The organism is Balneola sp., from assembly GCA_002694685.1.
Taxonomy (GTDB): Bacteria; Bacteroidota; Rhodothermia; order Balneolales; family Balneolaceae; genus Gracilimonas.
The window spans coordinates 115,344-173,014 of sequence record NZMW01000016.1 but is presented as its reverse complement, the minus strand read 5'-3'; the positions used below and the strand labels follow the sequence as shown (position 1 = coordinate 173,014).

The 57,671-nt window shown below is 42.3% G+C and carries 44 protein-coding genes (2 of these 44 cut by a window edge); 31 read left to right on the top strand and 13 right to left on the bottom strand.

Going from position 1 to position 57,671, the window contains the following annotated elements:
* A protein-coding gene (locus CL667_16055) for a hypothetical protein (GenBank protein ID MAL19213.1) crosses the window boundary here: on the bottom strand, positions 1–228 show its beginning. 585 nt of this gene lie to the left of the window's left edge; 228 of the gene's 813 nt are visible here — the first part of the coding sequence; it begins with the start codon at positions 226–228; its stop codon lies beyond the left edge, outside the window.
* Positions 229–291: 63 nt separating this feature from the next.
* On the opposite strand from CL667_16055, the gene CL667_16050 reads away from it, so the two are divergent.
* Both CL667_16050 and hemG read left to right on the top strand, forming a co-directional pair.
* Entirely contained in the window at positions 292–1,353 is a 1,062-nt protein-coding gene (locus tag CL667_16050; protein ID MAL19212.1) for a ferrochelatase, read from the top strand.
* A gap of 14 nt (positions 1,354–1,367) precedes the next feature.
* Entirely contained in the window at positions 1,368–2,714 is a 1,347-nt protein-coding gene (gene hemG / locus CL667_16045; protein ID MAL19211.1) for a protoporphyrinogen oxidase, read from the top strand.
* A 9-nt stretch (positions 2,715–2,723) separates the two neighbouring features.
* Here hemG and CL667_16040 read toward each other — a convergent pair whose 3' ends face one another.
* Positions 2,724–3,707 (bottom strand): endonuclease/exonuclease/phosphatase, encoded by a 984-nt coding sequence (locus CL667_16040; protein MAL19210.1) that lies wholly within the window; start codon positions 3,705–3,707, stop codon positions 2,724–2,726.
* A 163-nt stretch (positions 3,708–3,870) separates the two neighbouring features.
* On the opposite strand from CL667_16040, the gene CL667_16035 reads away from it, so the two are divergent.
* From CL667_16035 to CL667_16010, 6 genes are all read left to right on the top strand, one after another.
* Positions 3,871–5,556 carry a hypothetical protein gene (locus CL667_16035; GenBank protein MAL19209.1) on the top strand — a complete coding sequence of 562 codons (1,686 nt, stop codon included), beginning with the start codon at positions 3,871–3,873 and terminating at the stop codon, positions 5,554–5,556.
* 161 nt (positions 5,557–5,717) lie between these two features.
* On the top strand, positions 5,718–7,010 hold the full coding sequence (locus CL667_16030; protein MAL19208.1) for an MFS transporter: 1,293 nt from the start codon (positions 5,718–5,720) through the stop codon (positions 7,008–7,010).
* Between the two features lie 140 nt (positions 7,011–7,150).
* Positions 7,151–7,327, top strand: a complete 177-nt coding sequence (locus CL667_16025; protein ID MAL19207.1) for a histone H1 — start codon at positions 7,151–7,153, stop codon at positions 7,325–7,327.
* 123 nt (positions 7,328–7,450) lie between these two features.
* Positions 7,451–7,960 carry a hypothetical protein gene (locus CL667_16020; GenBank protein ID MAL19206.1) on the top strand — a complete coding sequence of 170 codons (510 nt, stop codon included), beginning with the start codon at positions 7,451–7,453 and terminating at the stop codon, positions 7,958–7,960.
* A complete protein-coding gene (locus CL667_16015; protein MAL19205.1) occupies positions 7,950–9,464 on the top strand; it encodes a hypothetical protein in 1,515 nt (504 codons plus the stop codon). The genes CL667_16020 and CL667_16015 overlap by 11 nt, the downstream gene beginning before the upstream one ends.
* Before the next feature lie 78 nt (positions 9,465–9,542).
* Entirely contained in the window at positions 9,543–11,702 is a 2,160-nt protein-coding gene (locus tag CL667_16010) for a hypothetical protein (GenBank protein ID MAL19204.1), read from the top strand.
* A 14-nt stretch (positions 11,703–11,716) separates the two neighbouring features.
* On the opposite strand, the gene CL667_16005 is transcribed toward CL667_16010, so the two are convergent.
* The 3 genes from CL667_16005 to CL667_15995 form a co-directional block, all read right to left on the bottom strand.
* A complete protein-coding gene (locus CL667_16005) occupies positions 11,717–13,468 on the bottom strand; it encodes a hypothetical protein (protein MAL19203.1) in 1,752 nt (583 codons plus the stop codon).
* A gap of 96 nt (positions 13,469–13,564) precedes the next feature.
* Entirely contained in the window at positions 13,565–15,241 is a 1,677-nt protein-coding gene (locus CL667_16000) for an energy-dependent translational throttle protein EttA (protein MAL19202.1), read from the bottom strand.
* Between the two features lie 157 nt (positions 15,242–15,398).
* Positions 15,399–16,229 (bottom strand): ZIP family metal transporter, encoded by an 831-nt coding sequence (locus CL667_15995; GenBank protein ID MAL19201.1) that lies wholly within the window; start codon positions 16,227–16,229, stop codon positions 15,399–15,401.
* Between the two features lie 135 nt (positions 16,230–16,364).
* Between CL667_15995 and CL667_15990 the strand changes: the two genes are divergently transcribed.
* Positions 16,365–17,084, top strand: coding sequence for a hypothetical protein (locus tag CL667_15990; protein MAL19200.1), 720 nt, complete (start codon positions 16,365–16,367; stop codon positions 17,082–17,084).
* A 48-nt stretch (positions 17,085–17,132) separates the two neighbouring features.
* Here CL667_15990 and CL667_15985 read toward each other — a convergent pair whose 3' ends face one another.
* Both CL667_15985 and CL667_15980 read right to left on the bottom strand, forming a co-directional pair.
* Positions 17,133–18,269 carry a hypothetical protein gene (locus tag CL667_15985; GenBank protein MAL19199.1) on the bottom strand — a complete coding sequence of 379 codons (1,137 nt, stop codon included), beginning with the start codon at positions 18,267–18,269 and terminating at the stop codon, positions 17,133–17,135.
* A gap of 26 nt (positions 18,270–18,295) precedes the next feature.
* Positions 18,296–20,284 carry a hypothetical protein gene (locus tag CL667_15980; GenBank protein MAL19198.1) on the bottom strand — a complete coding sequence of 663 codons (1,989 nt, stop codon included), beginning with the start codon at positions 20,282–20,284 and terminating at the stop codon, positions 18,296–18,298.
* 219 nt (positions 20,285–20,503) lie between these two features.
* Between CL667_15980 and CL667_15975 the strand changes: the two genes are divergently transcribed.
* Together CL667_15975 and CL667_15970 are read left to right on the top strand one after the other, a co-directional pair.
* Complete coding sequence (locus CL667_15975) at positions 20,504–23,401, top strand: glycine dehydrogenase (aminomethyl-transferring) (protein MAL19197.1); 2,898 nt, start codon at positions 20,504–20,506, stop codon at positions 23,399–23,401.
* A 431-nt stretch (positions 23,402–23,832) separates the two neighbouring features.
* On the top strand, positions 23,833–24,396 hold the full coding sequence (locus CL667_15970; GenBank protein ID MAL19196.1) for a hypothetical protein: 564 nt from the start codon (positions 23,833–23,835) through the stop codon (positions 24,394–24,396).
* A 219-nt stretch (positions 24,397–24,615) separates the two neighbouring features.
* On the opposite strand, the gene CL667_15965 is transcribed toward CL667_15970, so the two are convergent.
* The gene (locus CL667_15965) at positions 24,616–25,065 is read right to left on the bottom strand and encodes an osmotically inducible protein C (protein MAL19195.1); all 450 of its coding nucleotides are present in this window, start codon (positions 25,063–25,065) and stop codon (positions 24,616–24,618) included.
* Between the two features lie 169 nt (positions 25,066–25,234).
* On the opposite strand from CL667_15965, the gene CL667_15960 reads away from it, so the two are divergent.
* The 10 genes from CL667_15960 to CL667_15915 all read left to right on the top strand — a co-directional run bounded on the left by CL667_15960 (position 25,235) and on the right by CL667_15915 (position 40,952).
* Complete coding sequence (locus CL667_15960) at positions 25,235–26,050, top strand: UDP-2,3-diacylglucosamine hydrolase (protein ID MAL19194.1); 816 nt, start codon at positions 25,235–25,237, stop codon at positions 26,048–26,050.
* The gene (locus CL667_15955) at positions 26,047–27,075 is read left to right on the top strand and encodes a hypothetical protein (protein MAL19193.1); all 1,029 of its coding nucleotides are present in this window, start codon (positions 26,047–26,049) and stop codon (positions 27,073–27,075) included. The genes CL667_15960 and CL667_15955 overlap by 4 nt, the downstream gene beginning before the upstream one ends.
* Positions 27,076–27,163: 88 nt before the next feature.
* Positions 27,164–28,294 (top strand): hypothetical protein, encoded by a 1,131-nt coding sequence (locus tag CL667_15950; GenBank protein ID MAL19192.1) that lies wholly within the window; start codon positions 27,164–27,166, stop codon positions 28,292–28,294.
* On the top strand, positions 28,287–29,483 hold the full coding sequence (locus CL667_15945) for a hypothetical protein (protein MAL19191.1): 1,197 nt from the start codon (positions 28,287–28,289) through the stop codon (positions 29,481–29,483). Before CL667_15950 ends, CL667_15945 begins: the two co-directional genes overlap by 8 nt.
* A 670-nt stretch (positions 29,484–30,153) precedes the next feature.
* Positions 30,154–30,504 carry a transcriptional regulator gene (locus tag CL667_15940; protein MAL19190.1) on the top strand — a complete coding sequence of 117 codons (351 nt, stop codon included), beginning with the start codon at positions 30,154–30,156 and terminating at the stop codon, positions 30,502–30,504.
* Positions 30,504–31,808, top strand: a complete 1,305-nt coding sequence (locus CL667_15935; GenBank protein MAL19189.1) for a toxin HipA — start codon at positions 30,504–30,506, stop codon at positions 31,806–31,808. Before CL667_15940 ends, CL667_15935 begins: the two co-directional genes overlap by 1 nt.
* A 353-nt stretch (positions 31,809–32,161) precedes the next feature.
* Positions 32,162–35,242, top strand: coding sequence for a hypothetical protein (locus tag CL667_15930; protein ID MAL19188.1), 3,081 nt, complete (start codon positions 32,162–32,164; stop codon positions 35,240–35,242).
* A 91-nt stretch (positions 35,243–35,333) separates the two neighbouring features.
* Positions 35,334–36,413: an efflux transporter periplasmic adaptor subunit gene (locus tag CL667_15925; protein MAL19187.1), complete on the top strand. Its 1,080-nt coding sequence runs from the start codon at positions 35,334–35,336 to the stop codon at positions 36,411–36,413.
* Positions 36,414–36,497: 84 nt separating this feature from the next.
* Positions 36,498–39,671 carry a hypothetical protein gene (locus tag CL667_15920; protein MAL19186.1) on the top strand — a complete coding sequence of 1,058 codons (3,174 nt, stop codon included), beginning with the start codon at positions 36,498–36,500 and terminating at the stop codon, positions 39,669–39,671.
* 123 nt (positions 39,672–39,794) lie between these two features.
* Positions 39,795–40,952 (top strand): hypothetical protein, encoded by a 1,158-nt coding sequence (locus CL667_15915; protein MAL19185.1) that lies wholly within the window; start codon positions 39,795–39,797, stop codon positions 40,950–40,952.
* A 206-nt stretch (positions 40,953–41,158) separates the two neighbouring features.
* Here CL667_15915 and CL667_15910 read toward each other — a convergent pair whose 3' ends face one another.
* From CL667_15910 to CL667_15895, 4 genes are all read right to left on the bottom strand, one after another.
* On the bottom strand, positions 41,159–41,683 hold the full coding sequence (locus CL667_15910; GenBank protein ID MAL19184.1) for a hypothetical protein: 525 nt from the start codon (positions 41,681–41,683) through the stop codon (positions 41,159–41,161).
* 119 nt (positions 41,684–41,802) lie between these two features.
* On the bottom strand, positions 41,803–43,872 hold the full coding sequence (locus tag CL667_15905) for a hypothetical protein (GenBank protein MAL19183.1): 2,070 nt from the start codon (positions 43,870–43,872) through the stop codon (positions 41,803–41,805).
* Positions 43,873–43,903: 31 nt separating this feature from the next.
* A complete protein-coding gene (locus CL667_15900) occupies positions 43,904–45,409 on the bottom strand; it encodes a peptidase M16 (protein ID MAL19182.1) in 1,506 nt (501 codons plus the stop codon).
* 52 nt (positions 45,410–45,461) lie between these two features.
* Positions 45,462–46,250 carry a hypothetical protein gene (locus tag CL667_15895; protein MAL19181.1) on the bottom strand — a complete coding sequence of 263 codons (789 nt, stop codon included), beginning with the start codon at positions 46,248–46,250 and terminating at the stop codon, positions 45,462–45,464.
* Positions 46,251–46,483: 233 nt separating this feature from the next.
* Between CL667_15895 and CL667_15890 the strand changes: the two genes are divergently transcribed.
* The 9 genes from CL667_15890 to CL667_15850 all read left to right on the top strand — a co-directional run bounded on the left by CL667_15890 (position 46,484) and on the right by CL667_15850 (position 56,426).
* Positions 46,484–47,830 (top strand): hypothetical protein, encoded by a 1,347-nt coding sequence (locus CL667_15890; GenBank protein MAL19180.1) that lies wholly within the window; start codon positions 46,484–46,486, stop codon positions 47,828–47,830.
* A complete protein-coding gene (locus tag CL667_15885; protein ID MAL19179.1) occupies positions 47,831–48,961 on the top strand; it encodes a hypothetical protein in 1,131 nt (376 codons plus the stop codon).
* A gap of 18 nt (positions 48,962–48,979) precedes the next feature.
* Entirely contained in the window at positions 48,980–52,213 is a 3,234-nt protein-coding gene (locus CL667_15880; protein ID MAL19178.1) for a multidrug transporter AcrB, read from the top strand.
* 4 nt (positions 52,214–52,217) lie between these two features.
* Positions 52,218–52,529, top strand: coding sequence for a hypothetical protein (locus CL667_15875; protein ID MAL19177.1), 312 nt, complete (start codon positions 52,218–52,220; stop codon positions 52,527–52,529).
* Positions 52,530–52,584: 55 nt separating this feature from the next.
* Positions 52,585–52,791 carry a sulfurtransferase gene (locus CL667_15870; GenBank protein MAL19176.1) on the top strand — a complete coding sequence of 69 codons (207 nt, stop codon included), beginning with the start codon at positions 52,585–52,587 and terminating at the stop codon, positions 52,789–52,791.
* A gap of 46 nt (positions 52,792–52,837) precedes the next feature.
* Positions 52,838–53,593 (top strand): permease, encoded by a 756-nt coding sequence (locus CL667_15865; GenBank protein ID MAL19175.1) that lies wholly within the window; start codon positions 52,838–52,840, stop codon positions 53,591–53,593.
* A gap of 37 nt (positions 53,594–53,630) precedes the next feature.
* Positions 53,631–54,023 (top strand): rhodanese, encoded by a 393-nt coding sequence (locus tag CL667_15860; GenBank protein MAL19174.1) that lies wholly within the window; start codon positions 53,631–53,633, stop codon positions 54,021–54,023.
* Between the two features lie 85 nt (positions 54,024–54,108).
* A complete protein-coding gene (locus tag CL667_15855) occupies positions 54,109–55,542 on the top strand; it encodes an MBL fold metallo-hydrolase (GenBank protein ID MAL19173.1) in 1,434 nt (477 codons plus the stop codon).
* 128 nt (positions 55,543–55,670) lie between these two features.
* Complete coding sequence (locus CL667_15850; protein MAL19172.1) at positions 55,671–56,426, top strand: hypothetical protein; 756 nt, start codon at positions 55,671–55,673, stop codon at positions 56,424–56,426.
* Here the strand turns inward: CL667_15850 and CL667_15845 are convergent.
* The gene (locus CL667_15845; GenBank protein ID MAL19171.1) at positions 56,417–56,995 is read right to left on the bottom strand and encodes a DNA-3-methyladenine glycosylase I; all 579 of its coding nucleotides are present in this window, start codon (positions 56,993–56,995) and stop codon (positions 56,417–56,419) included. The genes CL667_15850 and CL667_15845 overlap by 10 nt on opposite strands.
* A gap of 110 nt (positions 56,996–57,105) precedes the next feature.
* Here CL667_15845 and CL667_15840 point away from each other — a divergent pair, with 110 nt between their 5' ends.
* Positions 57,106–57,671 carry the 5' portion of a phosphoenolpyruvate carboxylase gene (locus tag CL667_15840; GenBank protein ID MAL19170.1) on the top strand. 2,236 nt of this gene lie beyond the right edge of the window, so only the first 566 of its 2,802 coding nucleotides appear in the window; the start codon lies at positions 57,106–57,108; the stop codon falls past the right edge of the window.

The window sequence follows — 57,671 nt, the reverse complement described above, 5'->3', positions numbered from 1 at the left end:
GGAAATAATAACCGAATCAACATTTGGCGGTCGAATATCAGAAAGTGATTTTACGGGCAGCTCCATCTTCACCGGTTTGATGGAAAGTTCATCAAGATCAGAAAAATTGGATGATGAGCGGGTAGTTCCGAACACTAAGTAATCCTTTTTAAGGAGATCTTGACCGAGTTTTTTTCCTAACCAACCACAACCGACAATAAGTACAGAGCTGTTTTTCTTAGAATTCATACTTTCTTCACATTAAATAAAGTTATTGCGTAACTGTACATCAAACATATACTAAAATCAGGCATGGCACAATCTAATACAGGAATATTATTGGTGAACCTTGGATCTCCGGATAGCTATGAACCGGCTGATCTTAAAGTTTATCTTAGGGAATTTTTAAGTGATAAACGAGTGATTGACTTCCCAACTCCGATTCGCAAAGCTGTGGTTGAGGGAATCATTTTACCGATCAGGCCTAAAGAATCGGCGGAAGCTTATGAACTAATTTGGTGGGATGAAGGCTCACCGCTTATCGTAATCACACAGCGCGTGGTTGATAAGCTCCAAAAGCGTTTAGGTGATGATGTACCTATTGCGATGGGGATGAGGTATGGAAACCCATCTATTGAAGCGGGTTTTGATGAGCTGATGGAGAAAAATCCAAACCTCGAAAAAGTGTTCATGGTGCCTCTATATCCACAATATGCAATGGCCACCACCGAGACTGTGATTGAGGATGCCAAAGAAGTATGGCAGAAAAAATATCCTCACCTGGAGATGATTACGAAAGATGCATTTTATGACGACCCGCTCTATGTGAAAGCACTCGGGGAAAGTATCCGTCCTTACATCGAAGAACATGATATCGATCACTTGATGTTTTCCTACCATGGCGTGCCTGAGCGGCATATTAAGAAAAGAGATATCACCGGCGATCATTGCCTGAAATGTGAAGACTGTTGTAACGTGAATTCACCGGCTCATACATTTTGCTATCGACACCAGGATGTAAAGACCACTCAAAATGTAGCCAAGTACTTAGACCTGGATAGCAAAGACTTTAACTACAGTTTTGCGTTTCAGTCCAAGTTAGGGATTGATCCCTGGCTTACTCCTGCCACAGATAACGAACTTGAACGATTGGCCGAAGAAGGTGTGAAAAAGATAGCGGTTTGTTGTCCAGCCTTTATTTCTGATTGCATTGAAACGCTCGAAGAAATTGGTATTCGAGGTAAGGAAGATTTTATCGAAGCCGGGGGAGAAGATTTGATTCTCATTCCCTGTGTAAATGATGATGACCTTTGGATTGATGCGCTTGAAAGTTGGTGCTCAGAACAAATTAAAGCCAAGGTAGAAGCAGCTTAGATTACAGGTTTTGCATGAACAAGTTTAATTTCGGAGAAGAAGTACTCGTTATAGGTGGAGGGATTTCCGGATTATCAACAGCTTGGTTTCTGCATAAGGTCGGGATACCATTCAAGCTTTTCGAAAAAGAGCCGGAAACGGGTGGTAAGATATCTACTGTAGAACTTCACAATTCGCAATTGGATTTCGGGCCCAATTCCCTCCGAGACCGAAATGGGGAGATAAGGCAACTGGCAAAAGAGTTGAGCATTTTGGATGATGTGATTCAAATCTCCGAAGCTTTCAAAACAAGATTTATTGTCAGAGATGCTAAACTCCAGAGACTTTCGCCTAGCTTAGGATCTCTATTTGCCACCAAAATTGTGTCGGGCAAAGGGAAGTTGAGGGCGTTGGCTGAACCTTTTATTTCAGGAAAAGAGGATTTAGATGGAGACGAAAGTGTAGGCGAGTTTCTTGAGCGGAGACTCGGAAAAGAAGCAGTAAGCTATTTAGCAGATCCGGTTTTCTCCGGGATATATGCCGGAGATATCTATCAGATGAGTAAAAAGACAGTATTGCCTGAACTCGCTAGATATGAGCAGCAATATGGTTCTTTGGTTTGGGGAGCTCTTCGGTCTAAAAAGGAAAAGAAGTCGGTAAAGCCCATGGTGCTTTCATTCCGAAAAGGCATACAGCAGCTGACGGATGCTATCACAGAAAAGCTTTCAGAACATATCATATACGATGAAGTGCTCAGTGTACAGAAGCTGTCATCCGGTTATAAAATCACCACCGAAGAGAGGGCCTATGAAGCACAGAAGGTTATCTCCTGTGTGCCTGCATTCAGCCTGGGACGGATACTGGAAGGTTTTGCACCGGAAGTATCTGCATTGCTTACCGATATCGATTATGCCCCAATGTTATCAACTCAGGTTCTTTTTGAGAAGGGTCAGGTTGATATGCAAAAGAATGGTTTTGGCTTTTTGGTACCACGAAAAGAAAACCTTCGTCTATTAGGGGCAATTTGGAAATCAAGCATATTCCCGGAGCTTTCTGGTGAGAACCTTCATCACTTTACCTTGATGACCGGTGGAGCTCACGACCGGAATGTAATATCAGATCCTGTAGGGGAAATCGAACAGGAAATCCTTGCGGAGTTTTCAAATTTAATGGGAATAGAAGAGCAACCATCGATGATAAAGTCCCGATTATGGCCTAAGGCTATTCCCCAAATGAATGTAGGTTATGAAGGTATAAAAGAGACGTTGAGCGGGTTTGAACAAGAATATCCGGGCTTTTACTTCGGAGGAAATTACCGATGGGGAGTCTCGGTACCCGATTGTATATCGGGAGCAAACGGTATTATTCGCTCCCTTGCCTGATAAGAGATGCTACTGATCTCGAGCTATTATCTCAACTGACATTGGCAGATGATCAGCTGCTACTTCCATCGAATCAGGAGAGAAAAAGTAATTAACCAAAACGGTATCACTGATTATCTCAGAGCTCATGTTGGTGTTGGGTAAAATGTGGTCGATTCTCCAGAAAGCAGAGTCGGCGGGGTGAGAAAACACATTGGTTCCTGCAAGTGGGTCCATAAACTCAACGTCGGTTCCAGCTCCTAAAAAAGCCTTAAATTCATCACTGTCCGGCGTGCTGTTGAAATCGCCAACCGTTAAGATATTCTGATCCGGATTTAAGCTGAGTAATTGTTTGTAATGAGATCGAAGGAGGTTGATCTGTCCAAGCCTCCAGTTTTCGTTTCGCTCGCCCCGGCCGGCTTTGAGGTGAACTCCGGTTAATGAAAACTGATAGTCTGGATTAACTATTACTTCGGTAGTCCACATTCGGTTATTAGTAAAAGCTTGAGAAGTTGGATTGCCTTCATCATCAGTCTGACCAACTATTGGAGTGTTTGTTGTGGCATAGCTATGAATAAGCCCCAATGGAATACGGCTCATCACCACCACATTCATGTACCAGTCATTACTTTCGTGCCCGGCAAAAACCTGATAACCCATTTCCGGGAAAGATTCTTCCGCAAGCTTCTGGGCATAGCTGTCACTTTCAAATTCCTGAAGCACTACAATATCTGCATCGGCCTTTTTGATGATTTCAGCGAACAACTTCCGGCGCTCGGACATATTTTCAGGCGGGTTATTTTCACGGCCATTATCGATATAAGGGTTGTCTATATCATCAACAAAATGCTCCACGTTCCAGGAGAGTACTTTGACGGTGTCAAAATTTGCGGGATTGTACCAAACCGGTGTAGCTAATGACTCGGTGTAATTTTCAGAATCAACTCGGCCTTGCTGGTGAGTCGTGCAATTTGATAGGAGGAGAAGACTGAATAGAAGGATTAAAGTGCGCATTTTTTTTGAATGAAATGTAGAGGTTTTATTATTACCTAACTTTAAAGATTGATAGGATTTTGGTTCATTCAAAAAAGAAAAATACCTATTTCGGGTGATATAGAATAGCTGACAAAACCTGCAATTTTGATACTCAAAGAAAATCAAAAAAGGGTATCAAGAAATGCGCTATAAAGTAATATATCTGCTTGCACTGGCTTTAGTTTTAGGTTCATGTGCTACTGTTCAACAACAGATTGGAAAGGTGGCTTTGAAGTTAATGACTAAGAAAGAAGCTAACCTGAGTAACATCGCTGTCATCGGAAACTACCAATCTAATGTAGCATCAACGGATGTCGGAATAACCACACTGGGAACAGAAGATTGGGAGGAAGGTGAAAATCTTGTTGGAGTGCAATTGGTAAAACCCGAAGGTGCTGTTGGGGTGATTGCTTTAGATGGCACTGTTACCGTTGATGGTATGGAAGCCAAAAGCTATGGGGGAGGAGCCTACTATGCTCGGTTTGATAATAGTGACCGATCACCCAAAACAGTTAAAATAGTTAGCGTGAATGGTGAAGAAACAGAGTTTGAAATAGAAGCCGCTCCCGCCATTTCTATCAAAAGTGTAAATGGTGAAACGGAAATGGTATCGGTGGATCTATCTGAGCCACTGGAAATAGAATTAGAGTATGATCCGGAAGCGGAAGGTAAAAGAGTACTAGTGTCGATGATTACGAGTGCGGTAGGGGCAAAAGGATTTGCAAACTTTCAATCTGTCATCATTAATAATAAAATTACGGTTCCGGCCGAGGCGTTCAGGCATAAACATATCACAGGCGGTGGACCAACAGGTAAAGATGTGACAAAATGGGTGACGGGGGTTAATCACCTACAGGTTGCGCTGATAGAATATGATCGGTCAGGAAGTGGTCAGCCATTCCCATATTTCAAAAGAGAAAGCAGATCATTTGATACCGTACCGGTTAATGTTACAGGAGAAACAGAAGGGCGTTCGTGGGTGCAGGTAAAGGGAGAATCAAAAGAAAACTCCGGGACGTTTAGCTATACAGCTAATTCCTCAAATGCATGGTATGCCCGTCCTTTAGGAACTGACATAAATCGAATTGGTATTTCTTCTTTGAGTGTATCAGGCACTTTGTACAAGAAAGAAGTGGAGACATCAGAAAGGGATAACTATTTAACTGGATATACAGAAATTACTACGACCACAACGACCTTTCAATTCCCTGAACTGGATGACGAATATTGGAATCAGTTTTTAGAGAATATCTACACTGATCTGAACGAAATGCTTACAAACGACTATGAAGCTTCTGTTGTGGATGTAGATCAGATTACGGGAAATGCAATTTATGATGGGTTTTACACTCCGGAAGATCAAAACACCAAAGAATACATCGCCAAAAATCTCCGCGATACAAAGAGGCTGATCCCCACTAAACTTGGCGAAATCATAGGAGACCGAACAACAGCACTTATAGCTGATGATGGAACTTCAGCAAGGTTAATGCGGGATATGAATATGGATGCGTTCATGGACGTTGTTATTAACTACCAGGTGGCCGGTGGAAAAGACAACACTATCGTATTGTTGCCTAATGTGAGCTACCGGGTTACAGGTCAAAATCAAGGTTTTGATGGCTCCTCTAATGTGTGGTTTTCGGGAAGCATTCAGGGTCCTGGCGTTCCATTTAGCGAATCCGAATTTTCTGACTTGAATGCGTTGAACAGGATCGGGCAGAAAGATGTGATTATGAAACTCATTAAACAAAGCCTGGCCGAACTTTCAGCAGAACAAGAAGAATTTGGTTATCAGAAAGTGTGGGCGATAGCAACAGCTGAATAAATCACTTTCAAATAAAAGGCTGTCAATTCAGACATGGTAACCTTAAGGAAACCCCGCGTGGATACGGGGTTTTCTGTTTTGGGGTCAAATATCATTTAATTTTGCTTTCCCGCCGTCAAAACCGATATTCGAACACACACATCCTCCACTAATTAAATTCCATGCCTAAAAACTCCACTAAAGGACTATTCGCCTGGGCCATGTATGATTGGGCCAATTCAGCCTATTTCGTCATGATTCAAACATTTGTATTTGCCGCCTACTTTGCTCAGTCTATTGCGGAGAACGAAACTATGGGAACCGCTTTGTGGGGGAACATGATTGGGTTAGCGGGTTTTGTGATTGCTTTTACAGCTCCATTTTTGGGATCTATTGCAGATGAAGGTGGTCGCCGTAAACCGTGGATTGTCTTTTTCACCACACTCTGTGTTATTAGCTGCAGTGCTTTATGGTTTGCTGAACCAAGTACTGATTTCGTCTGGTTTGCCTTGATTATGGCTTTTGTAGCAACCTTAGGTGCTGAGCTTTCTTTTATCTTTTATAACGCCATGCTCCCGGATTTAACAACCAGCGAAACTATTGGGAAATGGTCGGGCTGGGGATGGGCAATGGGATACGCAGGTGGCTTATTTTGTTTAATCATAGGGTATTTCGGATTTGTTGAAAATGGAGCCCTTCTTTTAGGACTTGATGAAGGGGCACTACAGAATGTCCGCATCACCTTTCTGTTTACCGGAATTTGGTATGCTATATTTAGCCTGCCCATGTTTTTGTATACACCGGATACTCCTTCAAAAAATAAAACAATGAAGAAGGCGGTTTCAGATGGCATGAAAGAATTGAAGAATGGTCTTGCAATGCTGAAGGATGAACCGAATATCTGGAAGTTTTTATTAGCCCGTTTATTCTACAACGATGGGTTAGCAACAATCTTTGCGATGGGCGGTGTTTATGCTGCCGGGACTTTTGGTTTCGATACAGGGCAGATTTTTATGTTCGGAATCGCTCTCAATGTAACCGCAGGCATCGGTGCATTCGGTTTTGCTTGGCTGGATGATATCACCGGAAGTAGAAATACTATAGTGTGGTCATTAGTGGGTTTGATAATACCCGTAATAGCCGTTCTGTTTGTACAGCAAGAACTCTGGTTTTGGATCTGGGGATTATTACTTGGAATCTTTGTAGGGCCCGTGCAGTCTTCAAGTAGGACTTTTATGGGGAGGTTGGCTCCGCAAGACAAAAGAAATCAGATGTTTGGGTTATTTGCCTTATCCGGGAAAGTCACCACATTTGCAGGTCCTATAATGGTGGGTTGGATTACCCTTTTTATGGACAATCAACGGTGGGGAATGAGCGCCATATTACTGCTTCTTATTGTTGGCCTTGTCCTCATGTTTGGTGTGGATGATATAAAGGGAACAAGTCGGGAAGAAGTCCCTATAACTCAGAACTAAAGAAAACAATGTATTTAGTCACTTATTTATTAAATTAGGACAGATTTTATTACTGTTTAGTACACAGTAGATTTTAATAGATAGGTATTTAGAATTCATAAATACCGTTAACCGAAATAAAATTACAAGGAGTACAACACATGAGTAGAATGGACGATATAAACAACTTAGTAGAAGAACTACAGGTTGAAATGGGTAAATTTTATGAGAAAGGAAATAAAGCTGCTGGTACACGTGCACGCAAGCACTTGATGACCCTTAAGAAGCTTTCTCACGAAATTCGCCAAGAAATTCAGGAAAAGAAAAACGCTATGTAGTTTCCTGCACAGCCTTTTCAAAAAAAGCCACCATTGTGTGGCTTTTTTCATTTTATGCAGATTTTAAACGCTTATCTTATTTATACTCTTTTTTTCTAAATCAGGCACTATTAAAAACACGGTATGAATCCAGAGCCCGCTACACGTATCCACAGAAATGCAATTAAAGCCTGGAGAGTTAATGCACTTTTGTACGGAATCCTTTGGTTTGCCCCCCTTATTATTTATACGGCTTTAGCTTTTAATTATAACCTTGATTCTTCAAGACCGTGGTATTTCGGTATTGATTGGCTTGTATTTTCTCCCATAGCTTTACTGTCTGTTATATGTTACCTGCTTACTGGATTGATACTTCCAAAAATTAGATGGAGACGCTGGAAATATGATGTTTCAGAAAAAGAAGTAGACATGCTTCGGGGAATCATCATAAAAAAAAGAACTCTAGTTCCAATAAACCGCGTCCAACACGTTGATACTCGGCAGGGGCCTGTGTACCGGAAGTTTGGGCTTTCCTCCGTCACTATATCTACAGCAGCTACCACACATGAAATACCGGCTTTAGATGATGAGACGGCTAACGATCTGCGTTCCACAATTTCAACACTGGTGCAAAGGGTAAAAGATGATGTCTGAATTTAAGCGTCAGCATCCGGTTGCGGCAATATCAAAGGTGCTGACGACAATTAAACAGAATTTTGTAACCATTGTTATCCTTCTATTCATCGGTACATCCAATACCGAAGGCTACTTCCTGTACTTCTTACTTGGAGGTATTGCTATCACCCTGATAAGTGGCGTATTCAGTTGGTGGATGTTTAAATACCGCGTTGAAGGGGATGAGCTCCAGATTAAAAAAGGAGTGCTTGTTAAAAGTAATATGTACATGTCGAAAGACAGGATACAGGTGATAGATATAACGGAAGGGGTTCTGCAGCGGATGTTTGGCCTCGTTCAGCTTGAGGTGAAGACGGCAGGAGGAGGGACAGATACTGCTACCATCAGCGCCATTTCAAGAGATGAAGCAGAGGCAATGCGAACCGAACTTCGTAATAAAAGAAATGGTAGTGCTTCACCGGGTCAAGATGAAGATATCGAAGATTCAGAAACTGATGCTTATGCTGAAAATGAAGATGAAATAATTTCAACCTGGAAATTGTCTACCAAAGATTTAGTCTATGCGGCTTTTACATCAGGTAATTTTGGATTGATTGCTTCAATACTTGGTGCGGCTTCTGGCCAGCTGGATGAATTCATTAATGAGGAGACCATAGAGTATGTTTATGAAGCTTTACCCGGCTATAATGACGTAACGCTTATTGTTGGTATTGTATTAGTCATCTTTATTATTTCATGGGCGCTTTCTTTTCTTGGGGTGATTTTCAGGTACTCAGATTTTAGATTAGAAAAAACATCCGAGGAATTAATTATAACCAGTGGATTGCTGGAGCGGAAACACATCACGGTTCCTTTCGATCGCATTCAGGCTGTACGGTTTATAGAAGGCGTGATTCGCCAGCCTTTTGGGTATGGCATGATTAATGTGGAAAGCGCTGGCTATGATCAAACCCAGCAAGGAAGATCTATTGTGTTGGTTCCATTCATTTCAGCATCAAATGTAAGTGCTTTTTTGAATGAATTTTTAGAAGAGTATGACGAGCCTGAGTATTCAATAAAGCCTCCAAAACGCACCCTTTTTCGCTACCTGCGAAGACCCAATTATGTCTTGATTCTACTCGTTCCCATTGTTTGGTACTTCATCGAGTATGGATGGCTTTCTTTGCTGCTTATACCGCTTGCTACCTACCTGGGATGGCTACAGTATAGGGATGCTGCTGTTGGGCTTGGAGACCGAATTCTAAGGATGAGGTATCGGGTACTTTCAAGAACAACGGCACTCGTAAAAAAGAAGAGAGTGCAAAATATTGAAAGCTCACAAAATCCTTTTCAACAAATGAAAAATATTCAAAACCTTAAGGCTGTTGCTGCCTCTGGTGCAGGAGGATTGGGGCTCGAAATCAGTGACCTCGATAATGAGGATAGTTTCAATATTCTAAGGTGGTTAGTAAGTAATCCAGAAACCAAAACTGAAGAAAATCCAAAAGCTGAGAGATGGTCTATTAATCAAAACCTAGAGTAGCTACTTCTATTTGTAAAACCACTAAGAATCAGTTAAGCTATTGTTATAACTGATTCAAAACCGGATAAAATTCTTCAATTGGAAAAAGCAGAATACATATTTGGCAAAGCTTTGCTACAAAGTAATTTAGTAGCTACGGTGCTAACCGACCGTTCACTTAGCATTAAATTTGCCAATGCTGCATTTTGCAACAAACTGGGGTACAAGGAAAATGAGATTGAGGGAGAATCATTAACAATCCTCCTTGACTCACCTGCTCAAAGAAAGGCGGTAAAAGCCAGTCAGCACTTCTTGAAGTATGGCACGCCTCCCAAAGAACATTGGGTAGTGGCGACCAAAGATGGCAGAAAGCTAAACGTTGATATAGAAGCAAAGAAAGTTGAACATGAAGGTGATGTTCATTTCCTGATTATTGCACAGGATTTTACTGAGAAATCTGAAGTACAAGATGAGCTGGAACGTACTCGCAATTTACTCACAGATACCGAGCTGATGACCCTCAAAGGGAGCTTCGAGTATCGCCACAGAACAGAGGAATTGATTTGGACGGCGGGAATGTATCAGATTTTTGAGGTGCCAGAAGACCAGGAAATACCCCATGTAGAAGAGCAGGCTAAACTCTTCAGTGAAAAAGACCGTGAGAGATTAGGAGAAGCAATTGAGCGCTGTTTAGAAACCGAAGAAGACGTAAGCCTCAAAGTTTCGCTTCATCTCCCTGACAAGATTAAGTATCTGGAGGTAATATTCAGATTGATGGATAAAGGGGACGCTTGGATTTATGGCTCCATGAAAGACATCACTAAACAGGTTAGAAGTGAGCAGGAATTGGTACAGAAAGAGGAAAAGTACCGGCTCCTTTTAGAAAGTATACCTCATATAATCTGGACTTCAGACCTGGAAGGCTCGCCTAATTATATGAACCATAAGGGACTTGCCTACTTTGGGAAGTCATCAGAAGATTTAAGTGACTGGCTATGGAGTGACTACCTCCATGAGGAAGAAGTAGAATCACTGAAAGAAGAATGGGACAAAGCTAAAAATGCAAAGAAAAGCATAAGTAAAGTTCACCGGTTAAAAAATGCAGCGGGTGTATATAAATCATTTCAAGTAATCACTTATCCGCACTTAAATGATAAAGGTGAAGTGTTAAGTTGGACAGGTGTAGCCACTAATATTCATGAACTTATCGAAGCTGAAGAAACACTTAAACTAACGAATAAGCGTCTACGAGCCCTTATTGATGCTTCCCCGGTAGCCATTTACTCTTTGGATATAAATGGGATAGTGCTCGATTTTTGGAACCCTGCGGCGGAGCAGTTATTTGGATGGACCAAGGAAGAAGTTATTGGAAAATTCTTGCCCCATGTAAAGGAGGGCGATGAAGAAGAATTCCTTGAATTGGCGAATCTGATCAAAGAGGAGGGCGAGATGAACAAGCAGGTTGTTCGCACCAACAAAAAAGGGGAAAAGGTGATTGTCGATGTTACGGCTGGGGCTGTATATGATGATGATGATGGAGAAGTGTCTGAAATGCTTATTACTGTTATAGACATGACCGAGCTCGATAAGAACAGGAAAAAAATTCAGGCTTCTTTACACGAAAAAGAAACGCTCCTTCAAGAAATTCATCACCGGGTAAAGAATAACCTTGCCATTGTGGTAGGTCTGCTTCAGCTTCAGGTATTTCGTTCCGTGAACGAGGTTGAAAAAATCAGGCTTACTGAAGCTCAGAATCGTGTTCATTCTATTGCGATGGTGCATGAGTTGCTGTATCAGTCGGATGATTTTACCAAGGTGAATTTGCACACTTATTACGACAAGTTGTTGAAGGGAATTAAAGAAAATATGCAAATTGGGGGTCAATCTATCGATCACAAGCTTAAGATTGACAGTGAATCACTGAACATTAATCAAGCCATTCCATTGGGTCTGTTAATTAACGAACTAGCGACCAACTCTGCTAAATATGCGTTTGAGGATGTTGAGCAGGAAATCAACCGCATTACTCTGTCAATACACCGGGAAGCCGAAAAAATACATGTTGTTTACCAAGATAACGGAAAAGGGTATGACCGCGGAAATCTGCAAAACCAAAATGGTTTAGGGATGCAGATTATTGAATCTTTATTGGCTCAACTGGATGCTGATTATGAGTTTAATACCGATAATCAATTTCGGCTGGAATTAGAATTCGTTGAGCAGTTAAAAGGCTCTCACAGCTTAGGGACATCGAAATAAACGGATTATATAGCCTATTTATCCAGGTTGAAGGTGATGTTGAAGCTGGTCCATTCGTCACTTGTGATTTCAAGGGAACCATTTATTTTTTGTATCAACACCTTGATAAGCGTCATGCCAAGAGAATCACTTTCCTCAGGGTTAAAATCATCAGCTAGTTTATTGCCATTATTGGCAACAACCAATTCCATATCATCACCTTTCTCTTGCAAAGAAATCTTGATAATACCTTTGTCAAAACCGTTAAAGGCATGCTTGAACGCATTATTAATCAACTCATTTAATATGAGTCCAATTGGAATGGCGTCGTTTATGTCCACATTTAGTGACGAGACGTCCAAAGAAAGCTCAATGTCTTTTTCTTTGCTGGTGTAAGCTTTTTTGATCTCATTGGCCAGCTCTTCTATATATACATCCAAGTGGATATCGGATAGGGTTGTGGATTCGTAGAGCTTCTCATGTACTTTGGCAATAGACTTAATACGCGACTGACTTGAAGTCAGCAATTCTTGCATTTCTTCGCTGATATTTTCTTTTTGAAGCTCCAATAAACTTGAAATGATTGCCAGGTTGTTTTTCACCCGGTGATGAATTTCCTGCAATAGAACTTCTTTCTCTGCGAGGGATTTCTCTAGCTTCTGATCTTGTTTTTTACGGTTTGAAATATCCCGAACTGTTCCGACTATAGCCTCAGGATTACCTTCTTCATCTTTCACCAAAGTCCGCACGTTACTTACCCAAACCCAATTTCCTTCAATATCTTTAAGCCGAAATTCTACCGTTGGAAGAAAGTTTGAGCTGTTGATTTCATCATATGAGTCAACAACATCATCCATTTCTTTCTTGTCGTCGGGGTGTACTCTGGACAGCGTAAATTCAAGACCACCCTTTAAAAAATCTTTCTCCTTGTAGCCTAGCATATTTTCTAAAGCAGGGCTAAAGTATTCATACTCTTTAGTCTCAAGGTTCATTTTATAGAGTATGTCTCGAGAGTTTGAAAGCACATTTTTGAACTTCTCTTCACTCTCTTTCAGTGTTTGCATCCACTTTTTTGTGCTATTTAAAAAGCGATACGTCAGCCAAATACCAATACTCAGGAGCAAGAGTCCAAGAAAAATTACGCTCCACCGTAAAATTGTGTTCACCAACCGAGCCATATTTCCCATAGAATTAGAGAAAGCAACTTCAAGGCTGGTTAGCTCATAATCATATTCTTCAAGTTCCGTCACCCAGGCTGCTTTTTGTATGAGGGGGACATCTCTGCTTTGAATTTCGAGACGTATTGAATCAGCGAATTGGACTAGCTGCTCAAGCTTTAAATCGGCTTTAGTCCAGGCGTCAATAGAAGTTTGAACTTGCGGGGTCCACTGTAGGCGCCGGAAAACATCAATCATCTGGGGAATATCATCGGGATGATTTTTGCCCTCTAAAAATCCCTGATAAGTAACCTCGTAATCAAATTCATCTTTAAGCAGCTCCTGACGAGCCACTTTATCTCCGAGGTTAACTCTCAGTACATTTTTAAAACTGTCAAACTCTTCTTCATCTTCCGTAAGGATATAGTTGGAAAGGTGAATGATAGACTCTTTTTGAGCCTTTGCCCAATAGCCCTCACCGGCCACGTACGCCCGAATACCGGATAGCGTATTAATGGAGAGGTTTACAATGAGGATTAGTGACAAAGCACAAATGGCCGCAAAAACACATAAAGCGACCATTTTCTGATTTACATCAAGCCGCTCTTTTTTCGGTTCGTTGTGCATCATACCGGTTTTTTAGTTGAATAGCCTCTTCTTAAGTGAGAGTATATTAATCTCTTATCGGCCGCAATTTATAATTCTTTAAGAGTCTTTTTAAGAAAATTAGCGCATTAACTTTTTGTATTTGATGCGGTGAGGCTGATCTTCTGTTATCCCAAGTCGCTCTTTTCGGTTTTCCTCATACTCTTGATAATTTCCTTCAAACCAATAAACCTGACTGTTTCCTTCAAAAGCCAGAATATGCGTTGCAACTCTATCGAGGAACCACCTGTCGTGAGAAATAACGACTACGCAACCGGCAAAATTTAAGATAGCTTCCTCAAGCGCTCGAAGTGTATTTACATCCAGATCGTTAGTAGGCTCATCCAATAGAAGTACATTGGCGCCTTCCTTCAGCATTTTAGCAAGGTGGACTCTGTTGCGTTCTCCCCCTGATAATTCGGTTACTTTTTTCTGCTGATCGCTTCCGCTAAAATTAAAACGGGCTACATAAGCTCTGGAATTAACTTCCCGGTTGCCCAGCATAATGACATCCTGTCCACCAGAAATTTCTTCCCAGATAGTTTTTGAAGGGTCAAGTGGACGTTTTTGATTGATATATCCAAGCTCAACGGTATCTCCGGTTATGAGTTCACCGCTGTCGGGTTCTTCCTGTCCGGTAATCATTTTGAAGAGAGTAGTTTTACCGGCGCCGTTTGGTCCAATCACCCCAACAATACCGCCGGGAGGGAGTTGGAAATCCATGTCTTCAATGAGAAGCCGGTCTTCAAATCCTTTAGTTACATTTTTTGAGACAATCACCTTATCTCCAAGGCGAGGTCCGGCAGGAATGAATATCTCCATATCATCACGCCGCTTTTCATGTTCATCAGAAAGCATCTCTTCGTACTTATTGATACGAGCTTTGCTTTTAGCACGTCGGCCTTTTGGATTTTGTTGAATCCACTCGAGCTCCTGCTTCAGTGTTTTTTGTCTCTTAGATTCTTCTTTTTCTTCTTGCTCGAGTCGTTTCGACTTTTGATCCAACCAAGAACTATAATTTCCTTCAAATGGAATACCTTCTCCACGATCAAGTTCTAAAATCCATCCGGCTACATTGTCAAGGAAGTAACGATCGTGAGTAACGGCAATGACGGTTCCTTCATAGCGGGCAAGGTGTTGTTCTAACCAGCCCACCGATTCGGCGTCTAAATGGTTTGTGGGCTCATCCAGCAGTAACACGTCAGGTTTTTTGAGTAGAAGTCTGCAAAGAGCTACACGCCGTGCTTCTCCACCTGAAAGTACCTCAACAGAAGTATCACCGGGAGGGCAGCGCAAAGCATCCATAGCTTGTTCAAGTTTACTGTCAATATCCCAGGCATCTATTTGGTCAATTTTTTCCTGAAGTTTAGACTGTTTTTCGATAAGCTTTTCAAAGTCAGCATCGGGGTCGCTAAATGCCGCGTTGATATCTTCGTACTCTTTAAGAAGATCCATCGTTTCCTGAACGCCTTCTTCCACAATCTCTTTTACTGTTTTGGAAGGATCAAGTTTAGGTTCTTGGGAAAGGTACCCAAAGGTAATTCCTTTCTGAAAGCTGATATCTCCCTGATAGTTTTGGTCTTCCCCAGCAATGATTTTAAGCAGGGTACTTTTCCCTGCGCCGTTTAGTCCAAGTACTCCAATCTTTGCACCATAGAAAAAAGAAAGGTAGATGTCTTTAAGTACTGTTTTGTTTGGCTTGTAGGTTTTACTGACCCCAACCATCGAGAAAATTATCTTGTTATCGCTCAAGGAAATATGAATTTATTAAAATTGATAAGACTTCTAAGGTACAAAAATGACGCCGGATTTTGGAACACATCACAAAATAAATTCAGCTCAATATTTATAACATGGGAATAAAAAAGGCATTGACGCTGAGTCAATGCCTTTAAAACTAAAAGAGGAAGATGGGTTAGCCAAGTGAAACATCTAAAACCATCATCACAACAAAACCGATCATTAGTCCCATTGTAGCAAGGTCCGCATTTCCATGATGCTGACTTTCTGGGATCAACTCCTCAACAACCACGTAAATCATGGCACCGGCAGCAAAAGCAAGAGCATAAGGTAGAATAGGTGTAATAAATATAACTGCCGCAGCACCAATTACTGCTGAGATAGGCTCCACAATTCCAGAGAATTGTCCATAGTTGAAACTTTTAAATCTGCTAAGTCCGTCTCTTCTAAGGGGCATTGAAATTGCAATACCTTCTGGGAAATTCTGGATTCCGATTCCAATTGCCAAGGTTATAGCTCCGGCAACAGTAGCACCGCCTACCATGTCTAGTCCAAGACTCGCAGCGCCAAAGAGTACGCCAATAGCTAAACCCTCAGGGATGTTGTGTATGGTGATGGCCAAGACAAGCAGTGTTGCCCGCTTCCATTTTGTGTCAGGCCCTTCAGCTTCATCACGAGGAAGCCCAATATGAAGGTGAGGAACGTAGGCATCACAAATTCTCAAGAACAAACCTCCGATAAGGAATCCTACTGCAGCTGGAATCCAGCCGATCATATCCTGAGCCTCTGCGAGTTCAATTCCCGGAATGATAAGGGACCAAACACTGGCCGCAATCATGACACCGCCGGCAAAGCCCATCATGAAATCCAGAAGCTTGTAATTAATTTCTTTGGTAAAGAATACAATAGCGGCGCCAAGCGAAGTTACTGCCCAAGTAAAAAGCCCGCCACAAAGTGCTTGTATAATGGGATTAAGTTCGAAGAACCAATTTGGGATAAAATCCATTTTGTTTTTATTTGGAATATATGATTTTGCAATGACTTAATAAAAATTTAGTTGAGGCTAATATTTATATTAAATTATTTTCAACTTACTGGAGGTATAATTTTCCTACATTCTAATAATTGAATAAAGCACCCAATGAATAATAATATCGCAGCTTTTAAGGAGCCTATTAAGGAAGGGTTAATTCGAATTCTTTTACGGGTAGATAGCATAGAGTGTGAAGTTGAGAATGATGCTCCTGATTTTGTAGATGCGAGAGAAGACCATCCACTGTTAACGATTACCCCAGAAACCGATCTTAAAGATTTAACGGATGTTTTTTCAAATAACTTCAAATTAGTACTGAATAAAAGGAAGGCTTCGGACGATACTTTATTTTGGGACATGGAGCAGGGAGGCGTTTGGTTTGATATACAGATGGATGATGTGAAAGAAGTCTGGCTATCAGAATTTCACTTTTACCTTAAAAGTGAAAAACCAAGATATCTGGCCTACTATCTAAAGAATGTTGAGCATCATATTGAATGGCTGCAGCCGGATGCAAAGTCAGGAGAGATAAAGTCACTAAGTAACTTCAAGAAAAGATACTCACCTCCGCCTGTCAGTGAAAAAGATGTTTACTCAGGTTCTGAAATTTTGAAGTGCGCTGATATGTTAGGAAGAGCTATCAAGAAAATTGACCTTAGGACAAAGGAAGCTCTTGTAAAGTTTAATACCGAAAAAGGAAATTTGGAGCCGGTGTTAATCGGTATTGCAGATCGGCTGGGATACACGGTTAAAGTTCTCGAAAAAGAAGTGATTAGTAAAGAAGCCCAAAAGGGCAACAGCGTAAGCCATTCTATATCTCTTAAATAAAAAAAGCCGGAAAACCGGCTTTTGTAATTAGAATAAGAGTCAGTTCTGTTACATCTGCTGTTTCCAGAAGATAATTCCGCCGGCTTGTTTACCGGTTTCCACAACATCTACTCTTTTCAAAGTTTCCAGGTTGATGATGTCAACCGAGCCGGGCTCTCCGCCGATTCCTTCCACAGAAATAAAAGCATATTTGTTATCTGCAGATATGGCAACACCGTGACTTACTTTTCGGCTATTCTGAATCTTAGCAAGTTCCTTTCCTGATTTTAAATCCCAAATTCCTGTAGCACCCTCGCCTTTATAAGTAACAACGAGCATCTCGCCGTCATGACTTACTTCAAGGTTGTAAGGAGCTTTTCCCGTATCCCAGCGGTTGGTTATTTCCCATTTATCGGTATTGATTTCCAGGACTTCATCAGAACCATTAGCTGCCACATAAACCATGGAATTGGTTGGGTGAGGGTCAGCCCATGTTGGCTTTTCGACAGGTTTATGCATCTTCATCTCGCCATGGTTCATAGAGGAATGATCCATATTTGAATGATCAGAACTCGCAGACATCTGTTGGTTCATGCCATTTTCAGAAAGCTTTAGCCGGCGTATTACTTCCAGAGTCTCAGTATCAATTTCCATGAGTTCGTCGGTCATCATAGAAACATGATACTGACGGGTTCCGGAGCTATTAATTCGGGAGCCGTGAGGCATAATTCCGGTTTCAATATCATCGAGGCGAATCATGGTTTCGGGTTCGATGACAGAAACAGTGCTTGGCTCCATATCACCGTGCAGGTTGAAGTTCACTACATAAAGGAGTCCTGTAGCTGAGGATATTTCCATACTTGCTGGAAAGAGTCCTAACTCAACCTCGCCAACAAATTCGTTGGTTCCGGTTTCGAATTTCCAAAGCTTACCGTACGGCATTCCGTGAGCGATACTTACAAACCAGTGGTCACCATCCGGTGAAACTGTAAGGCCGTGCGGTCCTTCATTTTCCTGAGGCCAGGTGCCCACTTCGATGGTCTCAGCTATTTCACCTTTTTGAGACTCAGCATCAAAATGAACCAAATGCACCTGATCATCTGATTCTGCAGCAACATATATATAGTAATCTTGAGCAAAGCTGTTGGAGGTTCCTGCTAACAGAAATCCCCCAAACATCAATGCAATAAAAGCTCTCTTAAACATCATGATATAGTCTAGAATTATCCTTCTTAGTTGGTTCCCTGCTGTGGTCTGTCCACGAGCTTTATAGCCCATAAACCGGAGTTCCAGTCAGAGATAAAAATATGGCCTTTGTAAGGCTGTGGTCCCCAGGTAAACGGAGCATTAGGAACAATAGCATCCGCGTGGGTTGGTTCGAATTTTGCGATTTCACGTCCCTGATCATACAGGTTTCCCATCAGTTCACCAGAAATATCCACGATGCGAAGGCCGGCATTGTAATAGGCTACAAACAGAAGATCTCCAACTACCCAAAAGTTATGCGTTCCGGCTTCAGGAACTTGGTAGCGAGCTACTTCTTTAGGCTGATCCCATGAATCAAACTTGATGAAATGAATCCAGCCTGCAGCAGCAACAGGGTTATTACGCGTAGGCAGGCCGTTCGGGAACGACTCATCACCAGCAATAACATAAAAGTCTCCGGTCGACTCGCTCTTGAAAGGGAATGCCGCATGATTACGTCCACTTGGGTAAGCATAACTTCCAAGTTTTACAGGATTCTCAGGAGAACCACCTGCTGCGCCCATTTCACCTTCTTGCTGGCCAATATCTACAGCAACAACGCCGTCACTCCAGTTAGAGGAATAAGCGATTCCGTCTTCAATCCACACGTCATGGATCGAATGTCCAGGGGTATCGAGTTCAAATCTGCCAACTGTTTCCGGATTTTCAGGATCCTCAATATTGATGATATCATATCGTCGACCGTTGTTCACAGCATACACATGATTATCATAAATAAAGGCGTTGTGCACACCACCGGTTAAGCCCTCGTTGTATTCGGAAAGAATTTTAACTTCACGCGGGTTACTCACGTCCAGCACAACCATTCCGTTTTTACGGTTTGAAGCCCCTTCACGAGTGATAATGCCAATGGTGCCGTCTTCAGAGATCTTCACGTCATTCACGGTACGTGCATCAACTCTGACGGTATCAATAGGGATCATGTTTGAAGGATCAGTAACGTCCCAGAAATAGGTATCGCCACTAGCACCCCATGTTCCTGTGATCGCATAATCGCGTCCGTCAACACCTTCCCAAACCCAAAGGTCAGAGGTGTGAACATCTAAAACTTCGCCATGCCCAACAAGCTCAACATCCTGAGCTACATCACGATCGCGAACTCTTATAATCTGCTCTTCAAAAACATTACCTGATCGGGCTGTAAGTGTAAAAAGTCCCGGTTTGTTAGCAACAAATTTTCCGTTTTGGGAAACCTGTCCTTCTGCGCCTTGACCTAAATCATCATCAGGCTGAGCAGTGTATGAGTAGGTAATCGGGACATTTACTTCATTCCCATTACTTCCTAATGCTTTTGCGTTGAAGTTGATGACATCACCGGTTCTAACTTCTGTTTCCTCGTTACCAATAGTGATAGAAGCAGTAGGGTTGTTTTTTACGGTGATATTTAAAGTAGCTGATTTGCCTTCTGCTGTAGCAGTTATTTTTGCTTTACCCGCTTTCTGTGCTATGAGCTTGCCATGACTTACCATAGCAACCGACTGATTGTCGCTGGTAATTGTTAAATCAGGATTTTCACGTACCAGATCCATGGCATCAATTACATTAAGATGGAGGTCGGTAGTAGTTTTTGAGTAGATGTTTGAAGGAACATTGATGAACTCTACCTTCGCAATTGGAGGGTAGGGTACCATCACCTCAAAGTCTTTACGCACTCTTTCTTCACGAGGACCTGAGCGAAGAGCTATTACCGTGTAGCTTCCCGGCTTGTTCGCTTTCACATATCCATCCCGGCTAACTTCGAGGTCACCGCCATTGCGTGAATAAAACAAAATAGTGTCAGGAAGTGCTTCTCCTTCTTGAGTCATCAAAGTAGCTTTAAGTTGAAGCTCTTCTCCAACTTTCACTTCAACGGGGTCAGGCTCGATTACAATATTTAATGTGCTGGCATCCTGCGCCATTACGTTAGTTGCGCCAAGAAGCAGGATTGTGGCTAAAATTTTTAATGCATTTCCCATGATCAGGTAAAGTTTGTTAATGGATAGGTGGTTTTTTGCTAGACCTATAATAAATCAAAAAAAACTGAGAAAGGGAATAAATCAAAGTATCCATGAATGCCTTTTTAAGTTCATTTTTCCTTATTTTACAGAAGGCTATTTAATCAAGTGATATCGGAATTTTATCTTTGTCATTTGTTGTTGCAATCAATCCAAATCCAACTCATTTTTTTTATTTAGATGAATATTAATTTCGAGAAAGAAGTTTTTGCCCACCGCCATAATGGACCAACAAAGGAATCAACTCAAAAAATGCTTGAGGTCATCAAAGCGGATTCTGTTGACAAGCTTATTGATGAGACTATTCCAGAAGGAATTCGCCTCCCAAAAGCACTTGACCTGCCCAAAGCTTTAAGTGAAAATGATTTTCTTGCCGAGTTCAAGAAGCTGGCAAGTAAGAACAAGATGTATAAATCATTTATCGGGACGGGCTACTACGACACGCTCGTGCCGAATGTAATCAAGCGGAATATTCTTGAAAATCCGGGTTGGTACACCGCCTATACTCCTTATCAGGCTGAAATTGCACAGGGCAGATTGGAGGCGTTGATTAATTTCCAGACAACAGTTAGTGACCTGACCGGAATGGAGCTGGCAAACGCTTCTCTACTGGATGAGGGGACGGCTGCAGCCGAAGCAATGAGCATGCTCTACGGCCAGCGAAAAGGTAAAAAGAGAAAGGAAGCCGATGTCTTTTTTGTGTCGGAATTATGCCATCCTCAAACTATTGAAGTGATTGAAACACGCGCTGAACCAGTTGGGATTGAAGTTCAGGTGGGTAATCATCACGAGTTGGATGTGACCGATCCGAAGTTATTTGGAATTGTACTGCAGTACCCGGCAACTGATGGAACTGTTGAAGATTATACAAGCATTATTGAAGCTGCTCATGAGAACGATGTGTTTGCCGTAGTTGCAGCTGATTTGCTCAGCCTCACATTACTGAAAGCTCCGGGCGAAATGGGAGCAGATGTTGTTGTGGGTTCGTCTCAGCGATTTGGAGTCCCGATGGGATATGGCGGACCGCATGCTGCATTTTTTGCTACTCAAGAACAATTTCAGCGAAAAATACCCGGCCGCATTATTGGTGTGACTCAAGATGCCGAGGGCAAGCCAGCATACCGAATGGCTCTTCAAACCAGAGAGCAGCATATCCGCCGTGAAAAAGCGACATCGAATATTTGTACGGCTCAGGTTTTACTGGGTGTGATGGCAGGAATGTATGCTGTGTATCATGGCCCGGAAGGTTTGAAAAAAATTGCCTCCAAAGTACATGGCTTGACAAAATTAACGAAAGCCGGTTTAGAGAAGATGGGAGTGGAAGTTCAAACTGAAAACTTCTTCGACACTATCACCGTGAAGGCTGATACGGAAAAAGTAAAAGCTGCTGCTGAAAAGCATGAAGTGAATTTCAGATATACGGACGAAAATACCGTTGGACTTTCTTTTGATGAAGCTAAAAACCTGGAAGATGTTGAGTTGGTATTGAACATCTTTGCCGAAGCTTTAGGTACAGAAAACAGTTTCGATGTTCAGGTTGAATCCAAAAATGCTAAAGTTGATTATCCGGAAAATCTGGCTCGTAAGTCAGACTATTTAGATCACCCGGTTTTCAATCTGTACCACTCTGAGCATGAGATGCTGAGATATATGAAGCGTTTGGAGAACAAAGATCTGTCTTTGGTACATTCTATGATTTCACTCGGCTCTTGTACAATGAAGCTGAATGCCACAGCCGAAATGATTCCGGTTACCTGGCCCGAGTTTGGACAAATTCATCCTTTTGCACCACGGGAACAGGCGGAAGGATACACCCAGCTTTTTGATGAGTTAAATGATTGGCTGTGTGAAATTACTGGATTTGCAGGAATGTCATTGCAGCCTAATTCCGGAGCTCAAGGTGAATATGCCGGCTTGATGACCATCCGCGATTATCACCGAAATAATGGTGATCATCACCGTAATGTAGCTTTGATTCCATCATCTGCACACGGCACCAACCCCGCCAGTGCAGTTATGGCCGGAATGAAAGTAGTGGTAGTTGATACTGATGCTCATGGAAATATTTCCAGTGAAGACCTTGAAGCTAAAGCAGAGAAACACAGCGAAAATTTAGCTGCTCTGATGATTACTTATCCTTCTACACACGGTGTGTTTGAGCATAAAGTGAAAGACTTTTGTGAAATTATTCACAAACACGGCGGACAAGTTTATATGGACGGCGCCAACATGAATGCTCAGGTTGGCCTTACCAGTCCGGGCGAAATTGGAGCTGATGTATGTCACCTGAATCTGCACAAAACATTTTGTATTCCACACGGCGGCGGCGGACCGGGGATGGGACCTATTGGTGTTGCTGAACATCTGACTCCATTTCTACCTACCCATTCTGTTATTAAAACAGGTGGCGATCAGGCAACAACAACTATTTCTGCGGCTCCTTTTGGCAGTGCCAGTATCCTCACCATTTCATACGCATACATTCGCATGATGGGAAGTGAAGGACTTACCGATGCTACCAAGGCTGCGATCCTGAATGCAAACTACCTCAAAGACCGATTAAAGGATCACTACGAGATACTTTATACCGGCAAAACCGGACGTTCAGCACACGAGTTTATCGTTGACCTTCGTCCGTTCAAGCAATCAGCTGGTGTTGAATCTGTAGATGTTGCGAAGCGATTAATGGATTATGGATTTCACGCACCTACCATGAGTTTCCCGGTTCCGGGCACGCTTATGATTGAGCCGACCGAAAGTGAATCGGTTGAGGAGTTAGACCGATTCTGCGAAGCGATGATTTCCATCCGGAAAGAAATACAGGAAGTCGAAGACGGAAAAGCTGATAAAGAGGACAATGTTTTAAAGCACGCACCTCACACCCAGCGAGTAGTAATGGCAGAAGAGTGGTCCCGAAGCTACCCTCGTGAAAAAGGAGCCTTCCCACTTGAAGAACTGAAATACGACAAATTCTGGCCAACCGCATCTCGAGTTGATGACGCCTATGGAGACCGAAACTTAGTTTGTTCCTGTATTCCTATGGATGCATATGAAGAAGGAATTGAGGCGGTGGAATAAAGCACTTCGTCCGACGGCTCCAAGCCCGTCTGACGAATGGTTGGATTAGCACTTAATATCCTTAAAAACTGGTTACTGGTACTCGTAACCCCTTTACGTTAACGACAAGCTCACTTGTGATATACAAAACTCGCTCTGAACGCTCTGCGTCGGAGCGGAGAAGTTGAAAGCGAAATTCGATTCCTTTTTTCTGTTATTTGCCGTATTCGCAACCCCTCTTTGTTTCTCCCCTAAACTTAGGGGAGAAAACCCCTTGGCAAATTTTGTTTTTTTCTCTAATTCGGAGCAAATAGAACTCCCGAAATGTCATACCCGCGAAGGCGGGTATCTGGTTCTGCCAACAAGGGATAAATGCATTGTAGAAATGAAATACCTGATCGCATTTAACCTTTTTTTAGGATATCCTCATTTAAAACAAAAATGAGGATTACATGCGATTTTTAGTAATAGTGGTATTTTCAGTTCTTCCGTTCATGGCTTTTGCACAAGATGCAGCCACGGATATCTTTTGGCAGAATCTAAACGAGCTCTGTGGCAAAGCCTATACCGGAGAAGTTCTTGAAGCTCCGGCCGATGATGATTTCCGAACTCAAACCTTGGTCATGCATGTACGTTCTTGTGAGGAGAATGTAATACGGATTCCGTTTTTTGTAGGCGAAGATCGTTCCCGAACGTGGGTCTTAACAAAGACAGGCAACCGAATTCAGTTAAAGCATGATCACCGGCATGAAGATGGAACCGAAGATGAGGTCACCATGTATGGAGGGACATCAGCAAACGTAGGGTTAGAAACACTTCAAACATTTCCCGCCGATCAACAAACAGCTGAATTAATCACAGCCGCTGCCAGTAATATTTGGTGGATTTTAGTAATGCCTGATCAACATTTCACTTATAACCTTCGCCGAATTGGAACCGACCGCTTTTTTAGCATCCGTTTTGATTTTGATGATGAAACCGAGCTTCCGGAAGCACCATGGGGCTGGGAAGATTAAAGAATATAATCCCAAACTTGAGGTCAGTCATTTGGCGGCGAATGCCCGAAATCTAGTGGGTAGGTGGGGGTTTAGTTGTTCATTTCATACAAACAATCAGATTCCTGCCTTCGCAGGAATGACTTAGATCTTTATTGCAATAGTTCACTCTTTACACCCTCGATCAGAATGCTCTGCGTCGGAGCGGTTATAAAAATACTTAATGCCACTCAAGTAGGGTCAGTTACTCAGTGAGCTCATTATTTTAATATCACTTTCCAGGGTTCTGTGAACCGGACATTTTTTGGAAATTTCCAGCAGCTTATCTAATTGTTCCTGAGATAGATCACCTTTTATAATCAGCTCCTTCTCGATTGTGTCAATCTTACTTTTTGGGTCTTCACAGTTTTCACAATCCTCGTCGTGGCGTTTATTATGGCGTAATTCCAGATACACATCTTCCAGAGGCCATTTTTTACGATCGGCGTACATCTTCAAAGTCATAACGGTGCAGGAGCCCAATCCCATTAATAAATAATCATAGGGATCGGGTCCCAAATCGGTGCCGCCTTCAACATGTTCAGGCTCATCCGCAATCAGCTCATGCTTCCCGGCCGTAAGTGTTGTTTTAAACTTTTCATCTTTAGGCAGATGGATATGGACGATTTTTTGGGCGTTCTCTTCTTTCATATCAGAAATGTTAAATGATGAATGTTAAATTTTAAATGAACTTAACATTTAGCATTTAAAATTTAACATTCATAATTCCATAACAATCATCTAATCTATTCATAACAGTTGGGATAACTCAAGGTAACATACATAGCCGATCTTTTTAATCAATCATCATCTCCAGACTATGAAAAGATCACTCGATACGGTTGTTATATCTGATGTCCATCTCGGAACCATTGGTTGCCATGCTGTTGAGTTAATTCAATATCTAAATTCCATTGATCCCAAGAGAGTCATTCTAAACGGCGACTTTGTGGACATGTGGAACTTCCGCAAATACTACTGGCCTGAAGCCCACATGCATGTCATCAGAACGCTCATCACGATGATGACCAATGGCGTCGATATCTATTATCTGACGGGCAACCACGACGAAACCTTACGAAAAGTTTCCAGCCTGCAATTGGGTCCTTTATTCATTCGGGACAAGCTGGTACTTGAGATGAATGGCGAGAAAGTCTGGTTTTTCCATGGCGATATCTTTGACATCACCATGAAGCACAGTAAGTGGATTGCTAAGCTGGGCGGTCAGGGATATGAAATCCTGATTTTGATTAACCGCTGGATGAACTGGTTTTCTGAAAAGATGGGATACGGAAAGTTTTCTCTTTCCAAAAAGATCAAAGATGGCGTAAAAACAGCCGTCAATTTTATTGATGATTTTGAGGTGACCGCGATGGAGCTGGCCATCGAAGAAGGTTATGATTATGTGGTGTGTGGACACATCCATCAACCCAAAATACGAGGGTACGAAAATGAGCAGGGCTCGGTCATTTACCTCAATTCCGGAGATTGGGTCGAAAACCTCACCTGCCTGGAATACGATGGTTTTGAATGGAGTCTGTATCGCTATTCTGAAGATGCGGTATTGCAGGAAAATCCACGCATAAATCAACTCATGAAAACACACACTTTCGATAAAAAACTAATGATCGGATGAAAATACTGTACGGCATTCAGGGAACCGGACACGGACATATTAGCCGCGCACGGGTAGTGTTGCCCAAACTAAGAGAACATGCCGAAGTTGATGTGTTGGTGAGTGGATACAATTACAAAATGAATATTGACGGAGAGATTAAGTATAAGGCCCGCGGACTCAGCCTGACCTACGATAACAACGGCAGTATCGATATGCTGGAAACGGCGTTGAATATACACCCGATTAAGTTTCTTCAGGATTTGCAGGCAGTCCCCATTGAAGAGTATGATTTTGTAGTGAATGACTTTGAGCCCGTTACAGCCTGGGCCGCAAACGGGGCCGGAATTCCTTGTGTAGCCATAAGTCATCAGGCTTCATTTTTATCTGATAAATGTCCCCGGCCCGAAAAGAAATCATTGGTAGCTGAGCAGGTGATGAAGCACTTTGCGCCCTGTACAGCTGCGGTAGGTTCTCACTATTTGCGGTATGATGATTTCATAGAACCGCCCATTATCCGGAAACAAATTCGTGATTTGAAGCCGACGCTTGGAGAGCATGTAACGGTGTATTTGCCCGCATTTGATCATGAGGTACTCTGTTCAATTTTTAGTCAGATAAAATCGGTGATCTGGGATATATTTTCTCCAAGTTGTGAACTCGCCTACACGAAAGGGAATGTGAACATTCACCCTGTGGGCAAAGAGACTTTTTTGAATAGTATTGAAGGCTGTTTGGGCATTGTTTCTGCAACGGGATTTGAAACAACATCAGAGGCGATGTTTTTAGGTAAGAAGCTTCTCACCATTCCCATCAAAAACCAATACGAGCAGTTATGTAATGCAGCTGCTTTGAAGGAACTAGGCGGGAAAGTGATTTATGGAATGGATGAAAACTTCACCCAAAAAGCATCCGATTGGATTGATAATGGAGAGGTGTTGAGTTTAGCTGAAATTTCTGATGAAGAAGAGTTAGTTCAAAAAATATTAAGGGCTGGTTTAAGAGAGACTACTTCCCCACTTGTAGAGCAGGTAGTAGCTGCTTAGCTATCTTCAAGTTGTTGAAATTATATATGTTGTAAATCTAAAGTTGTAGAATTATACTGATGGTGCACCGTCAACTCATTTAAATTCTATGATTTACCGATTTTCTTGTCTCATCATTATTGCTGCCGTTGTCAGTTGTACACCATCAAATAATCAGCAACCCGAAGAGTTTGAGTTCACAGCATCTCTAGAGAAAGCGGTAGTGCTGAAGTCGGAGGAGGATGTGGAGGATTCATGGATTGTACGCCCTACAGAATTAACCGTTGATGATCAGGACCGGGTTTATGTTTTGGATCAGAAGCGTAAATTCATTCAGCAATTTGATCCCGAAGGAAATTTTATTCGAACCATAGGAACCGAAGGACGTGGACCCGGAGAGTTTGATGATCCATATACCATTTTTGCGGATAGTATTATTCTGGGGTACGATCGATCAGCTAAAACTGTAAGTAAATTTTCAGTGAATGGTAAATTTAAAAACTCATATACCGTTCAGGGTATTTCAGGAGACACGAAGATTTATAGAGTAGGAAATCAGTTTCTGTTATTTCACATGAACTTTTCGAGTAATCTTGATGATTTTTACGGTTTGCGTATTTATGACCAAAATTTTGAAATGGTTGGGGAGCCTCAGCTACATGCGTCAGAAATATATCCTGATTTCAATGAAGAAATTTCCTATCAGATAAGCAGTACCTATGCGAATATTCATTTCATAGATGAGAACCGCTTTCTTGTAGCTCCTGCAACTTATTCGGGCCAGTTTTTTGAATACACTTACAACTCCATGAATAATAAATGGGAACAAACCCGAGTAATCAACGGAGTTGAAATCGAGGAGGCTTATGAACGCCTACCCAACAGAGAAAATGCAGATATGTTGTTCTTTGCAGCAGGGTCGAGTGAAGCAATGGCATTTAAGATTCATGGACAATCTCAGTTTATTTCACAACTAAATGACGGGCGCTTTGTTCATTTTGTTAGGAGGGATGTGGGCAAAGCAAGGCAATATGGTGTAGAGTTATTCACTGAGAATTTAGACTATCTTGGGTATTCCGTTTTGAAAACGGATCCGGATTACATGGATGATGAGTACGTTGGCCTTCCATATCCAAGAGCTAAAGATTCAAGAGACTTATTCTATGGAAGAAATTTCGTGGAAGAAATTACGATAGAAGGATATGAGTTGATGATTAAAGAAGGTGCTTCCAATGAGTAATAGCATAAAACTAAGGTTTCTTATTCTTGCTTCAATGTTATTCAGTATAAGCTGCACTTCTGAAAAAGAACCAAAGCCTGATCTCTCTTCAATTCCTACAGAAATACGACAGTTGGAAAACCTGACCGTCATTGACAATGAGCCTGAATACACAATAAGTATTGCGGACAGTCAGGATTATGGGGAGATGTACATACCTTCGGTTCCGCCTGCACCTGTAAGAGCTTTTGGTCCTAAAAATTTCGTGGATAGAGATGGAAATGTGTTTCGCTATGATCAGAATGATGTTGTAATCAAAAAGTATAGTTCTGATGGTGAATTGCTAGGAAGCATAGGGAGAAATGGAAGAGGTCCCGGAGAGTTTGTTCGCGTAGCAAGTATGCAGGTTGTTGATGATCAGCTAATGGTTTATGATGCTGACTTAATGCGGGTCAGTTTTTTTGATACTGAAAGCAGGGAATTGATTAAATCTTTTCAGTTGGAGTATGAGTCTTGGAATATTGAATATGCCAAGTACCTGTTTCCGAGAACCTTGACCAAAATTGGGGATGAGGGTTATTTAGTCTCCGTTATGACGGAGAAAAAGGAAAATCTAAGGTATTCCGCTTATTATTTAATGAATGAAAACAGTCAAATTATCTCTGATAAAGTAGTTGAAACACAAAATATAGCTACTCATAGCGGTCGTACAAAAATGGGGCATAACGCCGGAATTAGTTTACCCTTCTCGCAAAAAGGAGAGATTGCTGTTTCCAGGCTGTCAAAAGTCTATCATATCAATACCGAAGAGTTTTTAATTAAGAAGTACGATATAGAAGGTGAAATAGAAAGAGCTTTCTATATGCCGTTCAAGAAAGATCCACTGGAAGAACAAGAGGTGTTGGATCAATACCATCCCAATATGCATCCGGTATTCGATGACGTGGATTATCCTGAAACCTGGCCGGCACTTGATCAAATCTTAGTTGATGATGAAAATAGAATGTGGGTCTCAACAATAGTTGACGATCACTCTATCTATAAATGGCATGTCATTAGCGATGAGGGTGAATTGCTTGCTACTTTAGACTGGCCAAGAGAAAAAGAACCCATATCTATTCGGAATGGGAAAATTTATACAGAGTTTTTCGACCGGGAAGGTGGGATGCGGGTGCTGACTGGGTATGATTTCCAGATGGTGAAGAAGTAATTATGCACCTTATTTTGGGGTAGAGTGATTTAAGGTTTGACTACAATCAAGCACATCCTAACATCTTGCAAATCAAGATTCAGCATGCAGCTTTTGAACCATGATTACTTTGGTTAAGGGATTTTCGGGATTTTAGATATCGTTTAAAATCCATACAGCAATTGTCTAAGGCTATTAAGTCAGCGCTCTATAAGGAGCTGAGCCCAGTCTTGTGATGGACTTCGCTTTAAGACTTAAGAGGTCCTGGGGAAGTGCAACAAACATTCGACCTCTTTTGTTTTCTCCTTCTCAAGGAGAAAGACGCGTTGATAACATTTCTATACTTTAACTCGAAACAAATACTATTAATAGGCTCGTTAAAGTCTCTCCTTGAGAAGGAGAGATTTAGAGAGGTCGGAGTATTGGCCTGGAATAATTACGTGGCTGTGTAATGAACGTTAACCCAATAATTGCTGATCTTTCAATATGCATTTGTGGGTAGCGAATCATAACAAAGTGTTGTCTCCGGATTACCTGTCATTTATAGGGAGTACATATATATTATGAATGAATAATCATTCAATAAGCATTAAAATAGCTTTTAATGAGTGATATTTCATTCAGCATATATTTGAGTGATTGTGTATATTATGTATGAAAATTCATTTGTTATTACATAAATAAGATTATTATGAATGATATATCATACACAAAGTGGCATGCAATGAGTGATAAAGCATTGCTGAAGCATGTTGGGGAGTTTGTAAAGCGTCATCGCCTGGAGCAAAATAAATCCCAAAAAGAAGTAGCTGCAGCGGCAGGAATAAGCCGGTCCACGCTGAGTTTATTGGAGCGGGGTGAAGGCGTTACCCTTGTTTCATTAATTCAGGTGTTGAGAGTCTTGGATCTGCTTCACCATTTGGAAACCTTTGAGGTGGAAGAAAAAACCATCAGTCCCATTGAACTGGCTAAAAAAGACAAAAAGAAGAGAAAGCGGGCAAGTGGAAGTCAATCCCAAGACAACCAAGAGAGTGACTGGTAATGATTAAAACAGCTTTTGTTAAAATATGGGGAGAAACGGTTGGAGCAGTAGCCTGGGATGAATCTCGTGAGCTGGCCAGTTTTGAATATGATCCCGCTTTTAAAAGAAAAGGCGTAGAACTTGCTCCATTGACGATGCCTGCAAGTAGTAATAAGAACATCTTTTCATTTCCATCACTCCGCAAAAAAGATCAGGAGGAGCTGGATGCTTTTAAAGGAATGCCCGGGTTGCTAGCGGACTCCCTTCCGGATAAATATGGAAATCAGCTGATTAATGTATGGCTGGCTCAGCAGGGTCGTCCTCAGAATAGTATGAATCCCGTTGAGAAGTTATGCTTTATCGGAACGCGGGGAATGGGAGCGCTGGAATTTGAACCTGCTCAATTTTCAGATCAGAAAAGAGCATTTCAGGTTGAGGTCGATAGCTTGGTGGATATCGCCAGATCTATGTTACAAAAGCGGGAAGGTTTTGAAACAAACATCAACGAAGAAGAAGCGCAGGCGATACAGCAGATTCTGAGGATAGGGACATCAGCTGGCGGAGCTCGTCCCAAAGCCGTGATTGCCTACAACGAAGAAACCGGAGAGGTGAAATCTGGTCAGGCCAAAGCGCCCAAAGGATTTGATCACTGGCTCATAAAATTAGACGGCGTAAGCGAAGAGCAGCTGGGCGATACCCAAGGTTGGGGCCGGGTAGAAATGGCTTATTACAACATGGCTTTGGATTGTGGAATTGACATGATGCCTTCCAAACTGCTGGAAGAAAATGACCGTGCTCACTTTTTGACCAAACGATTTGACCGTGAAGGTTCCCAAATCAAACATCACATCCAAACCTGGTGCGCAATCAAGCATGTGAATTATAATGATGTACTCAGCTACAGTTATGAGCAACTGTTTCAAACTATGCGGGAATTGCGGCTGACTTATCCCGAGGCCGAGCAGATGTTCCGGCGAATGGTCTTTAATGTGCTGGCTAAAAACTGCGATGACCACACCAAGAATTTTTCCTTCCGTCTAAAACAAGGAGAAATATGGGAGTTGGCTCCGGCTTATGATCTCTGTCACGCCTACCGACCCGGAAGCCAGTGGGTGAGCCAGCATTCACTAAGTGTGAATGGAAAACGAGAAGGCATAAACCGCGAAGACTTAATGGCAGTGGCGAAGTCGATGAACATCAAGAAAGGGCCAGCTATTATTGATGAAGTTCAGTCTGTAACCAGAAATTGGGCCGACTATGCTGATGAAGTCGGGGTGAGTGAAAAACTCCGGGATACGATTGCTTCGACGTTGGTTATGTTGTGATTTTTTTTAAGCCTGTCATTGCGAGGAGACTATGATGCAGAACATAGGATTGTGAGGTTCATCGACGCGGCAATCTCCTCGATTAGGGACCCTAAATAGTTTAAGGAGATCGCCACGTCGAAAGGCATTGTAGCTCTACCTCAAACAACAATACTCCTCGCGATGACAGACTTGAATGTCAAAACGCTACACCGTAGAACTTATCTGATCCCCAGAATAACTCAATACCCATAAAACTATCCCTCCCTCTTCCTCGTCTACTCACTGAACAGAATTCAGAAACTACTAAAAGAATAGTTTCCAAAAGGGCTTTTAATTTATTATTCTCTGCTAAGTGTTAAATAATCCGTCATTTGCTACTTAAAAAACCTATAGCTTCCGTCATCCTTGTGCTGGCTGTTCTCATCTTTGGAAGCATTGCACTGGAGCGCCTTTCTATTGAACTGATGCCGGATATAGCCCGGCCAACGTTATTGGTACGAACCGATTATGCCGGAGCCCCTGCTTCCGAAGTAGAATTCCGAATTACCGAACAGCTCGAAGGGGTACTAAGTGGAGTTCGTGGCGTTCAGGAAATCGAATCCTTATCCCGTCAATCTCAAAGCCTGACCTTTCTGACTTTTGAGTGGGGCTTCGATATGGATATCGCCTTTTTGAATGTGAGGGAGAAATTAGATCAGGCCCGATATTTATTACCATCACAAGCCGAGCGGCCCCAGCTCATTTATTCTTCCGCTTCTGATGAACCCATTGCCACCATAGCCCTTCAGCTATCCAGTGTTTCCAATCAGGAATTTAGTAACCGGCTATCACTGAAACGGTGGGCCGACCAGGTATTTACCCGAAGACTGGAACAGCAGGAAGGAATAGCCCAGGCTTTGCTGGTAGGAGAAGTAGAACCCGAAGTACAGATTCGGTTCAATCCAAGACTCATTGATCGATATGGATTAAGTCTGGCTCAAATTCAACAGAAGGTGAGGGATGCCAACATCTTTTCTTCTCCCGGCGAACTTCGGGATGGCTGGTATCGCTATGCGTTAAAGATCGAAAGCCGGATTGAGTCGCTGGATGATCTCAGAAATACCCCGATTATATCTTTAGCAAGCGGACGGGTTTTACTCCTGGAAGAAATTGCTGATGTAGAAATGGGTGAGGCTGACCCGACTTCTTTTGCCCTGCTGGATGGGGAAGAAGTTCTGAATGTGTTGGTGAAAAAAGAATATGGTTCCAATACAGTGGAAGTCTTCCAGACGCTGCAGGAAATACTGGCCGAAATACGAAGCCAAAATCCTGATATCCAGATCGAGGTGATTCAGGAAGATGCCAGCTACATCGAGAATTCTATATCCAACTTATTACAGACGTTACTGATTGGCGGGGTTTTAGCCTTCCTGGTTTTATTCTTTTTTCTGGATGATGCCCGGAGCCCCTTTACCATTGGGATTTCTATTCCGGTCAGTATCTTCCTCACCTTTGTAGTGATGTTCCTCTTTGATATTCAGCTGAACATTATTTCCCTGAGTGGGTTGACGTTGGGAATCGGACTTCTGCTGGATAATGCCATTGTGGTGCTTGAGAATATAAGTCGCTATCGCAAAAAAGGATTGGGACGCTTAGAGGCGGCCCGGGAAGGAACCAAAGAAATCAGTCTTGCCGTAACAGCTTCAACCTTTACGACTATCTCCGTATTTCTCCCGCTTATTTTCCTGGGTGGATTTGAAGGGGCTTTCTTCCGCGACCTTGCTGCAACGCTATCCTTTAGTTTGGTGGCCTCGCTGTTGGTTGCCTTATTTATTCTGCCGGTGTTTGTGGTTCAGCTCAGCAGAAAAGAGTCTGCATCCAAAAGTGGAATCTTGAAAAATATTTCCGGCGGACTCGATAAAGTAATTGATGCTTATGAGCAAAACTTGGGTAAGGTCATTCAAAAGCCACTGCCTATCATTATCGTTGCGTTAGTATTGCTTTCAGTAGCAGCTTATGCTTTTATGACTACACCTAAAGCGGTACTTCCTCCGGATGAGCCTTCTTCTGTTGAGTACCTTGTTTCTATGCCCGGGAATACTGCACTTCGCTCAGCCAAAGCCGCCGCCGTTGATATTTCAGAAATTTTAAAAGAGCGATCGGAACAGACCAATATTTTATCACTGGGCGGCTACACCGATAACACCAATTTGGCGTCCATCACCAATGAGGGATTAAATAAGTTCACTATTTCTATTCCTGTAAACGGATTTGATGAAGCCCGCCAGGTAGACCGGGTAATGCAGAGTGTGATGAATGCTTATCAGTCCTGGAGCTTTCAGAAAATGGACGATCAGGGATTTGGTGCGGTAGGAGTCGGTCAGGATGCACCTGTTCAGTTTAGCGTGGTGGGAACCGATCGAAATTATAGTGTGCGGGTAGCAAATGCCTTCAATGAGTTTATGAACAATCGGTTCGGGGAAGTTGATTTGTCCTTGAAATACCCGCAGCGAATTGAGGCCTATCAGGTGCAATTCAAACCGGAACAGCTCCTGGCTTATGAGTTGACCGAAGAAGAGTTGATTCGCTATCTGGAATCTCTGACCCGTGGTTCTTTTATCACTGACTGGAACCGACAGGATGAACAAATCTCAATTCGCTTAATTGGTGAAAAAGAAGCAAGTCTGGACCCAAGAGATATCACCCTGGATCTGAGAGATAAAATTATTCCTTTACCCACAGTAGCTGAAATCATTCGGGTGGACGAGCCGGAGCAAATTGAACGTGCCCGACAGTCGCCTATTCTGACATACAACACCAATCTGACCTTTATGGACTGGTGGTGGAGTGGTGACGAAATCCATGCACTGACCAATGAATTTATGCAGCGTACCGGAAATGAAATCCGGGTTGGCGGTTCTGCTCTGGATGTCATCAACCTATTGAAAGAGCTTGGTTTTTTATTGGGTATAAGTGTGTTGCTGATTTATCTGATTCTCGCCATTCAGTATGAAAACCTGAAATATCCGTTCATCATTATTTTGGCAATTCCTTTTGCATGGATTGGGTCTGTTTTTGCGTTATGGATAGGAGGCGTCAGCCTGAATGCATTGTCATTTATGGGAATCCTGATATTGACGGGTATTGCAGTAAATGACTCTATCCTGAAAGTAGATTTTATGCGTCGCTATTACAGTGAAACAGGCAATCTGGATGAGGCCATAAAGCAGGCCGGTATCAATCGGTTTCGTCCGGTAGTCATGACGAGTATGACCACCATTTTGGCTCTGATTCCGATGCTAATTCCTTTTGGGGATGGATATGCATTCCGGCAGTCGCTGGCCATTGCGTTAATGGGCGGTATGGTGACAAGTACGTTCCTGACTTTGTATCTGATTCCACTGGTTTTTAAATGGACAGAAAGGGGAAAAGCTTCGAATATTGAACACTCAACATCGAACACTGAATTTTGAAGTGAGGTATGGTATACAAATTAAAACGAAAAAAAAAACTTAGCGAACTCTGCGAAACTTTTGCACTCTCTGCGTCTAAACAAAAAGAACTATGAAAAAGAGAAAAATATTTTTTGCGGCATTAATCATTCCACTGCTATTTCTTTATTCTTGCAAAAGTGATGAGGAGGAAAGGGATACGCCTGATCAGGATAGCATCGAAATTCGGCCGGAAGTTGTTTTTGCTGAAACGGATGCTGAGCCACTCAATTTCTATATCGAAAGCCGGGGTGTGGTAGAGCCGTTACAGCGGACTAAGATCACTGCCCGAATCAGTGGGTATATAGAATCACACAAAATTGAGGAAGGGGCTGAAGTAGATAAAGATGAAGTGCTCTTACAGTTCGTGGACGATGAGTGGAAGTATGCGCTTGAACAAGCCGAGAATGACTATGCCAAAGCTAAAAACCAGTATGATATTGACAAGCGGCTTCGGGAAGGATATTCGGGAGAAAGTAACGATCAAATGATCCGAATTAATAGTGGACTTGCGGAAGCGGAAGTCGCCCTAGAAAGAGCAAAACTCAATTTTAGCTATACAACCATTAAAGCTCCCTTCAGTGGTATTATTTCTCTGCGGGAAGTGGTAACGAACCGAAGTTTTATCTCCGAAGGTTCCTACATCACTGCCGGACAACAGTTAGGTACGCTGGTGGATGCAAGCCGGGTCCGTATTCGTTTTGATATCCTGGAATCGGAAATTGACAACCTGAGTGCCGGAATGGGCGTTACGCTTTCAGGCCCCGGAGGTAATGAGTTTGAAGGCCGTATTGTAGCAATTTCACCGGAGGTAGATCCCGAGACCAAAACAGGACAGGTTTTAGTTGAAGTTGATAATCCGGATCGTGAGCTAAAAACTGGGATGACGGTAGAAGGTCGGGTGTTTGTCCGGAGTGAAGAAAGCAAAGTCCGAATGCCCCGCGAAGCCCTGCTTGAAAGAGATGGAAGAACGCTGGTTTTCAGACTGCTTAATAACGAAGAAGTAGAATGGATTTATGTAACCCCGGTTTCCATGAATACCGACTATGTGCTCATAGATCATCCCGAAATAAATCCCGGAGATACGCTGGCTGTAGATCAACACTTCAGTATTTCACACCAACAAAAAGTAGTCCCGCTAATGGCGAATTAATGAGGAATTATAAATTTAAAATTCAAAATGAAAAATTAGGCTCTAGCCATTTTTAATTTTTCATTTTGAACTTTTAATTATCGAATGAAAGAACTATTCAGCCGTAAATATCTAATCTCATTTTTCTACATCATTGTATGTGTGATTGGGGTAGCGGTATGGAAAGTATTACCTATTGAAAGCACTCCGGAATTAAACCTGCCCTCGGTTACTGTGAACTACAGCTGGTCGAGCACCTCGCCGGAGATCATGGAGAAAGAGATTACCCGAAAGGTAGAACGGGAGGCAAACCGGCTCAGGGATGTCACCGATATTCGGTCTATCACAAGGGAAGGTCGTTCTACGGTTACCATCACTTTTCGAAAAGAAGCACCGGTCGATTATAGGGTGCTGGAACTACGCGAATACCTTTTTTCGCTGGATGAAACCCTTCCTGAAAGCATCGCTCCGCCGTCCATAAGCCGTCAGGTTCCGGATGAACTGGAAGATCAGCAAACGTTTTTAGTTTATACACTGAACGGGAATCTCCCGCCAAGGCAATTGCTGGAATATGCCCGGACTTCCATAAAACCAAAATTGTTAGCGATAGATGGTTTGGCCGAAATCAATATTCAGGGCGTATTAGATCCGGCGCTGGTTATTGAGTTTGATGTGGAACAGGTTGAAAAGTATAACCTTTCTCCTCAGGCGATTTTGAGACAGGTTCGGGAGCAATTGAGTTGGCGTTCGTCGGGATATGTGGATCAGGGAGCATCGCGTTACAGCCTCATCATCCCGCCAAAATTTAACAGCAGTACGGATATTGCAGGATTGAAGGTCAGGTTGCCCAACTCGATGAAGCAGCTGGCGCTGGATGATTTTGCCAAGATCTCGGTTCAGGATTATCCGGCTAAATCCATCAAGCGAATCAATGGAAATCCTGCTTTAACTATCGAGTTTGTGAAAGAGTCTGGTGCTGATGCCTTTCAGCTGGCTGAAGATTTACTGGCCGAAATGGAAAAGATCGAGTCGGAGCTTCCTGAAGGCTTGTCTTTAATGCTTACTGTTGACTCCACCGAAGAGCTTCGCCAGCAGTTCGATGACCTTCAGCTCCAGGCCATTCTAAGTGGCTTTCTGGTGTTTTTTGTGGTGATTTTATTCATCCGAAAAATCCGCGCTCCCATCGTGATAATTGGAAGTGTGATGTTTTCAGTGCTGTTGAGCATGATTTGTCTGTACCTGCTTGATTATAGCCTCAACATTATTACCCTTGCCGGACTTACTATTGCACTCGGTATGCTGATTGATAACGCCGTTGTTGTTTTTGAACATCTGAATCCGGGTTTGCCGGATGATAAAACCAAGCGGCTGGATCATATCAAAGAAGAGTTGCCGAAGGCTGTGGTTCCAGTATTGGGCTCAACGTTTACAACCGTAGGGATTTTCGTCCCTTTGCTATTTGCCCTCGATGAACTTCGGATATTTCTTGTCCCGCTTGCCGTAGCACTAACAGTAACCCTCATGTGTTCTGTGTTGATTGCGTTCACGTGGATTCCCTATTCGTTGGTTTGGTTGACTCCAAACGTGAAATCAAAAAAGAAGAAAAGCCGAAGTCAGTCTTTTTTGCAAAGAATGCTTCTCTGGACTTTTGTAATCAAATCGAAAATGCGGTGGGTGTTGCCGGTAATTATGATTCTTGTCGTTGGAATCCCCTTGTTTTCAATCGAAGAACCGGAATGGGGTGGAGAAGAGGAAACGGCCTGGCCAGAATTCACACAGGTCTATTTTGATAACCGCGATAACATTGATCCCTGGGTTGGTGGCTTGACTAAGCTTTTTGTGGATGAAACCTATTTTGGGAGTCCCTGGAGAGGTGGAAATAGAGATCAGATGATTTCGGTATATATAAGATCTCCGCAGGGAACTCCTCTTTCTGAAATTGATAAGATTGTCCGTAGCTACGAGAAAATTGCCAAACCCTACGAGGATGCCTTTAAATTTTACGAAGTAAACATGTCTGAATATTTTGGAGCTCGTATTCAATTCGTGATTAATAACGAATATCTATCCCGAGCCGAGCCTTATACATTTTATGGAGAAGCCATGTATCTGGGGGCGAGAACCGGTAACGTGGCTACCTCGGTTTCAGGGCTTAATATTCCAGGCATCAGCACGGGCTTTGGTGGGAGTTCATCAAGCCACAGCATCCAGCTTAAGGGGTATTCCTATGATGAATTGTTGAACCTGGCTCAGGATTTGGAGCGGAGGTTAAAGAAAAGCCGCAGGGTGAGGGAGGTAGACATCAATTCAAGCTATTATTCCCGAAGAGATGATTTTCAGCAATATAAGTTGAAGCTGAATGATGAACGGATACTATCCCAGAATCTGGATCGGAGAGAAGTCATTTCAACGCTGATGCTGGATTTGAATCCCCTTAATTCTGTAGGGAAAGTGGAGTTTCAGGGACAGGAAATGTTTTTGCTAGGAAGGAGTCAGCAAGGGCGAACCTACGAATCTGACATGATGAATAAAGTTCGTTCTTTCGGGGATGTTAATTTCAATATTTCAAACATTGGCTCAATTGTTCAGGAGGGAGGACTCAATGAAATTCGAAGGGACAATCAATCGTACCAGCGAACGGTTCAGGTAGATTACCTTGGCAACTATCGGATGGCTCAGGATTACATTGAGGCGGTGCTTGCAGAAACGCCGGTTCCGGTAGGGGCTTCCGTAGAATATGGCCGTGGATTTTTTGGGTTTGGCAATCAGGATAGTACTAAGAATTTCATCTTTGTTGCCCTGCTCAGTCTGCTTAGCGTATGGATGATTGTATCCGCCCTGCTGGAAAGCGTTAAGTATCCGTTGTTTGTAATTTTAGCCGTGCCGTATAGCCTTATTGGAATTATGCTGGGTGGCTTAGCCAACGATCTGGCTTTTGATCGGGGAGCTATCGCAGGGGCCTTGTTGTGTATTGGGGTGGTGGTAAATAATGCCATATTAATTTATCACCAGAAACAGCTGGAAAATGGAAAAGGGATATTTGGGTTACGTAGCTGGGCTTATGTCTATAAAAAGAGAATTCGCGCTATCCTGATCACCACCGTAACCACCATCACCGGCCTTATGCCTATGATGCTTTTCGGAAACAACGAATTTTGGGAAAACCTGGCCATCGTCGTGATCTGGGGACTTTCGGTGAGCACCATCCTTTTATTACTGATGACCGGGCTTCGCTGGAAGAAAGATAAAGAACACCGAATAGCGAACACTCAACATTGAATGTTGAAGTGAATCAGGGGCATCAAAAAATCCTACAAATCATGGTTCAAAACTGAGTGGTTGGGACCGTGACTTTCTTGATGGAAGGATTAGCAGGATATAAAAACTTAAAATGAACGACTTATGAAACCTTTCTTTTCCTTCCTTATACTTTTCATTCTTAATAGTGTCCTGTTGTTTGGGCAGGTTGAGGTAATCAACAACCCCGAAAGGGGGCTTTGGCAAGATCGAAGCACAAAGCCAATCAAGTACAGCTTGGTTCAGGTTTTTGGAGAAGACTTTGATGATCCGAACGCTGATGGAGTGCTTTTCCCATCTGATAGATCCATTTGGGGAGTAGATACCGACGAGGAAGGAAATGTGTATGCATTAGATATTGATAGCCCTATGCTGGTAAAAATGTCTCCGGATGGGGAACTTCTATGGCAAATAGATCAAAGAGGTCGAGGGCCGGGAGACCTTGAAAGCGCGTATAGCTTAACTGTTTCTGACTCGGTATATATATCCAATATTCGGGGCACCAGAATTGATGTTTTTAGCAGGTCCGGAAGTTATATAAAAAGTATTGACTTCCACCAGCTTGATCAAAAGTATGACTACATGGTGGTAGGCACAATAAGAAATGAATATCTAGTCCTGAAATCACCTGTTCTAGGAAAGATTGGCGCCAGAATTTTGGTTTTAGATATTGACGATGATTATAGTATAGCTTCTGATTTTACAATTACTGAAGAACCAGGAGTTACATTTCCTTCTAGCTGGGAACTTACTAATTCAGCTAAAATTATTGATGATTACATAGTACTTGGTAGCTACCTTACTTATAAAATGAGTTACTATAGTATAGATGGAAACTTAGTAAAAGAGGTAGGTCGTGAATTCCCAAAATATGTACGACCAGGAATTTACATTCCAGGGGATGGTAGGGCGCAGGTAATTTCAAGAAGTTATTTGAGTAGTTTTCTTAAAATAAATAAGGAGTACCTGATCAATAAGGTGACTTGGCCGGATAATGTAAAGGAGGATGATATGGACGAGCTTGCTCAGGATATTTACGAGATATTTGTCCTCGGTATTGATAAAGAAAGACCTGTATTTAAGAGTAAAAACTCTATCGATTTATATTCAATACAGGGTGAATTACTGTACTCTGATGAAGGAGATGGAGTTCATCCTGAAATTGGCAGAATTACACATGTGGACCATGAAGGATTTTTATATACAATAGCCAACACCCCTTATCCCGAAATCAGAAAGTATAAGATCATCATTGAGGAATGAGCTTTGATGAGATTACTCTTCATCCTATTATTGCTGTTGACCGGGCTTAAAGGTAAAGAACACCGAATAGCGAACACTCAACATTGAATCTTGAAGTGAATCAGGGGCACCTAAAAATCCTACAAATCATGGTTCAAAAATGAGTGGCTGGGACCATGATTTTCTTGATGGAAGGATTAAAAGGATTTCAATTATTGAGATAACCCCTACAAATACTTCTCTTTAATAATTTCCAGATGATGCAGCTCGTGCCCGGCAATAATAAAGGGGAATGATCTCACGGTAAATTCAACACCGCTTGCGGTACCTTTCAACGAAATCATTTCTTTAGTCATATTCTGGAAAAGGTGGATGGAGGCAATCCGAACTGCAAGATATTCATTGGCAAGATTGTGAATAGTCCGGCTGTTATAGTTTGAGTATTTCACATAATCATCCTGCTCCATGGATGGCAACGGACTTGGATCGCGTCTGGAAAATGCAAGCGCCCGGTAAGCGAAAACACGTTCAGTTTCTATAATATGACCAATGGTCTGCTTAACAGTCCACTTCCCATCTTCATAAGAATGAAAGGCTTTGTCACCGGGAATTGAGTTGATGAACGTATAAATTTCGTGCATCTGGGCTTTCAGAGTCTCAATGATGTTCTCTTTTGGAACATGAGAAACATAGTTCCCATAGTAATGAGCATACTCTGAACTTGACGGATATTCTTTATCCCAAACTGACATATGTGATCCTTTGCTTCAAATTGATGATTACACATATATACCAAAAGCGGAATCAAATGACCAAAAAAAATCCCGCATCTCGAAAAGAAATGCGGGATTGAAAATGAATGATGTTAAGGCTATTCCGGAATAGAATGGCTTTCAACAGTGATTTCTGCAGCAACCTGATCATCGGCATAGCTGACTGCTGAATAGGCATAAGTTACTCCGTCAGCTTCAGTCCAATTAGAGTAAATGGTTTTGGCTTCTTGTCGCTGACCAGTTTGCGGATTCATTTCTGAATATCGGCTCAGATAAGGAAGTCCGGTTTCCTGATCCAAAAGGTAAGTTACTGTAATCTGATCGTTAGTCATTCTAACCACCGCATAAGATTCACCTTCAACCGTTTCTTCTCCAAGATACTCAGCGTCAATATCATCCTTGTGAATGGCTATAGAAAGATAGCTTCGCTTCATCTCATTGAGCATAGGGGTAGCCATTTGAGGGGGAAGCTGCATTTGCTGGCCCATTTGAGTCAGCGTTCCGCCTCCGTTTGCAAAGCTCATGGTCATTTCGCCTTGAGGGGTATTTAGCGTGCGTTCTGAAGAATAATTCTCATAATTGGTGACGGATGTATTTTCAAGATTGACATCGCCCATAGGGGTTTTTTGAGTGATAACCGATTTCTCTTCAATTGATACAACATCAGCACCGGGCTCAATGATAGCGGCGGCCATCTTGTCTAGCCACTCTTGGCCTTTGGTTGCATCACCGTCAACCACAGGTTCATCAGATGGGGGTTCAGGAATAGAAATATCCAGCTCATTTACGTTTCCATATTTTTGAAGCTGGTCTCCAATCTCACTTTTATTACCCACAACCAAAATCTGCACCTGATCTGGCTTCATGTATTCCTGAGCTACACGTTGAATATCTTCAACTGTGGTGTTTTTTATGCCTTCTACCAATTCATCGAAAGCATCAGCTGACAGTCCGTTGTACTCGTTGCTGATTCTTTGGTTCAGAATCTGAGACTTGCTGTCATATCGGAAAACCAGTGAATTCAGGAACTGATCTTTAGTCTGTTGAAGTTCTTCCTGGGTAATAGGTTCATTCTGAAGTCTTTCAACTTCTTTAAGGATTGCATCAATAGCCTCAGCGGTTGTTTCACTTTTAGTCATAGTAGTCAACCGAAAAGTGCCGGGATAGTTTATGTTAGATCCATATCCACCGCCAACAGAGTAAGCTAATCCTAAATTAGTTCTTACTTCTTGAAAGAGCCGGCTGGAAAAACCACCGCCCAAAATCTGATTCATAACCTGAATGGCAGGATAATCAGGATTCTCACGCAATCCACCTATATGCCCCATAGTCACATAACTTTGATTAACATCAGGCTTATCTACAAGGTTGATGGTAGTTGGAAAGTTGTAGTCAACTTCTGGATATAATAGATTCGTAGGACTTCCTGTTGGTAGACTTCCAAAGGCCTCGCGAAGTTTTTGTCTCATCTCAGCAGTATTAAAATCACCAACAATACCCACTGTTATGTTTGATCCTACAAAAGCATTTTTGTGAAACTCAATCATATCCTCTCTGGTGATGTTATCAACCGTAGCATACTCAGTCTCACGTGCATAAACAGAATTTTCTCCGTAGATGAGGTCCTGAAATTCTCTTCCAGCAACCTGTTGCTGACTATCATTTCTACGGGAAATGCCACTCTTAGTCTGAGTTTTGGCTAGCTCAATTTTGTCTTCAGGAAATGCAGGGTTTTGCAGGATATCAACAAAAACAGGAAGGAGTTCCTCGAGATCTTCTTTCAAAATATTGAGAGTAGCTCCACCGGAACCAAACCCAATAAAAGTTGAAATGTTTGCCGCATTATCTTCCAGAAGTTTATTCAGTTCATCAGCTGGGTAGTTTTCAGAACCACCCTCTCGCATTACGGTACCTGTCATGCCGGCTAATCCAGTTTTACTTTCTGGAACCAGAAGTCCACCTGTTTTTACAGTGACCCTGATATTGATCAGCGGAAGTTCTTTATCTTCAACAAGCAGGAATTTGATTCCGTTATCCAGATTGAATTCTACTACTTCCGGCATTTGAATTGGATTCAACTCCGGATATTTGATCTCGTCGTATCTCTTTTGCGCCATTAAGGGGAGCGCAAGAAGCAGTGCAAAAATAAATAAGGTTAAACGTTTCATAATAAACTCAGTTTAGTTTTAAAATCTTGAATTAGGAGTCAGCTCTAACTGTAGCACCAACTGTGCGGTTTTGCTTCACTAAATATTTTTCAGCTACGCGCTGCAGGTCTTCTAGCGTAACGTCATCAATCCGGTCTAACCGCAGAAAAACTTCTCTCCAGTCTCCTTGAGTTGCGTAAGTAGAAGCAAAATTACTGGCGAGTCCTGTGTTGTTATTTAGTCCGCGAATAATGCCTGCGCGAATATTAGTCCGTGCTCTTTCGAGTTCTTCCTCAGTAAGCACTCCAGCTTTAACGGAATCAATTTCGGTGTAGACGGCTTGCTCGAGGCTGTCTAGTTCAACGCCCATATTGGGTACGGCAAGTGTTAAAAACATAGAAGCGAATTTACTTCCCGGGAATCCATTAAAAGCACCTACTTGTAAAGCAAGCTGATCTTCTTCTACCAATTTTTTATATAGACGTGAAGTTCGCCCGCTAGAGATAATGTTACCAACAAGGTTCAGGGCTTCATAGTCTTCATGCGATTGAGCTACACCATGATAACCCATAAGCATTATAGGCTGAGTATTACCTTCAATGGTAAATCGACGTTCGCCACGTTGTTCGGGCTCAAGTGTTGTTACCATTGGAGCAGGCTCCCCTTCACGAAGATCTCCGAAATACATTTCTGCAAACTCTTTCATTTGGTCAGGGTCCACGTCTCCGGCAATACCAATGGTGATATTGCTGGGAACGTAATATTTGTCATAGAAATCACGGGCATCTTCGATAGTTGTAGCTGTGATGTCCGAATCCCAGCCTACAACAGGACGACCATATGGATGAGCCGTATATGCTACCGCAAGAAACTCTTCTACCAATCGACCAATTGGGTTTGACTCGGTACGCATTCTGCGCTCTTCCCGAACTACTTCCTTTTCAACATAAAATTCACGGTAAGTCGGATTCTTAAAACGATCTGCTTCAAGGTTAAACCATAATTCCGCTCTGTTTGAAGGCAGGCTGTAAAAGTAGTTCGTTAAGTCTGCACCAGTAGAGGCATTCAGTCCGGTTCCTCCATTTTGTTCAATAATTTGTGAGAATTCATTATTCACCACATACTGCTTGGATTCCTCCTGAAGCTCCTGAAATCTGTTCCATTTTTCCTGAAGTAGATCAGAGTCAGGATTGGACTTATACTTTTCTCTAAGCCATTCCTGGTAAGCTTCATCCATCTGGTCGATGACTTTTTTCTCTTCTTCCCAGTTGGTAGTCCCAATGTAATGAGTTCCTTTAAAAGCCATGTGCTCAAAAATGTGAGCAATTCCGGTATTTCCAACAGGTTCGTCAGCTCCCCCTACATCAACATGAGTGTAGAAACTGGCTACGGGGGCATCGTGTCGCTCTATGATTATGAAGTGTAATCCGTTATCGAGGGTAAATTCGGTTACTTTCTCTTCAAACTCCTCCAGGTACTGAGCTTGTGCACTCGAAAAAGATAGAACGAGGGCCAATATCAGTAAAGAGGTTGCAATAATGTTCTCTTTAATTTTCATTTGATCAGACGATTAGTGAATAGATTTAAGTACAAGGAAAATGATGTTTTTGTTAGCCTTTTGCAAATTCGGGAGTGAATTCTTTGAGGGGTAATCCGTCTTTTGAAGAAAGCATTTCTCCTTCATTTCTGGACAGTTCTACTACATAGGAAACGTGAGCCGGATTATAGTATCGTTTCTGGAAATAGACTTTCTTATTTCCGGTTGTTCGGGAGCAGCGGTCGATCTCTAAAACAGCGCTTTCCGGTTTTACCTCCAGATATTTTGAAACGTAATCCCCTGCATTTGTCGCAGTGATTCTGTAGCTGCCACCCTGAATCATGATTTCATATTTTTCTTCAAGCACATCATAAATAGTTTGTGTGGTAAGGTCTTCATCAAAAAGAAGCTGACCATAGCCCGGAGGGAGCCAGGTGATATCAAAGGCGACGGGTTTTCCATTTCCCAATCTGATCCGGTCAACTTGAATTAACTCCATATCAGGCCGAATATTTAGAATCTCATTTACTTCCTTAATGGGTCCCACTTTTTTTAGAGAGATAAGTTTTGAGCTACTCTTTAGCCCTGCTCTCTTCATATCCTCGGAAAAGTCGGTAAGCTGAACAAGATTATTCTTAAGATTTTGCTCTCTTACAAATGCTCCAACTCCCTGCTTTTTAAAAATCAGCCCTTCGTTTTCCAGGGTCTTTAATGCATGCCGTATTGTTACTCTGCTGACATCAAAATAATCACATAGCCTCTTTTCGGAGGGCAACTGGTCGCCGGGCTCGTAATCTCCATCTATAATCTCATTCTGCAGATGCTGTTTTACTTTTTCATGCTTAGAATTCTGCTTTTCCATATCGGTGTATTGGGTTCCTGTGTGCTCTTAAAATTGGAATAACGATCTAGGATAATATACTTGTTATAACATGTTGTAACAAATGGAAAATGCTGGTTAAACTTGGTCCGTATCAAACAAAGAGAAATCACATTCATCAAAGAGCTCATTTACATATGCATACTAAGCATAAACGGTTTGAAGCGACTTTAGGGTGAGTGTACAATTTTGAAAGAATTAAAGAAGCAGAACAAATGAAACTCAATAAGGTCTCAAAAATAACAGGTTTGCTGTTGTTGCTAAATGTGTTGGCCATTTCAGTAAGTGCACAAAGCACGGATAACATGCAGGAACTTTCCCTGAGCTTGCAGGATGCTCTGGAACGCGCCTCGGAAAACGGTTATCAGGTATTGATCGCTGAAAAGGAGAGAGATGCAGCGAAAGCGGGATTAAGTCAGGCTAATATGGTATTTCTGCCACAGCTTTCCATTGAGGAAAGTGCAGTAAAGACCAATGATCCCATCGGTGTTTTTGGGATCAAGCTGAGACAAGGCATTATTCAGCAATCTGATTTTAACCCGGCAACGCTTAACGACCCGGATGCTACTCACAATTTCACTACTAAATTTGAAGTCCGCCAGCCCATATTAAATCCGGAAGGTCTTTTTCAGCGGTCAGCAGCAAAATATCAGGCTCAGTCTGCTGATAAACAGCTGAAAGCGACTATGCAATATGCTCGCTTAAAAGTGAAGGAAGTGTACTTTCAGCTGGGTATTCTGGATGAGCAGATTGCAGTTCTTAAACAGCATTTAGCTACTAATAAGGCATTTGAAAAACAGGCTTCCGACTATTTTGAGCAAGGGATGATTCCAAAGTCAGAATATTTGAATGCGCGGGTACATGCACTGGATGCAGAAAAGGAATTATTAAAAGCAGAAAACCAACGCAAGTCCGTAAACGATCAGCTGTTGTTACTGATGGGGATGCAAGAGGAGTTGCAGGTTAAAGTTCTGGATAGGCCACAGCCGGAAAGTGAGAGTCAGGTTACAGTAAATGGCGGAAGCATGATGAATGCATCACTTTTGGCGATGAAACATCAGGTTGAAGCTTCTGATGCCATGTTGAAAGCAGCAAAGTCCGGCTTCCTTCCAAATCTGAATGTATTTGGAGCCTATGAATTGCATGATTCAAGTTTATTCGGAAATCAAGCAGACAACTATATGATCGGGGCTAGTCTTCGCTGGGATCTATTTAAAGGTTTTAAGCAAATGGGCTTAGTAAGTCAGCGAAAAGCTGAATCAAAAAAAGCCGAGTTGCAGTTTGAGCAACAACGGTTGAATCAACGAATTCAGGTTAAAGAAGCCCGAAGAACCATAGACGAATCTTTAAAAAACATTGAGCTGAGTGAACTGGCGGTGGAGCAATCAGAAGAAGACGTCCGGTTCCGCTCCGATCGCTACGACCAGGGCATTGAGAAAACATCGGATCTACTTCTATCCGAGACCAAAAATTTAAAGAATAAGCTGAGCAAACTGCAGGCTTTATACCAGTATCAAATGGCCATGGCCTCACTAGAGTACCTGCTGGAATCAGAATCATAAATGAATATCAATTACACTATTTCAAATCAATCAATCATGAGATCATTAAACAACTATTCAAAGGTTTTATTAGCGGCTTTCACGCTGGCTCTGTTCACACTGCCGGCATGTTCTGGCGACGGAGAAGCCGTTCAGCAGCAAAGTGAAGAAGTGGAGACTGAAGTTTCCAAAGCACAAAAACAAGAAGTACTGTCACACAAAAGCTTCAACGGTAGCCTTAAAAGTGAAGTGCGGAGCGAAATCGGCACCAAGGTGATGGGCGAGGTGGAAGCCATTCCCGTAAATATTGGGGATAAAGTTTCTAAAGGAACCCTCATTCTGAAGATCAAGGATGATGATCTGGAAGCCAAAAAGTCGCAGGCCAAAGCCGGGCTGGAAGAAGCTCGTATTCGACTCGAAGCCGTAGAAAATGACTACAATCGCTTCAAAACACTGTACGAGCAAGGCAGTGCCACATCTAAAGAGTGGGATGATATTCGTACTCAGTTTCAGGCGACCAAGGCTCGAGTTCAAGGTGCTGAAAGTCAGCTGGAGGAAATTAATGATCTGCTTACTTACACACAGATAAAAGCACCTTACGACGGTGTGATTGCAGCTAAATATGTACAAGTCGGAGATATTGCATCACCGGGTCGTCCATTATTGGCAGTAGAGCAATCCGGTCGCTTTAAAGTAGCGGCTACCTTGCCCGAATCTGAGATATCATCTATTAAACAGGGAGATACGGTACAAGTGAATATTCCTGCGGTAAAAGCTGGTGGTATGCAAGCTTTAGTAACGGAAGTGAGTGCATCCGGAAGTCCGCAGAGCCGACAATTTCAGGTTGAGTTTAGGCTTATACAAACGGCCGGTATTGAAGGGTTACGATCCGGGATGTTTGCTGAGGTCCTGATAAGGGATAATTCGTCAGCGATCATAGCCATTCCATTAGAAGCGCTGGTAACGCGCGGACAGTTAACAGGGGTTTATACACTCAGTTCACAAGACGAGGCTTTACTGCGATGGATCCGTATAGGAAGTGCCACCGGCAATATGGTGGAGGTCCTATCAGGATTGCAGGAAGGTGAGCGATATGTAGCTGACGGCAGTGCTATCGCCCGTGATGGTATCAAAGTTGTATCTCAAAATTAAGACGAGAAAAGAGAGATTATGAAGACAGGAATTGCAGGAAAAATTGCGCAAGCGTTCATCAGTTCAAAGCTGACACCGCTTTTAATGATCGCCTTTTTGGCCCTTGGAGTGTACGGAACTTACCTCACACCAAGAGAAGAAGAACCCCAGATTGATGTACCTATGGCTGATATTTTTATTGGCTATCCGGGTGCTTCTCCCGATGAAGTGGAGCAGCGCGTTGCCGTTCCCTTAGAAAAAGTATTGTCTAATATCGAAGGCGTTGAGTATGTGTATTCTACGTCTATGGAAGGACAAGCAATGGTCTCCGCCCGTTTTTATGTGGGCGAAGATGTTGAACGTAGCCTGGTGCGCTTGTATAACGAACTGATGAAACATTCAGATCGCATGCCCCGGGGCACAACTCCGCCTTTGATAAAGACACGGTCGATTGATGATGTGCCTATGATGACCCTAACTCTTTGGAGTGAATCTTACTCAGATTATGAACTGAGACGTGTTTCCGAAGAACTAGCGAATGAGGTGAAAAAGATCACGGATGTTGCCGATGTAAAAGTACACGGAGGAAGATCACGACAAATACGTGTTTTGATGGATAAGGCAAAAATGGCGGAATACGGAATCAGTGTTTCTCAGATTGCCGGTACTATTCAGGCTTCTAATCAGGAAATGAGATCCGGTTCTTTCAATCAAAATGATACCGAGTATCTGGTGAACACCGGAAACTTCCTCAAAAATGCATCTGATATAAAAAACCTTATAGTGGATGTACAAGAAGGGGCTCCCATTTATCTCAGCAGTATAGCGGATGTTATTGACGGCCCTTCTGAATCATCAGATTATGTGGTGTATGGCTTGGGTGCCGGAGCTGAACAAATTGAAGGAGGGGCTTCCGGAGTATCATATCCCGCAGTAACTATTTCTATAGGGAAGCGACCCGGTACCGATGCCATGGCTATCGCATCGCAGGTTGAAACAAAATTAGAAGCGCTAAAGGGTTCGTTAGTTCCCTCAGAGGTTACCGTGAGTATAACCCGGAACTATGGGGAAACAGCGGCTAAAAAAGTTGCTTCGCTGCTTGAGCATTTACTTGCGGCAATACTGGCTGTAACGGTGGTGGTTGCTCTTTCGATGGGCTGGCGAGGAGCGCTGGTTGTGTTCTTGTCAGTACCGGTAACTTTTGCACTAACTCTTTTCCAGTACTACATGTTCGACTACACACTGAACCGGATTACATTATTTGCCCTGGTGTTTGTAACCGGAATTGTGGTGGATGACTCCATTATTATTGCAGAGAATATGCATCGCCACTTCAAGATGAAAAAACTGCCATTGAAGCAAGCTGCTATAGCTTCGATCAATGAAGTAGGCAATCCCACGATATTAGCAACTTTCACTGTGATCGCGGCCGTTTTACCAATGGCTTTTGTCTCCGGGTTGATGGGCCCTTATATGAGTCCAATGCCCATAGGCGCTTCACTGGCTATGATCTTTTCACTTATAGTTGCTTTGATCATTACCCCATGGCTGGCCTATAAACTTCTTCCTTACGTAAAAAAAGGAAACGAAAAAGAAGAAAAGGAATACCGGCTCGAAGATACGCTGATCTACAAGCTGTACTTCAAGACGGTAAAACCCTTGCTGGATGATGTGAAAAAACGATGGGTATTCATTGGCAGTGTAACGGTACTGCTGTTGGCCTCAACGTTGCTATTTGTATTCCGAATGGTGGAAGTGAAAATGCTGCCTTTTGATAACAAGAATGAGATTCAGTTGATCATGGATATGCCGGAGGGTACAACGCTCGAGCGTACCAATGCAGTGGCTAAAGAAGTGGCTCTCAGTTTAAAAGATGTGCCAGAACTTCACAACTTCCAGGTATATGCAGGTACAAACGCCCCGATCAATTTCAATGGCTTAGTGCGGCACTACGATCTGCGCCAAGGCTCAAATATTGCGGATGTACAGCTCAACCTGGTCGATAAATCAAAACGAGATCAGCAGAGTCACGACATCGCGAAGCGCATCCGGCCGATCGTTCAAAAAGTGGGCGAAAAATATAACGCGAATATCAAGGTGGTTGAAGTGCCACCGGGACCTCCGGTAATGTCAACGCTGGTGGTAGAAGTGTATGGTCCGGACGAAGCTCAAAGAGAACGCATCGCCGGTGAAGTCATGGAGATCTTTCGCAAGCAGGAAGGTGTGGTGGATGTAGACTGGATGAAAGAGGCCGAACAACCCCAGCTCAGATTTGATATCAACACGCAAAAAGCACTGGCTTCGGGAATAACTCCGCAGCAAATCACCCAAACAATGAGCATGGCCCTGAATGGAAAACCGGTTGGCCGTATTCACAGCGCGGATGATATTAATCAGGTACCGATCGTACTACAGCTTCCTGAAGCATCCCGCTCCGGAGTCGGACAATTAGGACAAATCTATGTGAAAAACCCTCAGGGAACGATGTTTCCGGTTACCGATCTGATTACCGTAAATGAAGAGACTTTAGAGTCCAGTATTCATAGAAAAAATCAGCGAAATGTACTTTATGTAACAGCTGAAGTAGCCGGCGCTATTGAAAGCCCGGTCTATGCCTTACTCGATGCCGGCGAAATGATTGATAAAATCACGGTGCCGGACGGATATAGCCTTACACAGATCTTTTCAGGGCAGCCGTTCATGGAAGAAAACTATACCCTGAAATGGGATGGAGAATGGCAGATCACCTACGAGGTATTCCGGGATCTTGGAATTGCCTTTGCCATCGTGTTGGTCATAATCTACATGCTGATTATTGGTTGGTTCCAGGATTTCAAAGTACCCATTGTAATGATGGTTGCGATTCCTCTGTCATTAGTCGGAATTATCGTTGGACACTGGATTCTCGGGGCCTTCTTTACGGCAACATCTATGATTGGTATGATCGCGCTGGCGGGAATCATGGTGCGAAATTCAGTGCTCTTAATCGACTTCATTCAGATTCGACTGGATGACGGAGTAGATCTCAAAAATGCAGTGATCGAAGCCGGTGCAGTCAGAACAATGCCGATCCTTTTAACAGCCGGTACCGTAGTGATCGGAGCCTTCGTGATCTTGTTTGACCCGATCTTTCAGGGCCTTGCCATCTCACTAATGGGAGGAGCCATTGCTTCTACCGCTTTAACCTTGTTGATGGTGCCACTGATCTATTACATGACCGTCCGTCATGAACACGAAGATCAGGAAGCCGAAACTTCAACTTCAAATACCTAATCTCATGAAACTATTGATCATCCTCTCTATAGAGGAACACACAAAGCAAGTTCGGCAACTCCTTCGGGAAGAAGGAGTGCCGGTCTATTCAGAAACCGATATTTATGGGTTTAATATCGAGGAGCATAAACCGGATATCTCAAACTGGTTTGCCCATGACCATCAGGAACGCTTCTCAAAACTCTTTTTCAGTATTCAATCTGAAGACGCAGTAAAACGGGTTCTGGAAGCCGTTAAAAAGCATAACGAAGAACATGAAAATACACAAAACTACCCTCTGCACGCATATCAGCTAAACGTAGAGGCATCAGCTTAAGGTTATGAAAACAGATACATCAAAAGATATAAACAGTTGTTCAACTATGAGTCCAATGGAAAAACTTATACGCCGTTTAGCCGGCTTCTTTGTAACTTTGAGCGTGGTGCTTGGTTACTTTGTTAGCCCCTACTGGTTTTTGTTTACGCTTTTTGTGGGATTGAATTTATTGCAGTCTTCGTTTACTAACTGGTGCCTGGCTGAGGATATATTAACAAAGATTGGATTTGGCAAGCAACGTAATATTGTAGATAATAACTAAGCATTTAAAGCATCAAACGTCCACTGCTAAAACGAAGAATTGAATTATGATCCTAGCTTGGGTTGGAGCTTTGATGGTAGGATTATCTCTTGGCCTTTTAGGCTCAGGCGGTTCAATACTCACCGTTCCGGTTCTCATTTATTTAGCCGGTGAACAAGAAAAAGTAGCCATTGCTGAATCTTTGGGAATAGTGGGTTCAATAAGCTTAGCTGGATTTATTCCATATGCTCTGAAAAAGCAGGTTCACTGGCGCAGTGTAGTTCTTTTTGGGCTGCCGGGTATGGCCGGAACTTATGGTGGAGCTGTGATAGCCGAATACGTTTCCGCAAACTTTCAGCTTATTTTATTTTCTCTGGTGATGATATTGGCAGCTGTGCTGATGTTTAAAGATCAGAAAGAGAGAGTAGATCCAAATGAAAAAGAACTACACGCTTGGTGGAAGATTGTTTTAGAAGGACTTGCAATAGGTGTTTTAACCGGATTGGTAGGTGTTGGCGGTGGCTTCCTGATTGTTCCGGCACTAGTTATCTTAGGAGGCCTTCCCATGAATATAGCAGTTGGAACCAGCCTTCTGATTATAGCTCTAAAAAGCTTTAGCGGATTTTTTAAATATATGGAGGTGTTAGAAAACCTGGATTTGGGTATTAATTGGGAATTGGTTCTTATATTCAGTTTGATTGGAGCCGTGGGTAGTTTAGTGGGCAAGACAATTGGGGCAAAAATTTCAAACTATAAACTCAAGAAAGGGTTTGCTGTATTCTTAGTATTGATGGGCTCCTATATACTATATATGAATTTTTAAAAATGATAAGTACTTAACTATAAAATTTTGATAGAATATGAAATCAGTAATTTCGATAATCGTATTAGTTGCCGTTGCATTAGCCGCGTTTTACTTAATAACTACAAAAAAGAATTCTAAAAGTATGACCAGTACTGAAAGTTTTAAACAACAGTATAAAGAGACCCCCGGAATAGTGATCGACGTTCGCACCCAAGGCGAATATGATAATGGCCACTTAAAAATAACAGATCAGCATCACGACATACTAAATGGCGATTTTGCACAACAATTGGATAGTTTAGATAAAAATGAAACCTATTATCTTTACTGCCGATCGGGTAACAGAAGTGGCAAAGCTACCCAAATGATGAAAGACAAAGGGTTTGAAAAGGTCTACAATATTGGTGGGTACCAGGATTTGGTTAACTCGGGTTTGGAATCAGAATAATAATTAGTTCAGAATGCAGCACTTTGGTTTATTCAGAAATTTAGAAGTGCTCTTTTAATTTCAATTTAGTAACTCTTAGAAGTTCATGTTTTTTCAGCAAATATTTGAAGACAAACTAGCTCAGTATGCTTATCTCATTGGATGTCAGGCTAATGGCAAAGCCATTGTGATCGATCCCATGCGCGATATTGAGCGCTACAAAGAATTGGCATTAGATAATAATTTAGAATTGGTTGCAGCTGCGGAAACTCATATCCATGCCGACTACCTTTCTGGACTGAGAGAATTAGCTGAGCAGGGGATGAAAGTTTACGCCTCTGACGAAGGAGATAAAGACTGGAAGTACGAATGGCTTAAAGGCAGCGATTATAACTATGAGCTGCTAAAGGATGGTGATGAGTTCTCAATCGGAAATATCAAATTCACAACCGTTCACAGCCCGGGACACACGCCTGAGCACGTTAGCTTTATGGTAACTGATGGAGCTGCAACTGATGAACCAATGGGTATCCTATCCGGTGATTTTGTTTTTGTGGGTGATGTTGGCCGGCCAGACTTGCTTGAATCAGCAGCGGGGCAAGAAGGAGCTATGGAAAGCTCAGCACGTGTTTTATATGATTCACTCAAAAAATTTAAAGAGATGCCGGAGTATTTACAGCTTTGGCCGGGACATGGAGCCGGAAGTGCTTGTGGTAAAGCCTTGGGCGCTGTGCCTGAATCTACAGTAGGATACGAACAGCGGTTTAACGGTTCTATCAAAGCAGCCATAAGTGAGCAAGAGTTTGTAGATTATATTCTGGAAGGGCAGCCTGAGCCGCCACTTTATTTTGCCCGCATGAAGAGAGACAACAAGCTTGGTCCCGCTGTACTTGGTGACCTTCCTCAGCCTGAACACACTACCATTGAAAAAATGATTGGTGAAGTTCGACTAAGTGAAGCTGTAATTGTAGATACTCGAAATCGTACTGACTTCATGAATGGTCACATTCAAGGCTCACTGCTATCTCCAATGAACAAGCAGTTCAATACCATTGTAGGTTCTTATGTAACCGAAAATGAAGGAATCTATCTTATTATCCCTGAAGAGAAAGTAGAAGAAGCTGTTATTGACCTGATCCGGATCGGGTTGGATAATATCAAAGGCTGGGCAACACCAGAGGAATTGAACAAATTCAGAGAAAAAGGCGGGGAGCTCTTCAAAACCGATACCATTGATTTCGGAAAAGTAGAAGAATACCTGGCAAGTGAAGAAATGAACCTGCTAGATGTCCGCAAAAAATCTGAGTTTGATGAAGGGCATCATCCTGAGGCAGTAAATATTGCCCACACCCGATTATTAGACCAACTTGATGATGTGCCATCCGGTAAACCAATAATGGTGCATTGTAAATCGGGAGCACGTGCTGCGGTGGCTTCAGCAATGCTGGAAAGAGCCGATTTTTCAGTTACCTATGTCGACGATGAAGTTGAACCCTGGCTAGAAAAAAATGACTGGGATAAAAAAGGGCTGGAAGCTTAATTCTTTCCCACTCTTTATTAGATGACTAATTCAAACCTTCAAAGATGCAGAGTCTTTGAAGGTTTTTTATTGATAGCTATTTGTTTATATGATAGTTTGCTTCGAAAATTATACATGTGCTTGAGACTATGTCTAATAAAATTCGATTTTTCATTTTTGCTCTTTTTTGTATGACTGTTGCGTCATGCAATCCAAATGATCAAAGCGCGGTAGATATAACGGAGTTTAGGATTTTAAACTTGACAGGTTATGATATAGTCGAAGCAAAAGTTTCTTTCTCTTTCGGAGCAAATAATGATATGGAGTTAAACTTTCGGAATTTAACGAGAGGTGAATACTCAGAATCTCATATAATTCCTACTGACTCCCTAAGTGGTTCATATTGTACCTTTACAAATGTTGAAACAGCAACTTTACCTCAAAAACTCAGTTTAGCTAATTACTGTACATGGATTGACTATGACCGTATATCAAGAATCGAAACAGGCAGATATATATTAATACTTGCACTAGAGCCGACTGAATTTTTGGACCTTTCACTATACACTTACGAATCAGATACGAGTAATGATAGTGTTTCGATAAATATCAGAAATAAGAGCAATCAAAATTTTAAGGATGTGAAGGTTTTGTTTCCATCTGATGCTGCCTTTAGTTATCGAGAAGTAAATTACGGCGCAGTTGCTAGCGGTGCTAGTTCAGAATTTGTGAATGTTGCTGCCGCTTACAGGTATGCCTATGCTGAGATAGTTACCGAAGACGATACATTACGTATATCACCATTTGATTACGAGGGTGAAGAAGAGTTACAACCAGGTAAATACTCTTATGATTTAGATATACTTGTTGGTGAAGGAGACGTATCGAGAATTGTTCAGGAGTAATCTGAGAGCTCATCATACCTAAAACAATCAGTGGTATGATCCATCACCAAACCACACGCTTGCATATGGGCATACATGATGGTACTTCCTGTAAACTTAAATCCGCGTTTCTTTAAATCCTTGGCAAGAGCATCTGATTCTTTAGTTGTTGCAGGGACTTCTTTCATACTTTTCCAATGATTCACGATGGTTTCACCTCCAACAAATTCCCATATATAATTATCGAAGCTTCCAAATTCCTTTTGAATGTCCAGAAATAACTGAGCGTTGGTTACGGCCGAACGAACTTTCAGTTTATTCCGGATTATGCCTTCAAACTGAAGTAGTTCCTGAATTTTGTCCTCGCTAAAGGTTGCTACTTTCTCGGGATCAAAATCAGCAAAAGCTTTGCGGTAGCCATCCCGTCTTTTTAGGATGGTAGACCAGCTTAACCCAGCTTGAGCACCTTCCAAAATCAGGAATTCAAAATGAGTTTGGTCGTCATGAATCGGAACGCCCCATTCGTTATCATGGTATTGTATGTAGTCATCAAATTGGTCTTCTACCCAATCACAGCGTTTTACACTCATTCGATGTATATTTAGTGTTCGGTTAAGTTTTTAGAAATTAAAAAAGATTTTATTTATTTCTACCTTAACTATTTAATCACTCACACACTCATTTCAAACAAAAAATATTCATGCACTGGAAAGAAACAGTAAGCAATCTCGCTGAAAGTAGCGGGATCAGTCAAAGCCTTTCGAAAAGAGTTATTAATCTTACGGAAATCCTGGAGGAACTTGCCGAAGAAAAGCACGGCAAAGAGTTCGTTAAAAAACTGGGTAAGCTTCCCATAGAAAGTGCCAAGGCTCTGGATGAAGGAGATGAAGACGCACTTAAATCTCTCCAGAAAGAAATGGGTGATGCATCACTTGAAGAGATTAAAGAAATTCTCCGGATGTACACGACCTTTTTTCATTTGGTGAATTCTCTGGAACAGTATGAAATAAGCAGGGTCAACAGAAGTCGTGAATTTGAGGAAACTCCGGAATCACCACGAAAAGAAAGTATCGCGGAATCTGTATACCGGATGAAGGAGCAAGGGTATAGCTTTGAAGAAGCGCTGGATACATTTCACCAAATGGATATTCAGCCCACCATTACCGCACACCCAACGGAAGCTCGCCGAAGAAGCGTGTTGTTGAAGCAGCAGGAACTGGCTTCTATGGTTTCCAGACTGGGTGACAGCGACATCACCCCAGATGA

Excerpts from the sequence above, each read along its gene's own strand:
- CL667_15855 (MAL19173.1), top strand. The coding sequence starts at position 54,109 with ATGTTTTTTCAGCAAATATTTGAAGACAAACTAGCTCAGTATGCTTAT.
- CL667_15865 (MAL19175.1), top strand. The coding sequence starts at position 52,838 with ATGATCCTAGCTTGGGTTGGAGCTTTGATGGTAGGATTATCTCTTGGC.
- CL667_15975 (MAL19197.1), top strand. The coding sequence starts at position 20,504 with ATGAATATTAATTTCGAGAAAGAAGTTTTTGCCCACCGCCATAATGGA.
- CL667_15940 (MAL19190.1), top strand. The coding sequence starts at position 30,154 with ATGAATGATATATCATACACAAAGTGGCATGCAATGAGTGATAAAGCA.
- CL667_15845 (MAL19171.1), bottom strand. The coding sequence starts at position 56,995 with ATGAGTGTAAAACGCTGTGATTGGGTAGAAGACCAATTTGATGACTAC.
- CL667_15895 (MAL19181.1), bottom strand. The coding sequence starts at position 46,250 with ATGGAAAAGCAGAATTCTAAGCATGAAAAAGTAAAACAGCATCTGCAG.
- CL667_15920 (MAL19186.1), top strand. The coding sequence starts at position 36,498 with ATGAAAGAACTATTCAGCCGTAAATATCTAATCTCATTTTTCTACATC.
- CL667_15890 (MAL19180.1), top strand. The coding sequence starts at position 46,484 with ATGAAACTCAATAAGGTCTCAAAAATAACAGGTTTGCTGTTGTTGCTA.
- CL667_15860 (MAL19174.1), top strand. The coding sequence starts at position 53,631 with ATGAAATCAGTAATTTCGATAATCGTATTAGTTGCCGTTGCATTAGCC.
- CL667_16005 (MAL19203.1), bottom strand. The coding sequence starts at position 13,468 with ATGATGCACAACGAACCGAAAAAAGAGCGGCTTGATGTAAATCAGAAA.
- CL667_15850 (MAL19172.1), top strand. The coding sequence starts at position 55,671 with ATGTCTAATAAAATTCGATTTTTCATTTTTGCTCTTTTTTGTATGACT.
- CL667_15875 (MAL19177.1), top strand. The coding sequence starts at position 52,218 with ATGAAACTATTGATCATCCTCTCTATAGAGGAACACACAAAGCAAGTT.
- CL667_15900 (MAL19182.1), bottom strand. The coding sequence starts at position 45,409 with ATGAAAATTAAAGAGAACATTATTGCAACCTCTTTACTGATATTGGCC.
- CL667_16030 (MAL19208.1), top strand. The coding sequence starts at position 5,718 with ATGCCTAAAAACTCCACTAAAGGACTATTCGCCTGGGCCATGTATGAT.
- CL667_15905 (MAL19183.1), bottom strand. The coding sequence starts at position 43,872 with ATGAAACGTTTAACCTTATTTATTTTTGCACTGCTTCTTGCGCTCCCC.
- CL667_15910 (MAL19184.1), bottom strand. The coding sequence starts at position 41,683 with ATGTCAGTTTGGGATAAAGAATATCCGTCAAGTTCAGAGTATGCTCAT.
- CL667_15885 (MAL19179.1), top strand. The coding sequence starts at position 47,831 with ATGAATATCAATTACACTATTTCAAATCAATCAATCATGAGATCATTA.
- CL667_15950 (MAL19192.1), top strand. The coding sequence starts at position 27,164 with ATGATTTACCGATTTTCTTGTCTCATCATTATTGCTGCCGTTGTCAGT.
- CL667_15985 (MAL19199.1), bottom strand. The coding sequence starts at position 18,269 with ATGTTTAAGAGAGCTTTTATTGCATTGATGTTTGGGGGATTTCTGTTA.
- CL667_15970 (MAL19196.1), top strand. The coding sequence starts at position 23,833 with ATGCGATTTTTAGTAATAGTGGTATTTTCAGTTCTTCCGTTCATGGCT.
- CL667_15995 (MAL19201.1), bottom strand. The coding sequence starts at position 16,229 with ATGGATTTTATCCCAAATTGGTTCTTCGAACTTAATCCCATTATACAA.
- CL667_15965 (MAL19195.1), bottom strand. The coding sequence starts at position 25,065 with ATGAAAGAAGAGAACGCCCAAAAAATCGTCCATATCCATCTGCCTAAA.
- CL667_15915 (MAL19185.1), top strand. The coding sequence starts at position 39,795 with ATGAAACCTTTCTTTTCCTTCCTTATACTTTTCATTCTTAATAGTGTC.
- CL667_16025 (MAL19207.1), top strand. The coding sequence starts at position 7,151 with ATGAGTAGAATGGACGATATAAACAACTTAGTAGAAGAACTACAGGTT.
- CL667_15880 (MAL19178.1), top strand. The coding sequence starts at position 48,980 with ATGAAGACAGGAATTGCAGGAAAAATTGCGCAAGCGTTCATCAGTTCA.
- CL667_16035 (MAL19209.1), top strand. The coding sequence starts at position 3,871 with ATGCGCTATAAAGTAATATATCTGCTTGCACTGGCTTTAGTTTTAGGT.
- CL667_15955 (MAL19193.1), top strand. The coding sequence starts at position 26,047 with ATGAAAATACTGTACGGCATTCAGGGAACCGGACACGGACATATTAGC.
- CL667_16020 (MAL19206.1), top strand. The coding sequence starts at position 7,451 with ATGAATCCAGAGCCCGCTACACGTATCCACAGAAATGCAATTAAAGCC.
- CL667_16050 (MAL19212.1), top strand. The coding sequence starts at position 292 with ATGGCACAATCTAATACAGGAATATTATTGGTGAACCTTGGATCTCCG.
- CL667_15925 (MAL19187.1), top strand. The coding sequence starts at position 35,334 with ATGAAAAAGAGAAAAATATTTTTTGCGGCATTAATCATTCCACTGCTA.
- CL667_15980 (MAL19198.1), bottom strand. The coding sequence starts at position 20,284 with ATGGGAAATGCATTAAAAATTTTAGCCACAATCCTGCTTCTTGGCGCA.
- CL667_16040 (MAL19210.1), bottom strand. The coding sequence starts at position 3,707 with ATGCGCACTTTAATCCTTCTATTCAGTCTTCTCCTCCTATCAAATTGC.
- CL667_15960 (MAL19194.1), top strand. The coding sequence starts at position 25,235 with ATGAAAAGATCACTCGATACGGTTGTTATATCTGATGTCCATCTCGGA.
- CL667_15870 (MAL19176.1), top strand. The coding sequence starts at position 52,585 with ATGGAAAAACTTATACGCCGTTTAGCCGGCTTCTTTGTAACTTTGAGC.
- CL667_15945 (MAL19191.1), top strand. The coding sequence starts at position 28,287 with ATGAGTAATAGCATAAAACTAAGGTTTCTTATTCTTGCTTCAATGTTA.
- CL667_15990 (MAL19200.1), top strand. The coding sequence starts at position 16,365 with ATGAATAATAATATCGCAGCTTTTAAGGAGCCTATTAAGGAAGGGTTA.
- CL667_16015 (MAL19205.1), top strand. The coding sequence starts at position 7,950 with ATGATGTCTGAATTTAAGCGTCAGCATCCGGTTGCGGCAATATCAAAG.
- hemG (MAL19211.1), top strand. The coding sequence starts at position 1,368 with ATGAACAAGTTTAATTTCGGAGAAGAAGTACTCGTTATAGGTGGAGGG.
- CL667_15935 (MAL19189.1), top strand. The coding sequence starts at position 30,504 with ATGATTAAAACAGCTTTTGTTAAAATATGGGGAGAAACGGTTGGAGCA.